This is a genomic window from Rhizobium etli 8C-3, assembly GCF_001908375.1.
Lineage (GTDB): Bacteria > Pseudomonadota > Alphaproteobacteria > Rhizobiales > Rhizobiaceae > Rhizobium > Rhizobium etli_B.
Genome location: NZ_CP017244.1, coordinates 1,599,762 through 1,657,259, shown reverse-complemented (window position 1 = coordinate 1,657,259; position 57,498 = coordinate 1,599,762). Strand labels below are relative to the sequence as shown.

50 protein-coding genes, 4 pseudogenes and 1 riboswitch are annotated in these 57,498 nt (G+C 59.1%); of the genes and pseudogenes, 25 read left to right on the top strand and 29 right to left on the bottom strand.

The window, feature by feature from the left end; translation table 11 throughout:
- Window positions 1–283 precede the first annotated feature (283 nt).
- The 7 genes from AM571_RS32760 to paoC all read left to right on the top strand — a co-directional run bounded on the left by AM571_RS32760 (window position 284) and on the right by paoC (window position 8,227).
- A complete protein-coding gene (locus AM571_RS32760; protein ID WP_074065089.1) occupies window positions 284–700 on the top strand; it encodes a GFA family protein in 417 nt (138 codons plus the stop codon).
- A 480-nt stretch (window positions 701–1,180) separates the two neighbouring features.
- Window positions 1,181–1,885 (top strand): carbonic anhydrase, encoded by a 705-nt coding sequence (locus AM571_RS32755; RefSeq protein WP_074065088.1) that lies wholly within the window; start codon window positions 1,181–1,183, stop codon window positions 1,883–1,885.
- 4 nt (window positions 1,886–1,889) lie between these two features.
- Window positions 1,890–3,419, top strand: coding sequence for a SulP family inorganic anion transporter (locus AM571_RS32750; RefSeq protein ID WP_074065087.1), 1,530 nt, complete (start codon window positions 1,890–1,892; stop codon window positions 3,417–3,419).
- A 225-nt stretch (window positions 3,420–3,644) separates the two neighbouring features.
- Window positions 3,645–4,070, top strand: coding sequence for a VOC family protein (locus AM571_RS32745; protein WP_074065086.1), 426 nt, complete (start codon window positions 3,645–3,647; stop codon window positions 4,068–4,070).
- Between the two features lie 372 nt (window positions 4,071–4,442).
- On the top strand, window positions 4,443–5,078 hold the full coding sequence (gene paoA / locus AM571_RS32740) for an aldehyde dehydrogenase iron-sulfur subunit PaoA (RefSeq protein WP_074065714.1): 636 nt from the start codon (window positions 4,443–4,445) through the stop codon (window positions 5,076–5,078).
- The gene (locus AM571_RS32735; protein ID WP_074065085.1) at window positions 5,075–6,025 is read left to right on the top strand and encodes an FAD binding domain-containing protein; all 951 of its coding nucleotides are present in this window, start codon (window positions 5,075–5,077) and stop codon (window positions 6,023–6,025) included. The genes paoA and AM571_RS32735 overlap by 4 nt, the downstream gene beginning before the upstream one ends.
- A 3-nt stretch (window positions 6,026–6,028) precedes the next feature.
- Window positions 6,029–8,227, top strand: coding sequence for an aldehyde oxidoreductase molybdenum-binding subunit PaoC (gene paoC / locus AM571_RS32730; protein ID WP_074065084.1), 2,199 nt, complete (start codon window positions 6,029–6,031; stop codon window positions 8,225–8,227).
- Window positions 8,228–8,578: 351 nt separating this feature from the next.
- Here the strand turns inward: paoC and AM571_RS37890 are convergent, their stop codons facing one another.
- On the bottom strand, window positions 8,579–8,725 hold the full coding sequence (locus AM571_RS37890; protein WP_420493409.1) for an entericidin: 147 nt from the start codon (window positions 8,723–8,725) through the stop codon (window positions 8,579–8,581).
- Between the two features lie 27 nt (window positions 8,726–8,752).
- Entirely contained in the window at window positions 8,753–9,040 is a 288-nt protein-coding gene (locus tag AM571_RS36745; RefSeq protein ID WP_132659696.1) for a hypothetical protein, read from the bottom strand.
- A gap of 356 nt (window positions 9,041–9,396) precedes the next feature.
- Between AM571_RS36745 and AM571_RS36740 the strand changes: the two are divergent.
- From AM571_RS36740 to AM571_RS32700, 5 genes and pseudogenes are all read left to right on the top strand, one after another.
- A pseudogene (locus AM571_RS36740) lies at window positions 9,397–9,677 on the top strand (PepSY domain-containing protein).
- Between the two features lie 11 nt (window positions 9,678–9,688).
- Window positions 9,689–10,282, top strand: coding sequence for a general stress protein (locus tag AM571_RS32715; protein ID WP_074065081.1), 594 nt, complete (start codon window positions 9,689–9,691; stop codon window positions 10,280–10,282).
- 269 nt (window positions 10,283–10,551) lie between these two features.
- Window positions 10,552–10,758 (top strand): KTSC domain-containing protein, encoded by a 207-nt coding sequence (locus AM571_RS32710; RefSeq protein ID WP_074065080.1) that lies wholly within the window; start codon window positions 10,552–10,554, stop codon window positions 10,756–10,758.
- Between the two features lie 269 nt (window positions 10,759–11,027).
- Window positions 11,028–11,345: a hypothetical protein gene (locus AM571_RS36735; RefSeq protein ID WP_155774566.1), complete on the top strand. Its 318-nt coding sequence runs from the start codon at window positions 11,028–11,030 to the stop codon at window positions 11,343–11,345.
- Between the two features lie 431 nt (window positions 11,346–11,776).
- Complete coding sequence (locus AM571_RS32700; protein WP_074065078.1) at window positions 11,777–12,166, top strand: RidA family protein; 390 nt, start codon at window positions 11,777–11,779, stop codon at window positions 12,164–12,166.
- On the opposite strand, the gene AM571_RS32695 is transcribed toward AM571_RS32700, so the two are convergent.
- The 6 genes from AM571_RS32695 to AM571_RS32670 all read right to left on the bottom strand — a co-directional run bounded on the left by AM571_RS32695 (window position 12,163) and on the right by AM571_RS32670 (window position 18,224).
- Window positions 12,163–12,744: an NAD(P)H-dependent oxidoreductase gene (locus AM571_RS32695; protein WP_074065077.1), complete on the bottom strand. Its 582-nt coding sequence runs from the start codon at window positions 12,742–12,744 to the stop codon at window positions 12,163–12,165. The two genes, AM571_RS32700 and AM571_RS32695, sit on opposite strands and share 4 nt — an antisense overlap.
- Entirely contained in the window at window positions 12,741–14,150 is a 1,410-nt protein-coding gene (locus AM571_RS32690; protein ID WP_074065076.1) for an FAD-binding oxidoreductase, read from the bottom strand. Before AM571_RS32690 ends, AM571_RS32695 begins: the two co-directional genes overlap by 4 nt.
- Before the next feature lies 1 nt (window position 14,151).
- Window positions 14,152–15,465 carry a cytosine deaminase gene (locus AM571_RS32685; protein ID WP_074065075.1) on the bottom strand — a complete coding sequence of 438 codons (1,314 nt, stop codon included), beginning with the start codon at window positions 15,463–15,465 and terminating at the stop codon, window positions 14,152–14,154.
- On the bottom strand, window positions 15,465–16,304 hold the full coding sequence (locus AM571_RS32680) for an ABC transporter permease (RefSeq protein ID WP_074065074.1): 840 nt from the start codon (window positions 16,302–16,304) through the stop codon (window positions 15,465–15,467). Before AM571_RS32680 ends, AM571_RS32685 begins: the two co-directional genes overlap by 1 nt.
- A 2-nt stretch (window positions 16,305–16,306) precedes the next feature.
- Window positions 16,307–17,134, bottom strand: coding sequence for an ABC transporter ATP-binding protein (locus AM571_RS32675; RefSeq protein ID WP_074065713.1), 828 nt, complete (start codon window positions 17,132–17,134; stop codon window positions 16,307–16,309).
- Window positions 17,135–17,207: 73 nt separating this feature from the next.
- Window positions 17,208–18,224 carry an ABC transporter substrate-binding protein gene (locus AM571_RS32670; RefSeq protein ID WP_074065073.1) on the bottom strand — a complete coding sequence of 339 codons (1,017 nt, stop codon included), beginning with the start codon at window positions 18,222–18,224 and terminating at the stop codon, window positions 17,208–17,210.
- A 185-nt stretch (window positions 18,225–18,409) separates the two neighbouring features.
- Between AM571_RS32670 and AM571_RS32665 the strand changes: the two genes are divergently transcribed.
- Entirely contained in the window at window positions 18,410–19,360 is a 951-nt protein-coding gene (locus tag AM571_RS32665; protein ID WP_074065072.1) for a LysR family transcriptional regulator, read from the top strand.
- Between the two features lie 2 nt (window positions 19,361–19,362).
- Here AM571_RS32665 and AM571_RS32660 read toward each other — a convergent pair whose 3' ends face one another.
- The 12 genes from AM571_RS32660 to AM571_RS32600 all read right to left on the bottom strand — a co-directional run bounded on the left by AM571_RS32660 (window position 19,363) and on the right by AM571_RS32600 (window position 30,549).
- Window positions 19,363–20,160: a creatininase family protein gene (locus AM571_RS32660; protein ID WP_074065071.1), complete on the bottom strand. Its 798-nt coding sequence runs from the start codon at window positions 20,158–20,160 to the stop codon at window positions 19,363–19,365.
- 294 nt (window positions 20,161–20,454) lie between these two features.
- A complete protein-coding gene (locus AM571_RS32655) occupies window positions 20,455–21,366 on the bottom strand; it encodes an ABC transporter permease (RefSeq protein WP_074065070.1) in 912 nt (303 codons plus the stop codon).
- Window positions 21,363–22,463, bottom strand: coding sequence for an ABC transporter permease (locus AM571_RS32650; protein WP_074065069.1), 1,101 nt, complete (start codon window positions 22,461–22,463; stop codon window positions 21,363–21,365). Before AM571_RS32650 ends, AM571_RS32655 begins: the two co-directional genes overlap by 4 nt.
- Window positions 22,460–23,983, bottom strand: a complete 1,524-nt coding sequence (locus tag AM571_RS32645; RefSeq protein WP_074065068.1) for an ABC transporter ATP-binding protein — start codon at window positions 23,981–23,983, stop codon at window positions 22,460–22,462. The genes AM571_RS32650 and AM571_RS32645 overlap by 4 nt, the downstream gene beginning before the upstream one ends.
- 3 nt (window positions 23,984–23,986) lie before the next feature.
- Window positions 23,987–25,084 (bottom strand): BMP family ABC transporter substrate-binding protein, encoded by a 1,098-nt coding sequence (locus AM571_RS32640; protein ID WP_196776399.1) that lies wholly within the window; start codon window positions 25,082–25,084, stop codon window positions 23,987–23,989.
- A gap of 27 nt (window positions 25,085–25,111) precedes the next feature.
- On the bottom strand, window positions 25,112–26,491 hold the full coding sequence (locus AM571_RS32635) for an amidohydrolase (RefSeq protein WP_074065066.1): 1,380 nt from the start codon (window positions 26,489–26,491) through the stop codon (window positions 25,112–25,114).
- Window position 26,492: 1 nt separating this feature from the next.
- Window positions 26,493–27,152, bottom strand: coding sequence for a glutathione S-transferase family protein (locus AM571_RS32630; protein WP_074065065.1), 660 nt, complete (start codon window positions 27,150–27,152; stop codon window positions 26,493–26,495).
- Window positions 27,149–27,994, bottom strand: coding sequence for an aromatic ring-hydroxylating oxygenase subunit alpha (locus AM571_RS32625; RefSeq protein WP_074065064.1), 846 nt, complete (start codon window positions 27,992–27,994; stop codon window positions 27,149–27,151). Before AM571_RS32625 ends, AM571_RS32630 begins: the two co-directional genes overlap by 4 nt.
- The gene (locus tag AM571_RS32620; protein WP_074065063.1) at window positions 27,991–28,644 is read right to left on the bottom strand and encodes a Rieske (2Fe-2S) protein; all 654 of its coding nucleotides are present in this window, start codon (window positions 28,642–28,644) and stop codon (window positions 27,991–27,993) included. Before AM571_RS32620 ends, AM571_RS32625 begins: the two co-directional genes overlap by 4 nt.
- 144 nt (window positions 28,645–28,788) lie before the next feature.
- Entirely contained in the window at window positions 28,789–29,022 is a 234-nt protein-coding gene (locus AM571_RS32615; protein WP_237358617.1) for an acylphosphatase, read from the bottom strand.
- Between the two features lie 416 nt (window positions 29,023–29,438).
- Window positions 29,439–29,660, bottom strand: coding sequence for a hypothetical protein (locus AM571_RS32610; protein ID WP_074065061.1), 222 nt, complete (start codon window positions 29,658–29,660; stop codon window positions 29,439–29,441).
- Between the two features lie 403 nt (window positions 29,661–30,063).
- Window positions 30,064–30,549 (bottom strand): Hsp20 family protein, encoded by a 486-nt coding sequence (locus AM571_RS32600; protein ID WP_074065059.1) that lies wholly within the window; start codon window positions 30,547–30,549, stop codon window positions 30,064–30,066.
- A 763-nt stretch (window positions 30,550–31,312) separates the two neighbouring features.
- Between AM571_RS32600 and AM571_RS32595 the strand changes: the two genes are divergently transcribed.
- Both AM571_RS32595 and AM571_RS32590 read left to right on the top strand, forming a co-directional pair.
- Window positions 31,313–32,407, top strand: coding sequence for a glycosyltransferase family 4 protein (locus AM571_RS32595; RefSeq protein ID WP_074065058.1), 1,095 nt, complete (start codon window positions 31,313–31,315; stop codon window positions 32,405–32,407).
- A gap of 12 nt (window positions 32,408–32,419) precedes the next feature.
- Window positions 32,420–34,624: an amylo-alpha-1,6-glucosidase gene (locus AM571_RS32590; RefSeq protein WP_074065057.1), complete on the top strand. Its 2,205-nt coding sequence runs from the start codon at window positions 32,420–32,422 to the stop codon at window positions 34,622–34,624.
- Between the two features lie 128 nt (window positions 34,625–34,752).
- Here the strand turns inward: AM571_RS32590 and AM571_RS32585 are convergent, their stop codons facing one another.
- Window positions 34,753–35,145, bottom strand: a complete 393-nt coding sequence (locus AM571_RS32585; protein ID WP_074065056.1) for a DUF6766 family protein — start codon at window positions 35,143–35,145, stop codon at window positions 34,753–34,755.
- A 658-nt stretch (window positions 35,146–35,803) separates the two neighbouring features.
- A pseudogene (locus AM571_RS35970) lies at window positions 35,804–36,207 on the bottom strand (DUF892 family protein).
- Window positions 36,208–36,643: 436 nt separating this feature from the next.
- Window positions 36,644–36,752: riboswitch (guanidine-I (ykkC/yxkD leader) on the top strand.
- 74 nt (window positions 36,753–36,826) lie between these two features.
- On the opposite strand from AM571_RS35970, the gene AM571_RS32570 reads away from it, so the two are divergent.
- The 7 genes from AM571_RS32570 (at window position 36,827) to atzF (ending at window position 46,444) form a co-directional block, all read left to right on the top strand.
- Window positions 36,827–37,897 (top strand): putative urea ABC transporter substrate-binding protein, encoded by a 1,071-nt coding sequence (locus tag AM571_RS32570; protein ID WP_074065054.1) that lies wholly within the window; start codon window positions 36,827–36,829, stop codon window positions 37,895–37,897.
- A 64-nt stretch (window positions 37,898–37,961) separates the two neighbouring features.
- On the top strand, window positions 37,962–38,780 hold the full coding sequence (locus AM571_RS32565; protein WP_074065053.1) for an ABC transporter permease: 819 nt from the start codon (window positions 37,962–37,964) through the stop codon (window positions 38,778–38,780).
- On the top strand, window positions 38,777–39,604 hold the full coding sequence (locus AM571_RS32560) for an ABC transporter ATP-binding protein (protein ID WP_074065052.1): 828 nt from the start codon (window positions 38,777–38,779) through the stop codon (window positions 39,602–39,604). The genes AM571_RS32565 and AM571_RS32560 overlap by 4 nt, the downstream gene beginning before the upstream one ends.
- Complete coding sequence (locus AM571_RS32555) at window positions 39,601–40,419, top strand: urea amidolyase associated protein UAAP1 (protein WP_074065051.1); 819 nt, start codon at window positions 39,601–39,603, stop codon at window positions 40,417–40,419. Before AM571_RS32560 ends, AM571_RS32555 begins: the two co-directional genes overlap by 4 nt.
- A 13-nt stretch (window positions 40,420–40,432) precedes the next feature.
- Entirely contained in the window at window positions 40,433–41,083 is a 651-nt protein-coding gene (locus tag AM571_RS32550; protein WP_074065712.1) for an urea amidolyase associated protein UAAP2, read from the top strand.
- 1 nt (window position 41,084) lies between these two features.
- Window positions 41,085–44,621 (top strand): urea carboxylase, encoded by a 3,537-nt coding sequence (uca, locus tag AM571_RS32545; RefSeq protein ID WP_074065050.1) that lies wholly within the window; start codon window positions 41,085–41,087, stop codon window positions 44,619–44,621.
- Window positions 44,621–46,444, top strand: coding sequence for an allophanate hydrolase (gene atzF, locus AM571_RS32540; RefSeq protein ID WP_074065049.1), 1,824 nt, complete (start codon window positions 44,621–44,623; stop codon window positions 46,442–46,444). Before uca ends, atzF begins: the two co-directional genes overlap by 1 nt.
- Window positions 46,445–46,650: 206 nt before the next feature.
- On the opposite strand, the gene AM571_RS37165 is transcribed toward atzF, so the two are convergent.
- The 3 genes from AM571_RS37165 to AM571_RS32515 all read right to left on the bottom strand — a co-directional run bounded on the left by AM571_RS37165 (window position 46,651) and on the right by AM571_RS32515 (window position 50,247).
- The gene (locus tag AM571_RS37165; RefSeq protein ID WP_074065048.1) at window positions 46,651–46,947 is read right to left on the bottom strand and encodes a hypothetical protein; all 297 of its coding nucleotides are present in this window, start codon (window positions 46,945–46,947) and stop codon (window positions 46,651–46,653) included.
- Between the two features lie 573 nt (window positions 46,948–47,520).
- On the bottom strand, window positions 47,521–48,276 hold the full coding sequence (locus tag AM571_RS32530; protein WP_074065047.1) for a Crp/Fnr family transcriptional regulator: 756 nt from the start codon (window positions 48,274–48,276) through the stop codon (window positions 47,521–47,523).
- A 993-nt stretch (window positions 48,277–49,269) separates the two neighbouring features.
- Window positions 49,270–50,247 (bottom strand): nucleoside recognition domain-containing protein, encoded by a 978-nt coding sequence (locus AM571_RS32515; RefSeq protein ID WP_074065044.1) that lies wholly within the window; start codon window positions 50,245–50,247, stop codon window positions 49,270–49,272.
- A 120-nt stretch (window positions 50,248–50,367) separates the two neighbouring features.
- On the opposite strand from AM571_RS32515, the gene AM571_RS32510 reads away from it, so the two are divergent.
- Together AM571_RS32510 and htpG are read left to right on the top strand one after the other, a co-directional pair.
- Complete coding sequence (locus AM571_RS32510; RefSeq protein ID WP_074065043.1) at window positions 50,368–50,820, top strand: Lrp/AsnC family transcriptional regulator; 453 nt, start codon at window positions 50,368–50,370, stop codon at window positions 50,818–50,820.
- An 802-nt stretch (window positions 50,821–51,622) separates the two neighbouring features.
- Window positions 51,623–53,515, top strand: a complete 1,893-nt coding sequence (gene htpG, locus AM571_RS32505) for a molecular chaperone HtpG (RefSeq protein ID WP_074065042.1) — start codon at window positions 51,623–51,625, stop codon at window positions 53,513–53,515.
- 151 nt (window positions 53,516–53,666) lie between these two features.
- Here the strand turns inward: htpG and AM571_RS32500 are convergent.
- The 4 genes and pseudogenes from AM571_RS32500 to AM571_RS32490 all read right to left on the bottom strand — a co-directional run bounded on the left by AM571_RS32500 (window position 53,667) and on the right by AM571_RS32490 (window position 55,298).
- Window positions 53,667–53,887, bottom strand: a pseudogene (locus tag AM571_RS32500) (tautomerase family protein).
- Between the two features lie 27 nt (window positions 53,888–53,914).
- A pseudogene (locus AM571_RS32495) lies at window positions 53,915–54,073 on the bottom strand (SDR family oxidoreductase); the annotation flags it as partial.
- Window positions 54,025–54,309: a hypothetical protein gene (locus tag AM571_RS36730; RefSeq protein ID WP_155774565.1), complete on the bottom strand. Its 285-nt coding sequence runs from the start codon at window positions 54,307–54,309 to the stop codon at window positions 54,025–54,027. The pseudogene AM571_RS32495 and the gene AM571_RS36730, both read right to left, overlap by 49 nt.
- Window positions 54,310–54,401: 92 nt before the next feature.
- Complete coding sequence (locus AM571_RS32490) at window positions 54,402–55,298, bottom strand: sensor domain-containing diguanylate cyclase (RefSeq protein ID WP_074065041.1); 897 nt, start codon at window positions 55,296–55,298, stop codon at window positions 54,402–54,404.
- A 691-nt stretch (window positions 55,299–55,989) separates the two neighbouring features.
- On the opposite strand from AM571_RS32490, the gene AM571_RS32480 reads away from it, so the two are divergent.
- Window positions 55,990–57,486 (top strand): sugar ABC transporter ATP-binding protein, encoded by a 1,497-nt coding sequence (locus tag AM571_RS32480; protein WP_074065039.1) that lies wholly within the window; start codon window positions 55,990–55,992, stop codon window positions 57,484–57,486.
- Window positions 57,487–57,498: the final 12 nt, after the last annotated feature.

Below are 57,498 nucleotides of genomic sequence, written 5' to 3'. Positions count from 1 at the left end.
ACCGAACGGCGAAAATCAAAGCGAAGCCTGGGGCTTGCGCCGGGGCGATTGGAAGGTCAAGCACTGACCAGGCTTGCGGACGGGAGGGATGTCATTGAATGTGGCTTCGACCGCTTCCCAGATCATCACGGATTGCCCACCATCATACGGCTAATTGCATCCGGCTCCAGTGCTGAGAACGAAATTTCAAGCGAGAAATTCGCCAGCGGTCAAGGAAAGATGGCTATTTCGTGTTATAGGACGCAATCGGTGAGGTGATGCAAAGCTCTTGGAGGGAGTACAAATGGTGGAAGCCGTCTCCAACAGCCGACTAACTGGCGGTTGCCGTTGCGGTGCCGTTCGATATGAAACGGATCGACCTGTTCATGCCGCGGTCTGCCACTGCGAGGACTGTCGCCGGTCCTCTGGTGCGCCGATGGTCGGCTGGATGGGGGTAGAGGCCGGCGGCTTCCGAATTACCAAAGGCGAACCTCGCGTCTGGTCATCCAACGGCCAAGCGCACCGACATTTCTGCGCAACATGCGGGACAGGCCTTAGCTATGTGAACGAAACCCTTATTCCCGGAATCGTTGACGTGCAAATTGCCACCCTCGACGACCCAACGATGGTTGCCCCTGACATTCAGGTGCAGGTTGCCGAGCGCTTGCCTTGGTCCACGCACATCCACGCGCTTCCAATGTTCGACCGCTATCCGGATTGACGCGGGCGAAGGAAGAACCCGCGCAACCATGCCAAATCAAAGCTGCGAAAGAGGCCAATAATGGTCTTCTGATCTCGGTTCTCCGGATGAAGGTTCCAATGACGGGAGGAGGCCATCGGATTCGTGCAAAGGCGGCGACATCACATGCGGCAGAACCGCCCTCTCGACCCATTTTGCCCATTGAAGGCTCCTGAATAGGTGCGGATGCTTGCCGCTCAAGCGGGACAGCATCACCCTGGAGGCAGCTGCGAATCGACGGCGAGTTCGGCGGCGCCACCCCGTGTGAAGTCGTGGATAGACAGAGACAAACAGCTAAATCACGTCTCGTTCAAAAAATGTTGCGATGCAATATGCTGCGAGACTCTTCTTTTGATCTCTTCCTGCCCTTTATTGTGCAACTGCGAACAGGTCGCTTCTGCAACCCGCCGGATGAGAGACATCCTCACAGTCTGACGTCCGGCCAGAAAGAGGATCCGATAGATGGGTGATTTCCTGAAAGGTATCTCCAGTTTTCGTGGCGCCGTATTTCCGAATCATTCGGCGCTTTACCGCAAGCTGGCGCGCGAAGGCCAGCAGCCACATGCCCTGATGATATCTTGTGCCGACAGCCGCGTGATGCCGGAAACGATAACCCAATCCGGGCCTGGCGATCTCTTCGTCTGCCGCAATGCCGGCAATATCGTTCCCCCCTTTTCGACCCTCAATGGCGGCGTTTCTTCCGCAATCGAATATGCCATCCTGGCGCTCGGCGTCAGCGACATTGTTGTCTGCGGTCACTCCGATTGCGGGGCGATGAAAGGGTTGTGCCACCCGCAGATGCTGGATCCGATGCCGAATGTCGCGGCCTGGCTGCGGCACAGCCATGCGGCTTATTCGATTGTTTGCCAAGCTTATCCCGACGATCTCTCCGAAACCGATCGCGTGCGCGCAGTGGCAATGGAAAACGTCGTCGTGCAGCTCGACCATTTAAAGACCCATCCGTCGGTGGCTGCGAAACTTGCGACCAACGAGATCACGCTGCACGGATGGTTCTTCGACATCGGAACAGGCGAGGTCCAAGTCTATGACGGGACTTTGGCGACCTTTACCGATGTGCGGGATGGCGAGCCGCTGCCGGTCGCCATCACAGGACGAGACCACCCGCATGTCATGCCGCGGGTTGCCGCAACCCTTGCCGGGGAGTAGTGCCATGATAAACAACGGCTCTGCATTTTCGCGCGACCTCGCTTCGTCTCTGGTGGTTTTTCTTGTCGCCATTCCGCTTTGCCTGGGAATTGCGATCGCCTCCGGGGTACCAGCGGCCATGGGGCTTATCTCCGGTATCATTGGAGGCCTCGTCGTCGGCCTGCTGGCAGGCTCGCCTCTTCAGGTCTCCGGGCCTGCCGCCGGTCTTGCTGTCATCGTCTTCGGCTTCGTCGAACAGTATGGCGTTGCCATGCTCGGTCCCGTGCTCATCGTTGTCGGTTTCCTGCAGATCATGGCGGGTTTCCTCAGGATCGGCTCCTGGTTCAGAGCGATTTCGCCGGCCGTTGTTCATGGCATGTTGGCCGGCATCGGCATTTTGATCATCCTCGGGCAGGTCCATGTGCTCATGGATGCCAAGCCTGCCGCAGGCGGCATCGAGAATGTCACCGCGATAAACGAGAGTGTCGGTAGACTGTGGGGTGCCAGCGTGACCAACGAGGCCGTAGCGCTGCTGGTCGGTCTTATCGCTCTGCTCGCCATGGTCTGCTGGGAACAGTTCCGGCCCAAATGGCTGGCGCTGGTTCCGGGGGCGCTTGTCGGGGTTGCTGCCGCCACGGTCTTGACGACAACACTTGAACTGCCGATCGCCCGTGTGGAAGTGCCTGTTTCGCTGGCAGAGAGCATATCGCTACCGAAGACCGAGGATTTTGCCCGGCTCGTGCAACCGGGCATTATCTTGACGACCCTGATGATTGCCATCATTGCCAGCGCCGAAACGCTTCTTTCGGCCGCAGCAGTCGACCGCATGCATGACGGGCAACGCACGCGTTTCAACAAGGAACTGTTCGCCCAAGGCGTCGGTAACGGGCTTTGCGGATTGCTCGGGGCATTGCCTATCACCGGTGTCATCGTCCGTTCATCGGCCAATATACAGGCTGGGGCTCGCACGCGGACCTCGGCAGTGCTGCATGGCGTATGGATCCTGGGCCTGGTTGCACTTTTGCCGGGCTTGCTGGAAATGGTACCGTTGACGGCGCTCGCCGCCGTGCTGCTCGTCACCGGCTGGCGGCTGATCAGCCTTCACCATGTACGCCACCTGTTCGAACACCATGGCCTCTTGCCGGTTGGAATCTGGGCCGTCACGGTGGCCATGGTCGTCCTGCAGGACCTGCTGGTCGGGGTGGCGCTCGGCCTTGCGCTGTCGATCCTCGAAATTCTACCCTATCTGCGGCGAAAGCTCGCAATCAGGCATTCCGAGGTCGACGATGAAATTCATGTCCGGCTGGGCGGAGCGGTTACCTGCAAGGACGTGCCGGCGCTGCTGAGCACGCTCGAAGCGCTGCCCGAAGGCCGCAAAGTCAATATCATCGGCAAACACCTGATTTACATGGATCATACCAGCGCGGAGACCATCAGCGAATGGCTCAGGCGCGAGACGAAATCGGGCAGAACCGTGGCGATTCATCCTCCTCAGGCGGCGCGTCATCCCCGCCTGAAGCCGCTGTTTGCGCGTTTCTCTGCCGAAGCGGCCTGACGTTTGCGGGAGGGCAGTTCTTCCCTTGCCCTCCCGTCTGACGCCCGTTTCACCGAAACGGCAGCCTGAAACAAACCTGCCAACATGGCGGGAACTGGAGAACGCTCCATATAAGGGCGCGACAGTTGCATTTACGGAAATGGCTTCAGCAATTGATGAATTGCCGCAGAAATGAGCCCCGTCGATTTCGGATGGGACGGAGCTCAATGACACGGAGGAATGTCCATGAAACCGCGAATTTCTGTCTTGACGCTGGGTGTCGCTGATCTTGACCGGTCGCTTGTGTTTTATCGGGACGGCCTGAAACTGCCTACTCAAGGCATCGTCGGCCGTGAGTTCGAGCATGGCGCCGTGGCGTTCTTTGAGCTTTCGAGCGGCTTAAAGCTTGCGATCTGGGATCGGGATGACCTGGCTCACGATAGCGGTCTGGCGAAAGCGCAGGCGAGCAGCGCTTCGTTTTCGATCGGCCACAACGTCTCGCATCGACACGAAGTTGACGAGGTCATGGAACAAGCCCGGCTTGCGGGAGCAGACATCGTAAAGCCCGCTGAGGAGACGTTCTACGGTGGATACGCTGGATATTTTACTGATCCGGACGGCCACCTTTGGGAAGTTGTGTGGAACCCGGCCAATCTGCCACCGCAGGATTGAGTTGATTTGATGTCCGCTACGGCGAACGGAACCGATGACACATCCTGCCCAAAGCGCGGATGCATCTAGCCCCTCACTTTGCTTGCCGCGCTGGGCGATGCTGCCTTCAAATTCGTGACGCCGATCTCAGCCCTGTGGGATACTCGGTCCTAGCAGGCCGAGGATCGCAGGAAAAGGCCGGTCGCCTCAGGTGTCCGTCTGCCTCTCGACTTTCCGTTAGCCCGGAGAAAGGGCAATTTATGAATCAGATCGATAAGGGCATGCAACTGACAAATCTAATCATCGCTCGATTCTGCCCTATCTAGGCTGCTGGCGCCTTTGCCGCATCGGCTAGACGGCGCTTCAATGAATGAGCGTGAAGTGGAGCTGGACATGCAAATCCCAATCCAACTCGAAATCTCCCGTCGGGATTTACTGATCTCGTCTGCCGCGACCGTCGCGGTCACCGGCGTGGCAGCCGGAGCAGCGGCACAATCTGCGGAGAACACAATGAACTACACGACGAAAATGTCCTTCACCGTCAATGGCGAGAGGCGTACGCTCAACCTCGACAATAGAACGACGCTCCTCGATGCGCTGCGCGAGCACCTCCATCTGACAGGGTCGAAGAAGGGATGCGACCACGGCCAGTGCGGCGCGTGCACCGTCATGGTCGACGGTCGTCGCGTCATCTCGTGTTTGACGCTTGCCGTCATGCATGACGGCGAGCAGATCACGACGATCGAAGGTCTCGGAGAGCCAGGCGACCTCCACCCGATGCAGGCTGCCTTCGTCAAGCACGACGGTTTCCAGTGCGGCTATTGCACCCCTGGACAGATCTGTTCCTCCGTGGCGGTGCTCGAGGAGATCAAGGCAAACATCCCGAGCCATGTCACCGGTGACCTAACCGCACAGGCGTCAGTCACCCCAGCCGAAATCCGCGAGCGCATGAGCGGCAATATCTGTCGTTGCGGCGCCTATTCCAACATTGTCGACGCCATCGTCGAAGTCGCGGGGACAAAAGCATGAGAGCCTTCACCTATGAACGTGCCTCCTCCGTGGAGGCCGCGGTCGGGGCGGCCGCATCCAATCCGCAGGCAAAGTTCATCGCAGGCGGCACCAACCTTCTCGACCTCATGAAGCTCGAAATCGAAACGCCGACGCATCTGATCGACGTGAACGGCCTCGGATTGGACAAGATTGAACCGACTTCGGAGGGCGGACTGCGCATCGGCGCCCTTGTCCGCAACACGGACCTTGCGGCACACGAGACCGTTCGTCGAGATTACGGGCTCCTGACCCGAGCGCTCGTCGCGGGCGCTTCCGGTCAACTCCGCAACAGGGCGACGACGGCGGGAAACCTTTTGCAGCGCACGCGCTGTCCGTACTTCTACGACCCGAACCAGCCGTGCAACAAGCGCCAGCCAGGCAGCGGCTGTTCGGCCATTGGCGGCTTCACCCGCCAGCACGCCGTCGTCGGCACGAGCGACGCCTGCATCGCCACCCATCCGAGCGACATGGCGATCGCCATGCGAGCGCTGGATGCCGTGGTCGAAACGGTAAAGGTCGACGGCAGCATGCGTTTGATCCCCATCGCCGATTTCCACCGCCTGCCTGGTAACACCCCGCATATCGAGACGGTTCTCGAACGCGGCGAGTTCATCACAGGGGTCATCCTCCCACCGCCGATCGGCGGTCGTCACGTCTACAGGAAGGTCCGCGATCGCGCCTCCTACGCCTTCGCACTCGTTTCGGTGGGCGCGGTTATCCAACCCGACGGGACCGGTCGCGTCGCCGTCGGTGGCGTCGCCCACAAGCCTTGGCGCGTCGAGGCGGCCGAAGCCCAGCTGCCGAAAGGAGCCCGCGCCGTCGCCGGTGTCCTTCTCGCCGACGCCCGTCCTACCGAACAGAACCGTTTCAAGGTCGACCTGGTCGCGCGCACGCTCGCAGCGGTCATCTCTCAAGCCAGGGGGTAAGCAATGCAGTTCGACACGCCAGCAACGATGAACCCGATCGACCAGCTCAAGGTCGTCGGCCAGCCAATCCACCGCATCGACGGCCAGCTCAAGACGACCGGCCGGGCGACCTACGCCTACGAGTGGCATGATCCAAATATGCCGTATGCCTACGGCTATCCCTTGGGTGCGGCTATCGCCAAGGGCCGCATCAAATCCATGAATGTCTCTGCCGCGAAAAAAGCCTTAGGCGTCATCGCCGTCGTGACCGCCCTTGAAGTCGGCGAACGGAAGAAGGGCAAGTTTAACACCGCCAAGCTCTTCGGAGGTGACGAAATCCAGCATTACCACCAGGCGATCGCCGTTGTCGTGGCCGAAACCTTCGAACAAGCCCGCGCCGCCGCAGCGCTGGTCGAGGTCGACTATGCCGAAGAAGAGGGCGTCTTCGACCTCACAGAAGCGAAGGAGGCGGCGGTGAGGCCGGACGAGTCCCAGCAGCCGGACTCAGCTGCCGGCGACTTCGATGCGGCTTTCAGGACGGCTCCGATCACGCTCGACGAAACCTACACGACGCCGGACCAGTCCCACGCGATGATGGAGCCGCATGCCTCCATTGCAGCCTGGGATGGCGACGAGCTGAGCGTCTGGACCTCGAGCCAGATGATAGACTGGTGGCGATCAGACCTGGCGACCACCCTCGACGTGGAAAAGGAGAAAATTCATCTGATCTCGCCATTCATCGGCGGCGGGTTCGGAGGAAAGCTGTTTCTGCGTGCCGATGCCGTCCTTGCCGCCTTTGGAGCAAAGGCTGCCAAACGACCTGTTAAAGTGGCACTGCCGCGTCCGTTCATGGTGAACAACACGACCCACCGCCCGGCGACCATCCAGCGTATCCGCATCGGCGCGGAGCGCAACGGCAAGATTATCGCGATCGGCCATGAAAGCTGGTCAGGCGATCTTGAAGGCGGTCAGCTCGAAACGGCCGTCAACCAGACCAGGTTGCTCTACGCCGGCGCCAACCGCATGACGGCGATGCGTTTGGCGAGGCTCGACCTTCCCGAGGGCAACGCCATGCGTGCTCCGGGCGAAGCGCCCGGTATGATGGCGCTGGAGATCGCCATCGACGAGATGGCCGAGAAGCTCGGTCTCGATCCCGTGCAGTTCAGGCTTATCAATGACACCCAGGTCGATCCCGAAAAGCCCGAGCGGCGGTTCTCACATCGCGATCTAGCCGGATGTCTGAAGCTCGGCTCCGAGCGCTTCGGGTGGGCTGCGCGAGGAAGGCCGGGGTCGAAGCGCGAGGGCAACTGGCTGATCGGCTTTGGCGTTGCTGCTGCATTTCGCAACAACCTGCTGCTTCCTTCCGCAGCGCGCGTGCGACTTGCCCGGGAAGGGATCGTTACCGTCGAAACTGACATGACCGATATCGGAACGGGCAGTTACACCATCATCGCGCAGACTGCGGCCGAGATGATGGGCGTCACCGTCGACAAGGTCGCGGTCCGGCTTGGCGATTCCCGCTTTCCGGTGTCCGCCGGCTCCGGCGGGCAGTTCGGCGGCAACTGTTCGACTTCGGGTGTCTACGCTGCCTGTGTGAAGCTGAGGGAAGCCATAGCCCAGAAACTTGGTTTCAATTCCGACGACGTCGTCTTCGAAGACGGCGAGGTCCGTTCCGGCAACCGCTCGGTGCCGCTGTCGGAGGCAGCGGGCGTCGAGGGATTGGTTGGCGAAGATACGATCGAGTGGGGCAAGCTTTCCGAAACGTACCAGCAATCGACTTTCGGCGCGCATTTCGTCGAGGTGGGGGTGGATGTCGCCACGGGAGAAACGCGCATCAGACGGATGCTGGCAGTGTGCGCGGCAGGACGCATTCTCAATCCGATTACCGCGCGTAGCCAGGTGATCGGTGCGATGACCATGGGAGCGGGCGGGGCTCTTTCCGAAGAACTGGCCGTCGACACGCGTCGTGGCTTCTTCGTCAATCACGACCTTGCCGGCTACGAGGTGCCGGTGCATGCCGACATACCCCATCAGGATGTGATTTTCCTGGACGAGACTGATGTGATGTCGTCACCGATGAAGGCCAAGGGCATCGCCGAGCTCGGGCTTTGCGGTGTCTCTGCCGCAATCGCCAATGCGGTCTATAACGCGACCGGCGTCAGGGTGAGGCACTATCCGATCACGCTCGACAAATTGATCGGCGGCCTTCCAGACGCTGCTTAGCGCAGGCGCTGGTCACGATTGCAACCTCCGCCGGGCAACAGCCATCGGCGGCGTTTCGACGCCTTGGCCGCGACCATCGCGGTGAGCATTGCACGACCCTATTCGGCCGCTGCCTCCTGAGAACATCAAGTCTGTAATGGCATCGCCCGAACGATTGAGCCCGAACGATTGAGGTGGACGTGAAGCGTGGCGCCCCGAACCGTCATGCGACACGGGCAGCGTTGACGAGTTGGCCCTCAAGCGTCATTGCGTCGTCAGGACGGAAACAAAATCGCTCCGGTCGGCCGGCTGAATGTCCGACCGCGAATTTGGCCCAGGGGTGGCCGCGAACGGGGCGCCAATCGGGCCCCCTCAGTTCGCCGCCGCTTTGCCGACCCGATTTCCGGCACTCTGGGTGGCATCCACGGTATTGGCAGCATCACGCCCGACGCCGCGGATAGTGTTCCCGCAAGAGGAAAGGGCGAGAACAACGCAGCAGGCGGCGGCAATTCTTGTCATCAGAAACATTGCATCGATCCTCGGAGTTTAAGGCTGTTTGCGATTTCGCGACGCCTTTTGTTGGTCGACATCCTTGGTACTGTCGGAGAGAAATATATCGGTGTGCCGGCGGGCAGCTTCGCGAAGCGCGTTCATCCTCGCAAGCTCGTCTGCCTTGGCACCGGCTACGCCCTGGCCGATTTTCGGAGCCTGGCTCCGGTACTCAATGCCTTTGCCCTCTTGCCGGCGTTCCTTCTGCCCGGCACGCAGGCATAAAGGCCGTCCTCCGTTTTCATTGACACCCTCCCATCGGGCACCTTTTGTTCCGCTGATCATGATGATCTCCTTCCATGAGAGGAGAACTGCCGGGGAGGGCGTGTGTTCCCTGGCGGCGAGAAGAAGTACGGTGCCTGGAGGTCGTTACTGTGGTCATATCAATTCCCGTTCTTGCACGACCAGTTCCTTGACCGAGACGATCAGCGAGCCTTGGTTCACGATTTCGAAAATGTTCGATGGCCTCGGTCGCAGGGATCAGTTTTGCCTCGAGTGCGGCTGAGCTTCGATTTTTGATGATCTCTCCGCTTTCGGCGATGATACCCCGGATCGCCATGCAGGTCTTGCCACAAGCGGCTGGAACTTAAAGCGCACCGTGGTGTTCGGCGGTCATGGATAGGACATGAGATCCGAAACCGATGAAAAACATCATCCTCGTGATGGTGGCCCTTTCGGGACCCCGCGCTCTCGGCATTTGCCCAGACAGCCCCGCTCCCTCGTCGAAGGCAAACACGCCTGCTGTCGTGACCGGGGACAAAAAACCCGGCCGCCCCACTCGAAGGGGCCAACAGCTTTACCGAGGCCCAGGCCAAGGAGCGCATGGAGAATGCAGGTTACACCGATGACGGCGTCGGCCGCCAAGGACGGCAAATCGGTATCGATCGCACTCGACTACCAAGGAAACGTGATCGCCAAATAAGGGAGAGAACAATGAGAACCGTAACTGGACTATTCGATGACTATTTTGACGCGCGCTCGGCCGTGGATGAATTGGAATCGGCTGGCATTCCCTCGGATGATATCAGCCTCATCTCGAACAATGGCGAAAAGGACAAAACCTCTGGCGCAGCCGTAGGTGCGGCGACTGGCGCCGGTATCGGCGCGGCGTTGGGTGGCACCGGCGGACTGCTTGCAGGGTTGGGCCTGATGGCCATTCCAGGCGTCGGGCCTGTCGTCGCAGCGGGTTGGCTGGTCGCGACGGCGGCTGGCGCCGCTGCCGGTGCATTGGCTGGCGGAGCTGCGGGCGGCTTGATCGGAGCCCTCACCAGCTCGGGCGTATCCGAAGAGGATGCTCACCTTTATGCAGAGGGCGTACGTCGGGGTGGGACGCTCGTAAGTGCAAGAGTGGACGAGGGTAGGGTCGGCGAAGTCGAAGCCATCCTGCGCCGCTCCAGTTGGGTGGATCCTGCCGAACGCCGCCGCGCCTATATGGAGGAGGGCTGGACGCGATTCGACGACAGCCTCGATCCCTATAGCCCCGAGCAGATCGAACAGGAACGGAACCGATATCGTGCCTCACTCTAGTGAGCGGGATTGAGGGTACGAATTTTTGAGAAGATTCTGCTCATGATGTCGTGCGACCTGGGACCCTTTTCCGCAAGCTGCGACAAGACGACTGGCGATCGAGCTCGGCTCAAGACCAGGCCTTGTGATGCGTCAGTCGTTGCAACGAGCACATGTGGCACGTGGATCGATGTTACCCGGTCACATGCGGGCTCCCATGGGTGCGCCGCCTTCAGGTGGCAACCTGTGCCAGAAGCGATTGAGTAAGACGGCTGACCGATGGAGGGGCAATGCCTTCGCATTTGATCCGCGAGACCAATTATGACGCGGCGACGCGCACTCTCTCGGTCTGGTTGGTCACCAGCGAGAACCGCTACGACTACGAGGATGTTCCTCCCGAGACATATGAGGCGTTTAGACGGGCCTTTTCGAAGGGACGGTTCTTCAACGCCCATATCCGAAATCGTTTCACATATCGAATTTTCAAGGAGGAGTGAGGTTTTAGCTCCGAGGGTGACGCTGCAGGGTGTGACGACAAGGGTCCGAGCCAATGGTAACTGGACGCCCGTATATGGCAGGTGTTGTCAGCGAGCGTCGGATTGTTGGGCCTAGCGGCCATTTGCACGGCCGACCGTGCCGATCGCAAAATGCAAATTCGTGCCAAACGTGCTGCTCGTTCTCGAAAAACACCTAATGACCAGCAAAGCTCGGATCGGCAGGGGACATTTCCTCATCGGTACATTGCGCACAGGAGTGAGAGCTGCGATTGAGCCCAATTGCGGGCGATCTCTTGAGTTTCTGTCAGTCCGGACAAGAGGGCGCCAATTTCGCCGCTGATTTCAAGATTCGTATCTCTTATCCGGCATTCAACAGTATCAAGCGTTATCGTGGCCACAACTTGACTGTCGAGGGGTGGCGTCTGGAAAAGCGCCTCTGGCTCAGCCTCGCAGGTCAGCAATGCCCGTGCGGTGACCGAGGAGACACCGTTCGAAACGGAACAGAAATCGACCGATTCCACCTGAAACCGGGCTGTTTGATTTGGGCCGACTGGAATCTGTTCGCACAGCTGCAAGGAGGCAATTGACCTGGCAATCCGTGGCCACTCCGGGCTGTCGAGGGCTGATCGGCAGTCTGCTGAGACTGGAGCATAAGACGAAAACGAGATTGCTATTGCAAGGCAGCAAGCTTTGGATCGTCTGGAGTATCGTCCCCTCATTGACCATCCTCATTGGGCCGGAAGGTCGATTTTACGCTACTTGGGTGCAGTCGACAAAGGGTTCCGTTCGATGACCGGACAACAAAAATTGAGGACTGGGCTTCGAAGGCCTGCGGCTTAAGGAGAACGGGGCCAGGCCGCCTCTCCGCCAGCCCATCTGGAATGGCTTGGGACGACGCGGCAGCGATTGGCCCCATGGTCTGTGGTCAACGGTGGATTTTGCCCTTTCGGTCAGAAAGATAAGGTCTTGGAACACGACGGTTTTCGCTTTAACGATAGGTTTCGAACGAGGCACTTCCATGACGAAAGTTTTCAATCCACCGTCGGTCCGCCGACCCTTCGGAAACTATAATCACGGCCTCCTGGTGCCCCCGGGAGCTTCGTTGCTGGTGACATCCGGCCAACTCGGGATCTGCCTTGATGAGACGGTGCCCGGGACTGTGACAGGGCAGGCCGAGATGTGCTTTGAAGCGATTAGGGCTATACTCGAAGAGGCAGAAATGAGCTTTGCCGATGTCATCCGTATTTCGGGATTCGTGACGCGGCGCGAGGATTTCCCAGCTTATATGGCCGTCCGCGACCGCTTTACCGCGGACGTGAAGCCCACGTCGACGCTGATCATCGTCAGTGGCTTCACCCGGCCGGAATTTCTGGTCGAGGTCGAAGTGACGGCTGCTAAAGTTTTCTAGAATCGCTCCATTGCCGTCTTCACCTTGCCAAGGAATGCAGCGCGCGTTTCCGCCGTGCAGTTGTTCATGTCGTAGTGGGCGAGGAAAGTCACAGGCTTCAGCGGGTTTATCTGGGCGCGTAGCACCCGCTTGACGATCTTCTTCGGCGGATTGCCGGCGACGAAGGCGCGAAAAGGCGTGGCGCCGTAAGTCAGGACGGCTGCCAGTTTTTGGATGTGCCGCAGCCGCGATTGCACCTGTCCGTCAACCAGCTCGAAAGATACACCCGGCAGCCACACGCGGTCGAAATATCCCTTGAGGATCGCCGGGAAACCGAAATTCCAAACGGGTGTGACGATGACGAGCCCTTCCGCCTGCTTGAGGCGATCGACATAGGTTTTCACCAGCGCGATATTCTCCGGATATTCGTGATAGACGAGGCGATCGCCACAGGAGAGCACCGGATCGAAGCTTTCCGCATAAAGATCGCAGCCATCGACGCTGTGTCCGGCCGTTGCGAGACTTTCGAGCGTCTGTCGGTAAAGCGCTGCACCGTAACTTGATTTAACCGGATGGGAATGAAGGACGAGAACCCTCATGAAGGCTCCATGATGCTGGCAAGACCCGGGAACAGATAGTTCTTGCCTGCCGAGAAGTCGAAATTGGGGTTCTCCCAGGCAATCATCTTGCCGGGATTGAGCAGGCCCTTTGGGTCCGTTTCATGCTTGAAAGCAAGCTGGATCTTGTCAGTCCGCTTCATGCCGCCCTCCTCCAGCGTATAGCGGTGCGGATTGAAGATCGGGCATCCATGATCCTGATGGATCTGAATGATTTCCTCGAGCCGCTCTTCGCTCGTGTAGCGCACCAGCGGCAGGCCGGAGCACTGGATCTGGCCGTCGAACCTGATGAATTCGAGATGCCCCGGCACTTCATCGCCGAAGATTTCGACCATCTTGCGGACCTTCTCGACATGGTCCGGTCCCGGATACTGGACCTGAAGATAGGTGAAGTTCGGGTCGATCCTCAGCGCACGGAGCGTCGTGTGATTCCAGGCAAGCTCGTAGGCATGCGGAAGACCCCGCATGCTCTCCACCTTGTCGGAACGGAAAATGATCTCGCCGTTCTGCGATGCCGCAAAGGCAAGGAACGCATCCATGGAATGCGGGGCAATCATCAAGACGACGAGTGACTGATCCTTGCGGATGTAGGGCCTGTGGCGGGTGAAATAGTCATGCGGGATCGGGGCGGCAATGGGCGCGATTTCCTTGACCAGGATGCCGTTGCACCGCGCGAGCTTATCGGAGAAGCGGACGGCCGTCATGAAATCGTCGTAACCGACCAGCACGTCCACCCAGTCGTAGGCCGGCGCGAGGGGCATTTCGATCTCGGTGATGATGCCGTTCGTACCATAGGCGTGGCTCACCTTCTGCAGGTCCCAGCCCGTCAGGTCGAGTACCCGCGGTTCTGCTTCCATGGTAACGACGCGCAGCCGCAGGATATTACCGAGGTCGCGCAGTCCACCCCAGGTGATCGAGCCGACGCCGCCGGAGCCGCCAGCAATGAAGCCGCCGATCGTTGCGGTCTGGGCCGTCGACGGGTGGAAGCGCAGTTCCTGGCCGGAATGGGCCTTCGTCTGCTTGTCCAGTTGCGCGATGACGATGCCCGGCTCGCAGATGACGCGCCCAGGATGGATTTCCTTGATCTTGTCCATGGCCGCAAGATTGAGCACGATGCCGCCGGAAAGCGGCATTGCCTGGCCGTAATTGCCGGTGCCGGCGCCGCGCGGCGTTACGGGTACGCCGTGTGCAAAGGCGACCTTCAGCACCTGGATTACTTCGGCTTCGTTTTTCGGCGTAACGACGAGATCAGCGGTCACGTTGTCGAGCTGGGCCTTCAGGATCGGCGAGTACCAGTAGAAATCGCGGCTCTTTTGACGCACGAGCGCAGGATTGTCCTCGATGGCTATGCCTGCAAGCTGCTCTTTGATCTTTTCGTAATCCGGCATGTCAGGCTCCAACGACACTATCGAGTTCACGGTAATCCGGCAGGCTGCGGTCGATCACCTTGCCGCGCCGAAGCACGACGCGGTCAGACTGCGGACGGGAGAGAAATTCGCTCCAGCGCCGGGCGCTGAAGAGGACGAGGTCGGCCGGGCTTCCGGGGGCGATCCGGCCGATATCCGGGCGGCCGACGATCGACGCTGGTGACGTGGTGATGATTCGAGCGGCCGTATCCAGAGGATGATCGAGATGCAGGATGCGTACCGCCTCGCGGAAAACCTCGACCGGATCAAGATCGCCATAGGCGTAGAACGGGTCGCGGGTATTGTCGGACGCGACGGCGGTCTCGATTCCGGCTTTGGCAAGCTCCTTGAAGAGCGTCACCCCACGCCATCGTGGCGTGCGGTTCGGATGGCGGTCCTGGAGATACATGTTGCACATCGGAAGCGAGATGATCGACAGGCCGGCCCTTGCGACCAGTTCGACAGTTCGCTGGGCAAGACCGTCGTCCTGTCGGGCGAGCGAGCAGCAGTGGCCTGCCGTGACCTTGCCCTGAAAGCCGTTGCGGATCACCGAGGCGGCGATTGCTTTTAGCGTTTCAGCGCCCGGATCGTCCGTTTCGTCTACATGCAGGTCGACGTCGAGCCCATTGTCTGCTGCGGCACGAAAAAGCCTGTCCAACTGCCAGGCGAGGTCTGGTCCCATCTTCGTGACCCCGCCGAGCAGGCCGCCTTGATTGCGAACGACCGTCACGAGATCGGCGAAATAGGCCGCATCTGTCATCAGTTCCATGGGAAAAAGCGCGACAGCTTGCAGTGCAATCCTGTCCTTCCAGGCCTCCCGCACCTCGTCGAAGACGTCGAAGGAAATCCTGTGCTGCGGATCGATAGAATCGAGATGCGTGCGGATGAGGCTGGTGCCGTGGGCGTAGGCGGAGCGTAGCGAGAATTCCATTCGCATTCTGACGTCTGTGGCGGACCAATGCGCCTCCCGATCGGCGCGCACCGCCTCCAACGCTCCCATGAAGGTGCCGTCGAGGTTGGCGTTGCGGGACCAGATATGTCCCTTGTCGAGATGCGTATGAGCGTCCACGAAGCATGGCCAGGCCATGCCGCCCCTAAGATCGGACCTTGCATAGTCGGCCGATGCTTCGCCTGGTGGCAGAAGGGCGGAAACCAGACCGTCCGTGACGACGATGTCGGCTCGGACGAGACCCTCTTCGGTCGGTGCGGCGTAGCCGCTGACGGCTGCCGCCGGAAGCGTGGCATTGCTCAGCACGAATCGGCCGGCATTCGGAGGTGAGATGAAGGAATAGGTCATCAGTTTTCCCGTTTCAGGCTGCTTTCATGCCAGCGATGCAGGCTGAGCCACGAGATGAAGGACGTGACGGCAAAGATTGCGACGCCGAGCAGCGACAGCATCAGCAACGCCGCGAAGAGTCGGGGTATGTTCAGCCGATACTGGGCCTCGAGCAGGCGAAAGGCGAGGCCGGAACCGGCGCCGGCTGAGCCGGCGGCGAATTCCGCCACAACAGCGGCAATCAGCGCAAGCCCGCCACCGATCCTCAGCCCTGTCATGAAATAGGGCTGGGCTGCAGGCAGCTTGAGATAGAGCAGCGTCTGCCAACGCGTGGCACCGTAAAGTTCGAAGAGATTGATCAGATTGTGATCGACGCTTTTCAGGCCCTGGACCATGTTGGAAAGGATTGGAAAGAAGGCAACGAGGAAAGCGCAGATGAGGAGCGCCACCTGCGTCGATGGTGCGTAAATGAGGATGAGAGGCGATATAGCTACAATCGGTGTTACCTGCAGGATCACTGCAAGCGGGTAGAAGGCGATCTCGATCCACCGGGATTGAACGAGGAAGATCGCAAAACCAACGCCGCCGAACAGTGCCAGCATCAGCGACATGAAGGTGATCTTGGTCGTGACCCAAAGAGCGGGGGCGAGCGTGCCCCAATCCGTGGCAAAGGCATTGGCCACGGCGATTGGTCCGGGCAGAATATAGGGCGGAACACCGGAGAGCTTAACATAGAGCCCCCAAATCAGGACAACGACGGCTATGACGGCGAAGGGTACGGAGATGCGAAGCGCCAAATCACGCCGCTTGGGGTTAGGCCGATTGGGGATCGACGGCGCGAAGGCGTCGGCTGTGTCCATCTTCAACGATCTTCCTTTGCAGCGTTGATTGCCCCGATCAGCGAATGGGAGACCGTTTCGCAGGCGCGCCGGTATTCTTCCGAGGTGCGATAATGCGCGTCGCGCTCGCGGCTCGTCACAAGCGAAAGATCTGCGTGAACCCGGCCGGGGCGCGCCTTCATGACAACGATGCGGCTAGACAGATAGGCCGATTCGAAGACGGAGTGGGTGACGAAGATCACGGTGATGCCCGTCTCCTTCCAGAGCCGCAATACATCGTCGTTCAGCTTCTGTCGGGTGATTTCGTCGAGTGCCGCGAAGGGTTCGTCCATCAAAAGTAGTTTCGGCTTGGTTACGAGCGCACGGGCGATCGAGACGCGCATCTTCATGCCGCCAGAAAGCTCGCGCGGATAGGCGCCGGCGAAATCCTGCAAGCCGACGGTCGCGAGCGCGCTCATGATCTGATCGCTGGCCGCGGCCTTTGAAATGCCGCGCAGCTTCAGCGGCAGATGGACATTGCCGAAGACGTTCTTCCACGGCATCAGCGTCGGCTCCTGGAAGACGAAACCGATATCGCCTTCGGGAAGTCCCTTTGCGTTGATGCGCGAACTTGGCCAGTCGATGCTGCCGGACGTGATATCACCAAGGCCGGCGATGATGCGAAGCGCAGTCGACTTGCCGCAACCCGACGGGCCGAGCAGGCTGATGAACTCGCCAGTCTCGACCGTGAGCGACATGCCGGAAAGCGCGACCGTCCCGCTGGAGAAAACCTTCGAAACGGATTGCATGGCGACCAGCGGCCGTTTGCGTTTTTCAGCCAGCGGCGCCGTCTGGACTTCGGCTAGGGGCATTGCGGGTCTCTTTGTTTGAAGAGGATGCAGCTTGACGCTGGGGCGCGGCAAGCTCTTCACACAGCCCTGTGGCTTACTTTTTCAGCGACATGCCGGTGCCCTTGCAGACGAACTTGGTCGTAAAGGCCTTGGTATAATCCGTGTCTGCCTTGAAGATCTTGATCGCCACCATTTCGTCGAAGAACTTCTTGTAGTGCGCGCCAGTGATGCAGCCGATGCCCTTGTCCATGGCGTCGCCGGATTCAACGATGCCGAATTCCTTCATCTTGGCAATCGAATAGGCGATTTGACCATCCGTCATTTCCGGATTGTCCTTCTTGATCAGTTCATTCGCCTTGCTGTTGTCACTGTAGAGGTAATTGTACCAACCTTCGATCGAGGCATCGACGAAGCGCTGGACGACGTCCGGTTTCGTGTCGATCATCATCTGGGTCGTCGTGATCATCGTGGAGTATGGGGTATAGCCGTTGTCGGCGAGCAGGAACACCTTCGGCTCCCAGCCGGTCTGCTTCTGGATTTCGTAGGGTTCGGACGTCAGGTAGCCCTGCTGGGCAGACTCCTTGTCGGCGATGAACGGTCCAGGATTGAAGTTGTAGGGTTTGTACTGTTCGTCCTTGAAGCCTTTGTAATTGGATTTCATCCACTCGAAGTAGGTCAGGTAACCGTCCTTGCCGAGGAAGAACGTCTTCAGCTTGGCCAGATCCTCGAAGGTGTCGATGCCGGCATCAGGATGCGCAATCAGCACCTGCGGGTCTTTCTGGAAGATGGCTGCCACATCCACCAAAGGAATGCCTTGCTCGACGGCGGTGATTTCGCCCTGTGAACCGCCCATGTAGAAGTCGATCTTGCCGGATATCAGCAGCGCGCTGTTTGCTGCATTCGGCCCGCCCTGAACGATGGTGACGTCGAGACCATACTTCTCGTAGGTGCCGTCGGCGAGCGCCTGGTAGAAGCCGCCATGCTCGGCCTGCGCCAGCCAGTTGGTGCCATAGCTTACCTTGTCGAGTGCGTGGCCCGGCACGGCCGTGGCAATCGCGGTCCCGAGACCAAGCAATGCGGTGAGTGCAATCTTTTTCAGTGCATTGGACATGTTCGGCTTTCCCCTATTGTGCCAGGGATTGCCCCTACCGGCATCCCATTTTCTTTATTTGAGCGATTGCGTTGCTCTTTGAAAAGCATCAAAATTCGTGCGCAACGATGCCTTTTTGGCATCTCAAACGGTGCGCGTTCCGAATTTGGGCTGCGTGCTTAAATTTGATGCACCGAGGGCGCGCGATGCTGCATTCCAGGAAGCTTCTCTACATTAACGAAATTGCGCGGTCGGGCTCTATCCGCAAGGCAGCGGCGCGATTGAACGTCGCTTCCTCTGCCATCAATCGGCAGATCCTGGCGCTGGAAGCGGAAATGGGCGCTCCGCTCTTCGAGCGCCTGCCGCGCGGCCTCAGGCTGACTGCGGCGGGCGAACTGTGCATAGAACACATTCGTGAGGTTCTGAAGAATTACGATCGTTTGGAGGGCCGCATCCGCAGTCTGAGGATGCAGCAGGCGGGCAAGGTGCGTCTGGTAACGACGGTCGGGCTTGCCGCCGGGCCCCTGGCGGAAATCATCAGCCGATTTCAGTTGGAGCATCCGCGTGTATTCTTCCAGATCAGGAATGATGCCGGCACGATGACGGTCAATCCCGTGCTGTCGGGTGAGGTGGATATCGGCCTCGGCTTCAATATTCCGGCGACACCTGGAATACGCACTCTCGGAACTTTCGATATCCCGATCGGTGTCGTCCTGCCACCTGGCCATCGGCTTATCGGTCCCGGCCCGATCAACCTGACAGACGTGGTGCAGGAACGACTGGTGCTGGCCCAACAGGGCACCAGCCTGCGCGAAGTGATCAATCTTGCCCTCGCGCGGCTCGATGTTCATGTCGAGCCGGTGCTCGAGACCAATGCTTCGGAGATGCTGAAGAAGCTGGTGAAATGCGGGGCAGGGTTATCGATGCTCAATCCGCTCGACGTGATCACCGAGTGCCGAAAGGGGGAACTGGTTTTCCGTCCGGTCGCCGAGCCGCATGCGCGCCAGCAGCCGATGAAGTTGTTTGCCCGTGTGCGTGCGCCGCTGGACGCTGCAACCAGCCTGTTCGTGGAATACCTGCTGGCAGAGCTTGCCGGTCTTGTAAAGGAACTTCAGGTCAAGGGTCACATCACGCCCGACAAGCCGGCAGCCGGTTGACCTTACTTCGTGAAGAGATTTGAAAGAGGATAGTGCTTCAGATCATAGAGCATCTCGATGAAGCCCTTTACTTGATGGCGGCAGATGGCTGCGCCCTTTTCCGCCGTGCCGCGCGAGGCGTCGCCGACGACGCCGTTGGGATTGAGATCATGCGCAATCCACGCCAAAGAATGTGGGGGTAGAGGCTGAATATATTTCGACAGTTCTCGCATCCATTCGGCTTTCGAGGCAAAATTCTGCGCCTTGTCCATGCGCACTAGGTCCGGCCGGAAATGCAGCATCAGGGAGGTCTCCACCTCGCCGCCGTGAATACCATATTTTGCTTCGTGTTCGCTGATCATGCCTTCCGGATTTCCGAACCGTCCCCACTGCGTCGACAGCACGGCCATCTGGTGACGGACGCGCAGTTCGCGCGCGACGATGCTCATAATGTCGACATTGCCGCCATGCGAATTGACGATCACCATTTTGCGGATGCCAGCTTCCGCGACCTTTGCACCAATCGCTGTCCAGACCGGGATCAAGAGTTCGGCACCAAGCGAAAGCGTGCCAGGGCCATAGATATGTTCATTCGCCTTGCCGATCTCCTGTGTCGGCAGGACCAGTATGTCGAGGTCTTCGGGCCGCTCCTTGCGCAACGCCGCAAGCATTCCGTTTGCGATTGCGACATCGGTGGCGATTGGCAGATGCGGCCCATGCTGTTCTGTCGACGCTATCGGCAGGATGGCTATCGTCGTGTCGCAAGATAGCGCCGCGAAATCAGAGGTATTGAGCTCGTTCCAGTAAAATGGCATCGCCATTGCCGCATCCCTTCCTTGGCCTTCCCCTATTGAGTAGGGAACCTGCGTGCATGCGAAAAGCATCAATTTGCGCCAATGCCGATGCCTTTTTGCGAGAGGTGCCAGGAGTAGGGTCTAAGCTTGTCCAGGTGGAACTCGGAATAATTTTTTGGACACCGGTTCTCGACCACAATCCGGAGCGAGAATGCGGTCCCGAAACGCGCGCCTTCGGCCAACGGCCGGTTGTGCCGCAACGCAGGTTCATCGGTGGAACTCTCGTTACACCCGAATGTTCAAAAGCCGCTTCGCGTTATGCTAGCGTTCGAAAGGCTCGCCGAGCGATGCGACGCCATTCAGCTTAAGCAGGCGGCGGTCTGCCGAAATGATGCCCAGCACGATAATCGTGACGAGATAGGGTAGGCTCGCCAGCAGTTGTGATGGGACGTCCAGTCCGGCCGCCTGGGCTGCGAGCCCCGTCAGTGACACGGCTCCGAAGAGGCACGCGCCTAGAAAGATCCGACCCGTGAGCCACGTCCCGAAGACCACGAGGGCGATTGCGATCCAGCCACGACCGGCGATCATCCCATCGGCCCAAAGCGGTGTGTAGACGACTGAGGCGTAGGCGCCGGCAAACCCTGCCATCGTTCCGCCGAAGGCGATAGCGGCGAAGCGGACGGCGATGACTGAATATCCGACAGCATGGGCGGCTTTGGGATTTTCGCCGATCGCCCGGACGACAAGACCGGCCTTCGTATAGGCAAACATCGCCCAGATGGCGAATGTTGCGGCAAGGGAAAGCCAGACGACGGCATCTTGGATGAAAAGGTGGCCGATCACTGGAATATCGGAAAGCCAGGGAAAGGCGAACTTTGGAAGCCCCCTGACCGTAAGGCTTTCATAAGTCTTGCCGAAGAGCGCCGAGAGGCCTTGGCCGAGAATGCCGATCGCAAGGCCTGTCGCTACCTGGTTTGCACGAAGTCCGACCGCGACGACGGCAAATACGATTGAAAGTGCGGCGCTGCCGAGACCGGCGGCGACGAAACCCAAAAGATGGCTCCCACCATGATAGACGATGATGAAGGCCAGCACCGCACCGAACGCCATCAAACCCTCGGCGCCGAGGTTGAGAACCCCGGCTCGCTCGACCACCAGCTCGCCGAGAGCTGCAAGCAGGAACGGTGTCGCAGCCGCGAGCATCCCGGCAAGGATGAATTCGATGGCGTTCATGGCTGGCTCCGGTAGACGGAAAGGCGCCATTCGAGACGGTACCGCACGAAGGCGACGGCGATGAGATAGGCGACGAGGAGACTGCCTTGAAATACGCGGACCGCGGCAATCGGCAAGTTTGCCGACACCATGGCATTGTCCCCCCCGATGTAGAGCGCCGCCATGAACAGTGCAGAGACCATGATCCCGATTGGATGCAGTCCGCCGAGATAGGCGACGATAATAGCCGCATAGCCATAACCCGTCGAAATCGAGCGCTGCAACTGGCCGAGGGGACCGGCAACCTCGGCTGCGCCAGCAAGCCCTGCGGCGCAGCCGCCAATGAGAAGGGAAAGCCAGATCGCCCGGCCTTCATTGAAACCGGCGTAGCCGGCGGCACGCGGCGCGAGGCCGACGACCTGGAGCCTATAGCCGGAGAAGCTCTTCTGCATGAAGATCCACGCCGCCATCGATAAGACGATCGTCAGGAGCAGGGAAACGTTGATGCGGGTGCCGGAGATCAAGATCGGCACCATCGCGTCATACTGGAACATCACAGACTGAGGAAAGTTAAACCCGTTGGGATCCTTCCAGGGACCAAGCAGCAGGTAGTTGAGCAATTGCGCGGCAACGAGGCTCAGCATCAGGGAAACGAGGATCTCGTTCGCATTGAGCCTGACGCGCCACAAGGCCGTTAGCGATGCCCATGAAGCACCACCGAGTGCGCCAAGGACCAGCATCAGTGGCCAAATCCATTGACCCGTCGCCTGCGGCAACCATACGGGGATGGCCGAGGCGAAGATCGCACCCAGAATGAACTGGCCCTCGGCACCGATGTTGAAGACCTTGGCGCGAAAGCCGATCGCCAGGCCCTGCGCGATGAGGAGAAGGGGGCCCGTCTTCAGCATGACTTCCGAGAACGACGCCCAGGAGAGGAAGGGTTCTAGGAGCATCGCGTAGAAGACGGCGATCGGATCACGGCCCATCAACACGTAGAGTCCGAGATTGAAAATGGTAGCCACCCCCAGCGCAACGGCAGGCGCAAGCAAGGTGGCGGTCAGCGAGGCGCGCTCCCGACGGACAAGGGTGGGAAGGATAGCTGCAAATAAAGCCCTCATGCTGGAGCCTTCTCCTGCGAAGAATACGCACCGATCATATATCGGCCGATGTCCTCCGGCCGCGTGTCCCGCGTAACGAGAGCCGGGCTCAGCACGCCGTGGTGCAACACCTGAATGAAATCGCAGAGTTCGAAAAGCTCTTCGAGTTCCTCTGAAATGATGAGGATCGCCATGCCTTCGTTACGCAGCCCGACAAGCCGCCTGCGGATGGCCGATGCTGCGCCGATATCGACGCCCCATGTCGGCTGTGCGATGAAAAGCAGTTTGGGAGACAGCATGATCTCTCGGCCGACGATGAATTTCTGCAGATTGCCGCCAGAAAGAGAGCCGGCTTCGACCCCTGGGCCGGGCGTGCGGACATCGTACTGGCGAATGCACTCATTGGTGAATGTCATCGCCTTCGGCTCGTCGACGAGACCGTAACGGAGAAGGTTGAGCGGATGAGCGGTCAGCAGGCTGTTTTGGGTGAGCGACATTTCGGGTACGGCGCCACGCCCAAGCCGGTCTTCGGGAACGAAGGCAAATCCAAGCTGCCGGCGAGCAGCCGCATTGAGCGTGCTCACGTCCTTTCCCATCATGTAGATCCGCTCACGCTGTTCTCCTGGCAGGACCACTTCGCCGGAAATGAGCGAAGCAAGCTCGCTCTGCCCGTTGCCGGAAATTCCGGCTATGCCGAGGATTTCGCCCGAACGAACCGTGAGGCTTAAAGTGGAGAGCGGCATGGCAAAGGGGTCATCCGGCCGATAGTCGAGGCCAATGATCTCAAGCCGCTTTTCCCCGCCAGAAATGGGCAACGCCGGCAGGGGCTCCGGCATGTCGCGGCCGATCATCATGCGGGCCAGGTCATGAGCATCGTGTTTTCGCGGATCCACATGCCCGGTAACGCACCCGCCGCGCAGAATGGTTGCCCTGTCGCAGATCGCGCGGATTTCCTCCAGTTTATGCGAGATGAAGAGAATGGAGACGCCATCGTCGCGCAGGCGACGCAATGTCTCGAAGAGTCTCTCCACCGATTGCGGCGGCAGGACAGAGGTCGGCTCGTCGAGGATCAGCAGTTTCGGGTTTGTCAGCAGACAGCGGATGATCTCCACCCGCTGCCGCTCGCCGACGGAAAGCGTGTGCACATGGGCAAGCGGATCGACTTCGAGCCCGAAGTCGCGTCCGAGCTTGCCGATGGCATCAGTAAGTTCGGCTTTCCGGCCCGGAACGACCAGTTGCGTGTTCTCCACCACCGTCAGGGTCTCGAACAGCGAGAAGTGCTGAAAGACCATTCCGATGCCCTTGCGCCTTGCCTGCGCAGGGGATGCGAGGCTCAAAGGTTCTCCTTCCCAGATAACGGCTCCGCTGTCCGGTTGTTCGACGCCATAGATCACCTTCATCAGTGTCGATTTACCCGCCCCGTTTTCTCCGAGGACTGCATGGATCGACTTGGGGGCCACGTCCAGGTCTATGGCTTGATTGGCCCGGTTCTGGCCGTAGCTCTTGGAAATGCCGCGCAGCGACAGGAGCGGAACGGTCATGGCTCACTTCGGCAGAGGCGTCGTGACACCCTTGACGTGCCAATTCATGGCGACGACCTCGCCATCAGTGAGCGTTGCACCAGACGGTGCCGCATCGCTGCCATCGGCCTTGGTGATCGGCCCTGTGAAGGGAGTGAAGCTGCCGCTGGCGATCTTCGCCTCGATCTCCTTGATTTTCGTCATGACGTCGGCCGGGATATCCGGATTCCAGTCTGCAACCTCGACGACCTTTTCAGCGACGCCGAGGAAGGCATTGCCGCCTTTGAACGTGCCGGCGATATGAGCGTCCACCGAGGCCTTGAAGAACGGCGACCAGTCGGTGGCGACACAGCCGAGATAGGTCTTGGCCGCGTACTTCTTCATCGACGAGTTGAGGTTGAACGCGTAAACGCCAGCTTCCTCGCAAGCCGAGATGACCGACGGCGTGTCCTGCGCATTGGAAAAGATCACATCGCACTTCTGTGCCATCAGCGCCTTTGCGGCTTCCTGCTCCTTGGCCGGATCGAACCACGAGTTCACCCACACGACCGACACTTCGATATCCGGTTTCACCGACTGAGCACCGAGCGTAAAGGCGTTGATGGACGTGATCAGTTCGGGAATGGCAAAGGCGGACACCGAGCCTAGCTTGCCGGTCTTGGAGAGCGCAGCGGCTGCCATGCCAAGCAGATAGGTTCCCTGAAAATACTTGGCTGCGAAGGGCGAAAAGTTCGGTGCTACCTGGAAACCGGAGGCATGCAGCACGGTGACCGCCGGATTCCGGCGGGCAATCTGCAGGGCACCGTTCTGATAGCCGAAGGAGCCGGCGATCAGGAATTTGTTTCCGTCGGCAACCGTCTTGTTCATGATGCGGTCGGCATCCGGACCCTCCGGAATGTTCTCGATGACCGTGACCTTTACTTTGTCGCCGTACGCGGCCTTGACGGGTTCGAGACCGGCGGCAAGGGCATGTCCCCAGCCAACGTCGCCCACCGGCGAGGGGATCACGAGGGAAATGCCGAGCGGCTCGTCGGCTGCCATGGAAGTGCGGCCGCCAAGCGCGCCTGCGAGGCCGGAGGCGGCAACAGCCTTCATCAATGTTCTGCGGGTGAGGTTTTTCAGCATGTTCAGTTCCCTTATTGTCCTTTTTTAGAATTCCACAGTTGCGAGTGCAGCCTCGGCTTCGGAAAACAGCGCCAGTTCATCGAGCCCGATGAACTCGCCCTTGGCCCAGACGATGCGTCCGTTGATCATTGTCATGTCGGTCGGCATTCCGACGCCTACTTTGGCAATCAGGCTCAGCGGGTCATGCCGCGTGCCGATGTAATCCATGCGCCGGGTGTCAATTGCAAACAGGTCGGCGGCCATGCCCGGAGCAAGCCGGCCGATATCCCGGCGGCCGAGGAGGGCTGCCCCGCCGGTTGTCGCATAGCCGAGAAAATCGACCGGAGGCGGGACGGGATGCGCGCGTGTCGAGGCTGTCAAACACTGCAGCATGTAGGCGGAGTGCAAGCAATGCATCAGGTTTGAATTGTCGTTCGAGGCGGCTCCATCGCAGCCGAGTCCGACACGGAGACCGAAGGCCGACATGGCGGGAATATCGGTGACCTCGGCGCCGACCAGATAGACCGGCTCGGGGCAGTGGGAGACACCGGTGCCGCTTGCCGCCATCATGCGCAGTTCGTCATGGGTGAGTTCCCAGCAATGGGCATAAAAGGTATCGGGACCGGCAAATCCGAGTTCTTCGCAGTAATCGACCGTCCTCATGCCGTGTCGAGCCTCGATGACGGGGCTTTCGCCTTCGCCGACATGGGTATGGAGCTGCACGCTGCGGTCGCGGGCCAGCGCTGCTGCCTCGACGAATGTCTCTCTATAGCAGTTGACCGGCTGGCAAGGCGCGACCACGACCTGCCGCATGCTGAAGGGGTTTGCATCGTGGTAAGTGTCGATCAGGCGCGCGCAGTCGGCGATGAATTCGTCCGTCGTCTCCAGCATGGCGTCCGGGATGGTCGAACCTTCGGACTTCGGCAGCGTGTTGCCACCGCGGCCCGCATGAAAGCGCATGCCCAGCAGCTCGGCTGCCTCGAACTGACGGTCGATCAGTTGCTTGCCAGCTCGGCGCGGGAAGCAGTACTGGTGGTCGAAGGCCGTCGTGCAGCCGTGCTTGATCATCTCCGCCATGGCGGTGACGGAGGCATGATAAAAGCAGTCCTCGGTCAGGTGCGAGAAGATTGGATAGATGCGATCAAGCCATTCGATGACCGAAAGCTTCGTCCAGTCGAGCTCCGCCCGGTTGCGCACAAAGCATTGGAAGAAGTGGTGGTGGGTATTGACGAGCCCCGGATAGACGAACCAGCCGGTCGCGTCCTGAGTGATGGTCCCGGCCGGCAGCCCTCCTTTGCGGAGATTTTCGCCGATTGCAACGATCGAAGGACCGTTCGTCAGCAGGTCCACGTTCCGGCACACACGCAGCCCCTCGCCATCGTTGGCGATGACGGCAGCACAATTCGTCAGGAGATGACCGCCCAAGTCACACCTCGTCCGGTTGAACGCAGGGGTCGGGCTTTAATTCGTGCAGCCTGTGGATGCCAGGCATCTCGATAAAATTGTCGAGGCTGCGGATTGCACGCGACCAGAGCCTGATGGTGGGATAGGGGTCGAGCGAGATGCCGCCATCCGGGGCGAGCGCCACGTAGGGAAAGCACGCGATATCGGCAATTGTCGGGTGGTTCGACGCCAGGAACCGAAATCCTCGCAAGCCCCGCTCGACAAGCTTCGCTTCCAGTTCGCGAAGCGCGGCGATCCCGTGTGCTTGAAGCGAGGCGATGTCTCCCGGCCGCAGAAGCATTTCATGAAGGCGCGCACCTCCGAGGTTGGCGGTCAGCCGGTGTGAGAAGGAAAGCCACTGCTGGACGCACGCCGTTTCTTCCGGCGTGCCGCTGCCTAGCCACCTTGGCGCCGCCTTGGCGGCGAGGTAGGTCAGTATGGCGGCGGATTCAGTCAGGATCAGATCGCCATCTTCGAAGATCGGGATCGAGCCCGCCGGATTGATCGCCATGAGCTCGATGCTGCGGTGCTCGGCGCCGGGATGAAAGTCGACCGGCCGGATTTCCAGCTTCACGCCGGCCAATGCCGCCATCAGGCGAACTTTGTAGCAACTGGGCGAGAGAACGTAATCATAGAGCTTCATTGCGCCACCAATTGTGCCCCATAGGTGTAGTGGTGGCGCTTCAGCCAGCGCCTGTAAGCGATCGATGTCAGGTCGGCTCTGGTGGGGATTTCCATTCCGGGATCGAGGGGCAGGAGCCTGGGGATCTGGTTTTCGAGAATGGACCGGTCCTGAAGGAAGATCGTCTGCTGAAAGTGAATCAGATCGGTCATCGGCGTGGCATCGTCGAAGAGCGCCATCCATGGCCAGACGTCACACAGGTCTTCAGCAAGGGGCTGGACGAAAAGAGCGATGACATCCCATTCACCGGGGCGAGGCGGACAGGTCTTGTAAAGGACGGAGCAAGTCGGCGCCGGCACGCGGTACATGTATTCGGTCGTGATGCCGCCGCTTGCCGACTTGGCAGCCTGCGGTTGGTAGAATTTGACCTGCGTGGCCCAGACCTCGTCTTCTTCTTCGCGGATTTCGACCTTGTAGTCGTGAACTTCGGTGTGGGGCTCGGCGCCCAAAATGTCGGTATGAACAAAGGGAAAATGCGCTATGTCGAGAAAGTTCTCCACCGCGCGAAGCGGCGAGCAGCGCACGCGAGCGACACCGACATCGACAAAGCGGCGGCCGGCCTGATCGGCCTCAGGAATTGAAAAAAGATCCTTTCGAGGTTTGCCGACAGAGGACCATATATGGCCGTATCGGAGACAAACCGGGAGAAATCGCCCGTCGCTGGATTTCACGTTGATGTTTCCGTGGCCATCAAGTGCCACTTCGATAGGCTCTCCCATCAGGGCGGTCTTGCGCCCCTCCATGTCAAGCTGGCTGAAGAGGCCGACGGGATACCACTCGTTGATCATCGCGTCTTGCCTCATGACGCTTTCCCTTTTGCCTGAAGCGCCTCGGCCATCCGCCGCAAAGTTTCAGATGCCCGTGAGGCGGCGATGCGCGCGGCCAGGCTGCTATCTTTGTCAAGCAGGACATGAATCAATGTCTGGCCGGCGTCTTGGGGAACGAGCAACAGCCGGATTGTCTGGCCGTTGTGCGCATGCCAGACAAGGCCATTGGGGCCAGCCTTTCCGTTCGCTGCAGCCTCGACCAACTGCGTGCGGGCATCTGCCACCAAGGACCGCAATGGAACCAGACCTTCAAGCCGCGGGGGCCCGGCCACAGGTTGCCCGGCGCCAACCCAGATGACGCCGTCAGACTCTTCGACCCGTTGCGTCTCCAAGCGGATCGTTTCGGGCGGAGTGAGGCCCGGATGGGCCGGGATGCGCAGACAGGTTCCAGTCCGGGTGTAACTCCAGCCGTGATAAATGCACGAAAGTGCCTCGCCACGCACGAAACCGTGAGACAAGCGCATGCCGCGATGCGGACACCGGTCGGCCGATGCTGCCACGCGCCCCGACCGACTTCGCCAAAGGGCAATCTGCCCGGCTGGCGTCCGTGCTGGAACAACGGTTCCCTTGGGCAAATCCGCGGAAAGGGCGACTGGCGTCCAGGAACCCGTCGTGTCAGACAGCATCACTCGGCTTTCTATGTAATATCAATCACTTGGTTGGTAAAGTCGGGGGCAAGGCGTCCAATTTTGCCAATCAAGCGCGGCCACGTTTGCATAATCTTTTCGCATTGGCAATATTGATTAAATATAAGGCACAAGATGCGCAGGTCAGCCCGTTCCCCTGTCGATTGGTGTGCGGTGGATTGTCTCGACCCAAACATCGATGGGACCGAGCAAACATGCGATCTCCATCATGTCGATCAACTCCACGGGCCCGGCAATGTCGACCTCGAGCCGCTCGGAACTGGTATGGGCGATCGCCTGGGCAAGCCCGAGCTTAGCGGCATGGCGTCGGACCCAAGGAATGAAGGAGACGGCGTCAAGTTCGCCGAGGATCGTCATTCTTTCCCGAAAGTGATTTCGACATTGGTCGGTCATGAAGGACCCTAAGGTTGGTCTTGGAGAGAGCATAGCGCCCAAGTGGACTTATGAAAGGCTCCACCGCCGCCGATCGTACTCGATCTCGGCGACAATGATCGCCTCTTCTGCTCAGGATTGCGCGTGGAGCGCTATCCATCCGCATAGCGTCAAGAGCCGGTTCCATCGACCGGCCGAGCAGTGGGAAAGCCGGCAGCACGAACACAGAGCAACACGGGATATACAGCCAAGGGGCGCGCGCACCGTCCTTGCCTGGAAACTGCGGGCTCCTGACGACGCTGTCACCGCGTTCTGCTCTTGCGTCACGCAAGGCCGCGCAGCCTATTTGTCACACGATCCGTTCCACTAATCAGTCGCACAAAGAAACGGCAAGCGGCGCTTCACAGTTCGTTCTCCTGGCCGGGATCCAGCAGATCAACGAGCCGCGCAATTCTTCCCGTCGGCATCGGACGGCCTTCATCGGCCAGAGCTTCCTCTGCATTCACCCAGGCCCAGGCCTCTGCCAGTTCCTTTGCCGAAGCTCCAGTCGCCAAAATATCTGCAAGCAAGACCTCGTCCACCGGACCGATTATGGCCCTTACCTCTCCTGACGATAAAGTCATTTCAATCACCTCCCTCGTTTGGCACTCCATCTGCGGCTATGCGAGTGACTGCCGCTGCCGGTCGTCGTTAGGATACCCACCGAAATCCAACAGCGGCAAAGTGGTCATTGGCTGTTGATCGTGATGCGCTTGGCAGACCATCGCAACTTCATCTTCGTCCAGGCGATTTCGGAGCGAAAGCGGACCTGACGATCGGGCAATCGCCCTCGACACCGCAAGACATCATCATCGAACAACCTGTTCATCTTGCGATGAAGCGCAAGGACTGGATGCTGGTCTATGGCTTGCGTAGCCTGTCGAAGCTTGACTGTTGCTGTGGCCACAGGGAGTGAGATCACGTCCCTCACCTAAGCCTCCATGTCGGCCGAGCCGAAAAGACCGGCGCGGCCTTTGCCAAGTTCGATCACGCCACCTGTTTTTCGCCTTCGATCTGCAGCGGCTCAGTCGCCTCTTCGGCCCGCTTTGGCTCATTCGTTCCGATAGCAATGCGTCGCGGCTTCATCTCTTCGGGGATCTCGCGTTTCAGCTCGACCGATAGAAGGCCGTTCTTCAGGCTCGCCCCAAGCACCTTAACATGGTCGGCAAGCTCGAAACGTCGTTCGAACGACCGGCCGGCGATACCGTGATGCAGATATTGCATATCCTCCTTGTCGGGCTTGGCACCGGCAACGACGAGCACATTTCGCTCGTGTGTGAGCGACAGGTCTTCCTCGGCGAAGCCTGCAACTGCCATGGTTATGCGGTACTCGTCCTCGCCTAGCTTGACGATGTCATAGGGCGGCCAGGTATCGACGGCTTGAAACCGCTGCGCATTGTTGAGGAGATTGAAGACGCGGTCGAAGCCGATGCTGGACCGGTAAAGGGGGGCGAAGTCGAATTCGTTTCTCATAGCCATATCCTCCGTAAAGCAACATGGAATGAAGACGCATGGAAACTTGCGCCTCCAGCAGTCAGCTCCGTACGGGCAGCTGACGGAACTGATTTGGTTGAGGAATTTTCAGGTTCAAGAGCGGTCAGACAAAAATTAGCACTCACGGCTCACGAGTGCTAAAAATTGCAGCTACAGTTCTTGAAATGCAGTCTCCCGCATGGCATTTTTTTAAAGTGGTCGCTGTAAAAGCACCGGCGTCGTTCCAACGCTAGTGTTGGAGTTGATGATGAGGAAGGACCGCGCACGAACAACGTCTTCTTCAATATTCGGGCAAGCAGCCGAGAGAGGTCTGCTCCATTTGCTGCGCCATCATGTCGAATTTTCCGATCCCAGTGATGTACGGAGGCCAGTGCGGCTCTGTCGTCACGATAAGCGCGCAAACCGTGCTTTCTGGGCCTCAGGCCGCTTCACCGATCGACGAAAGGCGGAGCTGCGTAGGCTTCCGGACGGTCGGCAGCCTTCAAGCCATGATGATCTGATGTCTGCGGTCAAATTACTCGACAAAGACACGGAACCGAAGAGCGCGTGCACACGATCCTTCCACACGTTTCCTGTCAGATTGAATGGGGGATCAATTTGCGGGGCGAAGTCGCTGCAACAACAACTCAGACGAGAAAGGAGATAGATTCCGGTCACGCTTGCTGCTGCCACTGACAAACGCCGCGCGATTGCGGGCGTGTTTTTGCCGTCGAATCTTTGCTCATATGAGGAGGTTTTGTCGATGAAGATCGCTCAGATAGCACCACTTGCAGAACGCGTTCCGCCGAAGCTCTACGGAGGAACCGAACGGATCGTCTCATACCTGACAGAGGAGCTCGTCCGGCAAGGCCATGACGTCACCTTGTTTGCCAGCGGCGATTCCCTCACGTCTGCCAAACTTGTTTCCTGTTCGGACGTGGCCCTACGTCTCCATCCAAGTATGAAGGACCCATTGCCGTACCAGGTCGTGATGCTGGAGGAGATACGCCGGCGAGCTCTGGACTTCGATGTGTTGCATTTCCACATTGATTTCTTGCATTTTCCGGTCATCCGGGAATTTGCCGATCGGACTGTGACAACGCTCCATGGAAGACTGGACCTGCCGGACCTGAAGCCCCTCTACAGAATGTTTTCTGACATTCCGCTTGTATCGATCTCAAACGATCAACGCCTGCCGATGCCTGCCGTTGATTGGGCAGGGACTGTCTATCATGGATTGCCGATCGATATCCTTCCATTCACCGAACGTCCACGCGGTGGATATCTCGCTTTCCTGGGGCGGATTTCACCTGAAAAGCGTCCTGACATCGCAATTGAGATTGCATCCCGCGTGGGCATGCCGCTCAAGATCGCCGCAAAGGTGGATGCCGCCGACTACGTCTACTGGGATAGCATCATCAAGCCGATGGTCGAGATGCATGCGAATGTGGAGTTCGTTGGCGAAATCAACGAGCATCAGAAGGCCAGCTTCCTGGGTAATGCCAGTGCTCTTCTTTTCCCAATTGACTGGCCGGAGCCCTTCGGACTGGTTATGATCGAAGCCATGGCCTGCGGGACGCCGGTGCTGGCCTTCCGTCGCGGGTCGGTACCTGAGATTATCGAAGATGGTATTTCGGGGATTGCCGTCGATAGCGTTGCGGAAGCCATTGAAAATATCGACTGGCTCTTGAGGCTTGATCGTCGGCAGGTCCGCACAGCATTCGAGCGCAGCTTCACTGCAGAACGCATGGCCCGAGATTACCTGGCAATCTATCGGCGGTTGCCAGGTGTGCGCTTGAAAGCGCCGCGACTACGCCGTCCTGTCAAGGGGACACCCGAACTGCAGGTTATCGCATAAGGAGGATCCTTAATGCCGGTGCATGGCCAGGAGTTGGGTTCGCCCGCTGTCAGAAGCGGGGGGCCGCCCGTCCAGTTTTTCATTCCCGCGGCTGCGTCTTTGCACGAAAGGCGGCCGCGCACGCTCAAGCATGGTGATACGTTTTGCGTTTTCGATCATAATGGCGACGCCCTGTCAGGCCCCGGAAGTCCTGAGGGACTGTTCCATCGTGACACGCGTCATCTTTCCCACTTCTACCTGACGATCGGCGGGCAGCGGCCGCTACTTCTGTCGTCGTCGCTCAGGGAGGACAACGCGACGTTGACGTGCGACCTGACAAACCCGGATCTCTACGACCAGGACCGCCTGACCATTGCCCATGACCTCATCCATATACGACGATCGCAGTTCCTCTGGCAGGGAAGCCTGCATGAACGAATAACTGTCCATAATTTCGATGACAGACTGCATAGGGTCTCGCTGCAGATTGCTTTTGCCGCGGACTTTGCGGATCTGTTCGAGGTGCGGGGAACAAGCCGTGCCCGCAGGGGGCGGATCGACAGCCCGATCATGGACCGAGATACTATTTTGCTGAGCTACGAGGGGCTCGACCGCAAGCGGAGGGTCTCACGCATTGGCTTCTTCCCGCCGCCAAGCGAATTGCACGAAGGAACAGCTCGCTTCGAGCTCGACCTGCAGCCGCAAGGGACCCAGACTTACTTTCTGCGCGTCGATTGCAACCCGCAAGACGAAACCCGCACAGGCTTGAAACCATTCTTTATTGCTATGCGTGATGCCCGTCGGGCTTTGCAATCGACGTCGTCCCGTGCGGCTTCGATCAGCTCGTCCAACGACATCTTCAATGAGATCGTCCGGCGAAGCATGTCCGACCTGAACATGCTCATCACCGATACGGAGCAGGGACCATTTCCATATGCCGGCATTCCTTGGTTCAGCACAGTGTTCGGCCGCGACGCGCTGATCACCGCCCTGCAGACACTGTGGTTGGATCCGGCGATTGCCAAAGGTGTTCTCAAGCATCTCGCTGCCAATCAAGCCACCGAATTCGACCCGATGGCCGATGCCGAACCAGGCAAAATACTTCATGAGGTACGCTGTGGCGAAATGGCGGAGCTCAAAGAAGTGCCATTCCGACGGTACTATGGCAGTGTTGACGCGACACCGCTGTTCGTGATCCTGGCCGGCGAATATTTCAAGAGAACGGGTGACCTGGAGACTATAAGAGGTATCTGGCCAAACATTCACGCTGCCCTTGATTGGATTATTGAACATGGCGACGGTGATGGTGACGGTTTTGTCGAATACGGCCGGCAGGTGCACGAGGGGCTGATCAACCAAGGCTGGAAGGACAGCCATGACAGTGTCTTTCATGCAGATGGATCCCTGGCAGCCGGGCCCATCGCGCTCGTCGAAGTGCAGGCATATGCCTACGGTGCATTTATGGAAGCAGCAGAGCTTTGCCAGAGACTTGGCGAACGGGCGCGGGCAGTTTCCTTGACCGCGCGCGCTGTTGCATTGCAGAAGAATTTCGACATTGCTTTTTATGACGAGGAACTGGAAACATATGTTCTGGCTCTCGACGGGTCTAGGCGGCCCTGCCGCGTCCGCTCATCGAATGCCGGCCATGTCCTGCTGACGGGACTTGCATTTCCGCACCGCGCCGAAGTCGTCGTGCGCACACTTTTGGGCGGTCCTTCATTTCCCGGTTGGGGCATACGCACGGTGGCGTCGACCGAAGCGCGCTACAATCCCATGAGCTATCACAACGGATCCATCTGGCCGCACGACAATGCGCTGATCGGGATTGGAATGGCGCGTTATGGATTCAAGCAAGAGGCGGCAAAGATACTTGAGGGACTCTTTGCTGCGGCGAGTTACATCGACCTCAGGCGATTGCCCGAGCTGATCTGCGGTTTTCCACGACGGCGCGCTCAAGGACCGACATTCTATCCGGTGGCCTGCGCACCACAAGCGTGGGCGGCTGTTGCGCCGCTGTCGCTGCTCCAGTCCTGCCTGGGCATCCTCTTCGATCCGATCGAAAGCCAGGTGACCTTTAACGAGCCGATGCTGCCGGCTTTCCTCGATGAGGTGGTTCTCAGGAACCTTTCCGTGCCCAAAGGAAAAATCGACGTTGCAATACGACGGTCCAAAAAAAACGTCGTGGTCGATGTGCTGGAAAGAAAAGGAGACATCAAGGTTCTGACCGCCGCCCGATAGAGGCCGAAGCCAGACTTGTGCGAGCCAGATCAAAGGGGCGTCACCGGGGGCTGCGCTGATGCTATAACGGTCCGCACTAACCCCGGCAATGCGATGATCCGATCAGAGCGGCAGAAACTGTGCGAGCGTCACTGCGAATGGCCGTGAGGCTTGGCATGACCGTGAACCCGCAGAAAGCGCTCGTCGAGCTCAGCAATGATTTCAGCGCCTCTCTCACCGGCATTGATCTTGAGCAACTCATCTATTTTTGCCTCAAGTCTGTCGTCGTTCTCCTTAGAGGTAGGCGAGCCGACATAGAGAAAATAAGCAAGTCCCGCCACTTGCCACATCAACTGGAGGAATTCCGATTGCCAATTTTCAAAAGTATCTCGGGAGAGCTGGATAGCGTATTCAGAAAACTGAGGAGTTTGGGCATGTTGCCTCGCCTCATCGACGTATGCGAACCAACCGAAAACCCAGTGTCCCAGGATTGAAACGAGAAAGAAAATGGCTGTAATCCACCCGTAAGCGTAGCGTTTCATGGTGATTTCTCCGCGTTTGCTCAGCCCTTGTGCGACAGCTGCGCTCGTCAACTACCTAGAACGCAACTAGCTGTTTTGAGTTCATCAACGAAAAACCGGCGGCCTCCTCCAGAACTGGTGGAATCCGACCCACCGGAATTCTCGCCGGCATCTTCGGCGCCGGAGGAGATGGCAGAGCAACGATGCGCCGGCAGCTTGGGTTGGAGAGTGACCCCAGTCACGGTGAGCGTCCCGAGCTGCCATTGCGGCTCGCGTCCTCGAGGTGGCCGCGCACGAATGGCATTCAACCTAAAGCGACTGGACCGTAGCCGCAGTCAAATGAAACGCGGTATCGGCATGGGCAACCAAGACAGCTTGCGCCCGATGTTTCCGCTGGCGTCATCGCAGCCGATGGATCCGAGGAGGAAGTGACAGGTAATTTGATCCGCACACACGCCCTGGACCGGCTTCGCGCCTGCGGACATCACCACGTCGCGCTCGCAATGGAGTGACAAGCACTCACGCTGGCCCTGGATGACAGACGGCTTTTGCGCCTCATCGGTCTTTCAAGCTGTGAGAACGGCATGGTCGACAGGGGCTGATCGTGTTGTCCGGCCAGAGCATCGGAAAATGCCTGCCACCCATAAGCAGACGCTGCCTGTTGCCGCTATCGAGCCGATTACCGTTTTGCAGTGACCTCGGCCTCGGCACGCTGAAGGTAAGCCTCGGTTACGACGGGAAGGTTGTCCTCCAGCCACTTTGCCATGGCAATTTCTTCTTTGAGAATGCCTTCGCAGACCGCCTTGGTTTGCTGGTCGCCAGCAAACTCTGCGGCCGCAATAAGGATCCTGTAGCTCGCAATCTCAAAATGCTCGAATGTGTAGCTTGCCAGCGCGCCTTTGACGATTTCGTCGCTCACAAACAGCCACCGAGGCTCTGACCGAACGCAGTTACTTTTCCGGCCATGTCCTTGATAGTCAAGGACCCTCCACCTATGTGGTTCAGGCAGCTTTCCAGCGATTTCGCCTGCTGCCGCGTTTCTTCGAGATGAGCCTTCAGCATCGTTTCGGCCTGTTCTTCCATGGGCTCGTTACCGTCAAGACGCCTCAACGGATCGGACCGAATGCAAACACTCAGTCACCCCAAAGTGCTTCCGGGAGATCGACCAATGCTTGTGTTTTAGCGAACACGCGGCAGCCATCCTGTCCTTTGGTGGGAGTGGGGCCGAAACCGCTGGAATTCGCCGCCACCGAACTAAAGATCGGTTTGCGCAACTTGCATCTTGCTTGCGAACCATCGTGGCCGCAACGCGACATCGCCGCCAGCGCCTGGCCACAAAATCCTCTCGGAGCCAGGCCTTCCAACCTTGATCGACACGTGCCGAATTCAACTTTGTCGAGGAATTCGCCTAAATTATGAGCAATTGCCGCTCGGTGCCGCTATGAGCAAGCGGAACCAACAGGAAAACCTTATAGAATCAATTTACCAGAATTTGGCACGCGTCTTGCTTCGATAAAGGTGAGTTGGTGGCTAGGGTTCCGGCGCTTGAAAAGCGTGCTGGTCCGAGAGCTGCCGTCGGTGGGCGAGAAATCCTGCCGGATGCACGGCGGGACAAAAGCCCGGGAGACCTCGTAAGCCAAGGGATTGGCGGCGCGATGGTCTTTGCCAATCCCTTTTTGAAGAAAGCAAAAGGGGAATTTCTATGCAGACTTTTTCGAAGCTTCTTTCCATCACTGCCTTGGCCGCTTACTTCATCGGGGGTCTCGGCAACCTCGAGGCTGCCCAAAAGACCGAGTTCAAGGTTGCATGGTCGATTTATGTGGGCTGGATGCCATGGGGCTATGCTGCCGACCACGGTATCGTCAAGAAATGGGCCGATAAATACGGCATCAAGATCGACGTGACGCAGTTCAACGATTACGTCGAGTCGATGAACCAATACACGGCCGGCGCCTTCGACGCCGTGACGCTCACCAACATGGATGGCCTTTCCATTCCGGCCGCCGGCGGCGTCGATACGACCGCCGTGATCGTCGGCGACTTTTCGAATGGCAATGACGCCGTAATCCTCAAGGACAAGACGAGTCTTGCCGATATCAAGGGCCAGAATGTCAATCTCGTCGAATATTCCGTCTCGCATTACCTGCTCGCGCGCGCGCTCGAAAGCATCAAGCTGACAGAGCGCGATGTGAAGGTCGTCAACACGTCCGACGCCGACATGGTTGGCGCCTACAAGACGCCCGACGTCACCGCCGTCGTCACCTGGAATCCCCTGGTCTCCAGTGTCCTTGAGGATCCTTCGGCCAAGAAGGTATTCGACAGTTCGCAGGTGCCGGGTGAAATCATCGACTTGATGGTCGCCAATACTGATGTGCTCAAGGACAATCCCAATTTCGGCAAGGCGCTAGCTGGCATCTGGTATGAGACCGCCGCGCTGATGGAGGCCGATACGCCGGACGGCAAGGCGGCCCGCGAGACCATGGGGTCGGCTTCCGGCACCGACCTTGAAGGTTTCGAAGCGCAGGTCGCTGCGACCAAGCTCTTTGACAATCCCACCGACGCCGTCGCCTTCACCGTATCCGAGAGTCTTCCCAAGACGATGGATCTGGTGCGCAACTTCCTCTTCGAGAAGGGCCTGCTCGGCAATGGTGCGCCATCGGCAGATGTCATCGGGATCGAAATGCCGGACGGCAAGATCCTCGGCGACAGTGGCAACGTCAAGCTGCGCTTCACCGAGACCTACATGAAGGCGGCTGCTGACGGGGCGCTCTGAGCGAGTTCGACCGGCGGCGCGGGAAACTGCGCCGTGTCATTCCTTCATCAGCGGAGCTTTCCTCATGCGCTGGATCAACATCAAGCCAAGTCGGGGCGCGCAATTTGCCCTGATGCTGGTGCCCTTCGTGTTGCTGATCGTAGCCTATGCCTTCGGTTCGGCGGCGCGCTTGTCCGAGAATGCCAACGACAAGCTGCTGCCCACTCTCTCCGGTTTCGTTCAGGCGATCGAACGCATGGCCTTCATCGCAGATCAGCGCACCGGCGAATATCCGCTCTGGTCGGATACCTGGGCGAGCTTGATCCGGCTTTTCGCGGGCCTCGGCATCTCCACAGCGACAGCGCTGCTGACCGGAATGCTAATCGGCATGCTGCCATATCTGCGGGCGCTCCTTGCTCCCTTCATCGCTGTCGTCTCTATGGTGCCGCCGCTGGCGCTGCTTCCGATCCTCTTCATCGTGATGGGTCTCGGCGAGACATCCAAGATTGCGCTTATCGTGATCGGCGTCGCGCCGACGATGATCCGCGACCTAGCGCTGAAGGCGTTGGAATTACCGCGTGAGCAGGTCGTCAAGGCCGAGACGCTTGGCGGGTCCTCCTGGCAGATCGCCTTGCGCGTCGTGCTTCCTCAGATCGTGCCGCGGCTTATCATCTGCCTCAAGCTGCAGCTGGGACCTGCCTGGCTTTTCCTGATTGCCGCAGAAGCGATTTCCTCGGAATCCGGCCTCGGCTACCGCATCTTCCTCGTCCGCCGCTATCTGGCGATGGACGTGATCTTCCCCTATGTCGTCTGGATCACGCTGCTCGCCGTCATGACGAACTACGTCCTTGATCGCATCCGCGTCGCCGCCTTCCCTTGGTCCGAACTGGAGAAGCAGGGATGAGCGAACTCAGGATCGAAAATGTCTGGAAGGAATACGGCGACCAGATCGTGCTTGAGAACGTATCGCTGACCGTCGCTTCGCGTGCGTTCGTCGCACTTGTCGGGCCTTCGGGCTGCGGCAAGTCGACGTTCCTGCGTATGCTGCTCGGTCAGGAACAGCCAACCAGAGGCCGGATTCTGCTCGATGGCGAGCTTCTTCCGGCGCAGCCCGGCCCCGATCGGGGTGTCGTCTTCCAACGCTACTCGGTCTTTCCGCACCTCACCGTGCTCGGCAATGTGCTGCTCGGCAAGGAATTTTCCGGCGCGCGCTTCAAGGCGAAGCTCTTTGGAGCTGCGCGGCGGGACGCAATCGCCACGGCGCGACAGTTGATCGCAGAAGTCGGCCTGGCGGGGGCGGAAGACAAGTATCCGGCACAGCTTTCAGGGGGGATGCAGCAACGGCTGGCGCTTGCCCAGGCGCTGATCATGAAGCCGAAAGTGATGTTGCTTGACGAGCCATTCGGCGCGCTCGACCCAGGTATCCGCGCCGAGATCCACATGCTGATGAAACGGCTCTGGCACGAAACGCAGATGACCGTCGTTATGGTCACCCATGACATGCGCGAGGCGTTCACGCTTGCAACCCGCGTGGTCGCCTTCGAGCGGCGGCGCGATCGAGCCGAGGAGAAACTGCGCTACGGCGCGACCATCACCAAAGACATTTCAATCTGGCCGCCACGGCAAGCCGGATCGCCTTCGATCTTCAGCCCTGATCGGGACGGCCCGGTCGCCTACCAGGGGCATTGCCGGGACGACCTGGCTTCGTCAGGAGAAATCCAGTCATGACACGTGTCAGACGTTCGCCGCAAGACATCGCTGCCAACCGCGCGCGTTACGAGGAGCATCAGAAAAAGGGGCTCGAATATGCGCCAAAGGCACTGCCCGGTACGAGCCCATTGCCGGCGCCCGAAATCGCGCCCGACAAGATCATCCACCGCGAGGTGATCCCTGGTGGGTGGTATTGGTCGACACATATCAACAAGCACGAGGTATTTCGCGTCAGCCTCGACAGCGGATTCTCGACCCTTTCCCTCATCGCCTGGAGTGCCGCCGAGACCAGCGAGCGGCTGAACCTGCCCGATACAATGAAGGTGCAGTGGACAACTGTCCTGGGAAAAGGTCGTGTGATTTTCTCTGACATGGGGCGAGTGATGTTTTCGGTGACGGAAGACTCCTCGGGCGCCCATGACGGGGTGGTGGGCGGGTCCACATCCGGGTCGAACGCGGCAAGATACGGTGAGGGCACGCGCAACACCCGTGACAACCTGATCCTCCTTGCCACCAAAGCCGGGCTCGACAAACGCGACATTCCGCCGGCCCTTGCACTCTTTGCCCCGGTCCGCGTCGACCGGAACGGAGCGTTCGCGTGGAAGCCGGAACTTCTGCATGAAGGCGATTATGTCGAGCTGCGCGCCGAGATGGATATGATCGTCGGCTTTTCCAACTGCCCCCATGCGCTCAACCCGGACACGGTCTATCGGCCCAATCCGGTGACCGTCACGCGTATCGCGGCGACCGAGCCCCGGAGCGGCGACCTTTGCCGGACGGCGACCGCCGAGGCTGTTCGCGGCTTCGAAAACAACGCGCGGGCGGCAGTGTGAGGGAAACATGACGATGACCGATTTCATTCAAACAGCGCCGGGCCGCACGCTCGAGAACGTCGCGCAGGACCATTACATCCCGGCTGAGGCACCATTTTCGGCGGTGATCCGGAAGAGTCAGACCATCCGTATCGAGGACACATACGGCCAACAGGCGGTCGACACGCTGTTCTACAATGCCGAGGACTTTTCCGAACGCTACTCCAACCAGGATACGATGCGCGAACAGGGCGCGGCCTATATTTCGACCGGCACGAGGATCATCTCCAATGAGGGTCGGGTGATGCTGACAATGACCGCCGACAGTTGCGGGCGCCATGATACGTCTGCCGGTGCCTGCTCTTGCGAGAGCAATACGGTGCGCTTCGGCCACCAAACCAGATATCTCCATGCCTGCCGCGACAATTTCGTTCTTGAAGTCTCCAAGCACGGAATGAGCAAGCGCGATATCGTCCCCAACATCAATTTCTTCATGAACGTCCCGATCGAGCCAAGCGGCGAGATGACGATCGTCGACGGGATCTCCGGGCCAGGTGACTATGTTGAGCTGAAAGCCGAGATGGACATTTTGCTCGTCATTTCCAATTGCCCGCAGATCAACAATCCCTGCAACGGTTTCGATCCGACCCCGATCCGGGTGCTGGTCTGGGACAGCGAGATCTGACATGTTCAAGAAGATTCTTATCGCAAACCGGGGCGAGATCGCTGTCCGGATCATCAAGACGTTGCAGCGCATGGGTATTTCATCCGTCGCCGTCTATTCGGATGTCGACCGCTTTTCCAAGGCGGTGTTGATGGCGGATCAGGCGGTAAGGCTCGGCCCGGCACCGGCGGCCGCAAGCTACCTCGACGTCGAGGCCGTCATCGCTGCCTGCATTGCAACACGTGCCGAGGCAGTCCATCCCGGCTACGGCTTCCTTTCGGAGAATATCGACTTTGCCGAGCGCCTGGCAAAGGCAGGGATCGCCTTCATTGGCCCGACGCCTGCCAATATCGCGGCTTTCGGACTCAAGCACACCGCCCGCGAACTGGCGCAATCGTGCGGGGTGCCGCTGCTTCCAGGCAGCAGTCTTCTGGAGACGAGCGAAGCTGCGCTCACGGCCGCGGCCGACGTCGGATATCCGCTGATGCTGAAATCGACCGCCGGCGGCGGCGGCATCGGAATGCAACTCTGCAATGATCCCGGCCAACTGAAGGCGGCCTTCGACAGCGTGCAGCGCACGGCGCGCGCAAGTTTCGGTGATGCGCGCGTCTATCTCGAGCGCTTTGTCGCCAGGGCCCGCCATGTTGAAGTGCAGATCTTCGGCGATGGCAATGGCCGAGTGATCGCGCTTGGCGATCGCGACTGCTCATTGCAGCGCAGGAACCAGAAGGTGATCGAAGAGACACCAGCGCCGGGATTGCCGGATGCGGTTCGCACGCGGCTGCATGCCGCGGCCGTTACGCTCGGTGCCTCCGCCGGCTACCGTTCGGCGGGAACGGTCGAATTCATCTACGATCCTGCGGGCGAGGAATTCTACTTCCTCGAGGTCAATACCCGACTGCAGGTCGAACATCCGGTGACCGAGGCCGTCTTCGGCATTGATTTGGTCGAATGGATGATCCGTCAGGCGGCTGGGGAGGATATGCTGACCGCTAACGCGGCCCTTGTACCCAGCGGCGCGGCCATCGAAGCGCGCATCTATGCAGAAATGCCGCATGCGGAGTTCAGGCCAAGCGCTGGACTGCTGACCGAGGTCGTCTTTCCAAAAAACGTCCGTGTCGATGGTTGGGTCGAGACCGGCACCGAGGTTAGTCCCTATTACGATCCCATGCTTGCCAAGGTGATCGTGAGGGCCAAAGATCGCCCGGCCGCAATCGCGGCCCTCGGCAAGGCTCTAAAGGAAAGCGCGATTTCGGGTATCGAAACGAATCTCGATTATCTGAGGGCGATTGCGAAATCGGAGCTCCTTTCGAGTGGTGATGTAGCGACGACGGCGCTCAAGGATTTCACCTTCGTGCCCGAAGTCGTAGAGGTGATTGCGCCGGGCGCCCAGTCGAGCTTGCAGGAATTGCCCGGGCGGCTGGGTCTCTGGCACGTCGGGGTACCGCCGTGCGGACCAATGGACGAGCGATCGTTCCGCCATGCCAACAGGCTGGTCGGAAATGGTGACGAGGCGACGGCTCTCGAGCTCACCGTATCCGGCCCGGTGCTCAAATTCTTCTCGGATGTCGAGATCGCCCTTGCCGGCGCGCACATGCCGATGACCCTCGACGGTACGTCGATTGAGCAGGGAACGGCGATCCTCGTCAAGGCGGGCCAGACGCTTGCGATCGGGACGATTGTCGGCGCCGGCCAGCGCTCGTATCTGGCCGTGGCCGGCGGATTTGCAGCACCGGTAGTACTCGGTTCACGAGCAACCTTCGGCCTGGGGCAGTTCGGCGGGAATGCCACCGGCACCCTTCACGCCGGGCATGTGCTGCGGCTTGCCCGCACGCCGCAGCCGAGATCAAAGCCGGCCAACGATCCAGCCGAGCTCACGCGCGCCTGGGAGGTCGGTGTCCTCTACGGTCCGCATGGGGCTCCCGATTTCTTTCTGGAGGAAGACATCGAAACGCTGTTTTCGACGGAGTACGAAGTCCATTTCAACAGTGCCCGCACCGGAGTGCGTCTGATCGGTCCGGCGCCGAAGTGGGCCCGCGCCGACGGCGGCGAAGCGGGCCTCCACCCCTCGAACCTGCACGACAATGCCTATGCCGTCGGCGCAATCGACTTTACCGGCGACATGCCAATCATCCTCGGTCCCGACGGCCCAAGTCTCGGCGGTTTCGTGTGTCCGGCGGTGATTGCGCGCGACGAGCAATGGAAGATGGGCCAATTCAAACCAGGCGACAAAATCCGCTTCCACGCGGTGAAACGCGCCGGAGACCCGATCGCCGGGCCAATGGTCAAGCGCATCGCCGACGCCGCCGGCTCGCCGATCGTCGGGCGAAGCGATGCAGGGCCGGTCCCCGTGATCTATCGCCGGCAGGGAGACGACAACCTGCTGGTCGAATATGGGCCAATGCAGCTCGACATTGCGCTCCGCTTGCGTGTCCATCTTTTGATGCAGGCAATCCAGGAGGCGAAGCTCGGCGGGCTTATCGATCTTACTCCGGGCATACGATCGCTGCAGATCCACTATGGCGGAGGCGGCCTTACCCGTAGGCGCCTTCTCGGCCTGCTCGCCGAGATCGAAGCTTCCCTGCCGCCGGCGCAGGCGGTGAAGGTCCCAAGCCGGATCGTGCATCTGCCGCTCTCCTGGAACGATCCAGATGCCGAACTTGCGATGCGCAAGTATCAGGAACTCGTCCGGCCGAATGCGCCATGGTGTCCGTCGAATATCGAGTTCATCCGCCGCATCAACGGCCTGGCCGACGAACAGGCTGTGCGCAAGGTCGTCTTCGACGCCAGCTATCTCGTACTCGGGCTCGGTGACGTCTATCTCGGCGCTCCGGTTGCCACACCGGTAGATCCCCGGCATCGGCTGGTGACGACAAAATACAATCCCGCCAGGACCTGGACGCCGGAAAACGCCGTCGGCATCGGGGGCGCCTATATGTGCATCTATGGCATGGAAGGTCCCGGCGGCTATCAGTTGTTCGGCCGCACGATTCAGGTCTGGAATACGTGGCGTCAGACGCCGTTCTTCTCCAAGGACAAGCCCTGGCTGCTCGATTTCTTTGACCAGATCCGGTTCTTTCCGGTGAGCCACGAGGAGCTGACCGAGGCGCGCGCCGCATTCCCCTATGGCGGTTATCCAGTCCGCATCGAGGAAACCGAATTCAGCTATGCCGCCTATGAGGCGGAGCTTTCTGCCAATGCACCAGCGATTGATGACTTCAAGGCCAATCAGCAAGCCGCGTTCGAGGCCGAACGCAAGCGCTGGAAGGATCTCGGCCTCGACAGCTTCGTCGTCGACGAGGGCACCGGCAGTGGGCTTGGAGGCGAAATCCCCGAAGGTTGCTTTGGCGTCGAAAGCGCCGTGCCCGGAAACGTCTGGAAGATCCTCGTCGAGGAAGGTCAACCGATCATCGCCGGTCAGACGCTCGCCATTATCGAATCGATGAAGATGGAAATCAATGTGACCGCCCATGCCCCAGGTCGGGTCCGCGATCTGCGCGCAGGCCCCGGCCGCAACGTAAAAGCCGGCGATGTCCTCGTCGTGCTGGAGGAAATCTGATGCTCCCTACCATTCTCGATCTCGCTTCGCTCCAATCCGCCTATGCAGCCGGACTTTCGCCCCTCGACCTTGTCGAGCAGGTGATCGCCCGACGCAGAGCTTCCGATGATCCGGCAATCTTCATCACTCCGACCCCCGACGATGATTTACGCGATGCCGCCAGGGAGCTGATGGCCCGCGCTCCCGGACCAAACAGTCTGCCGCTCTGGGGAATTCCCTTCGCGGTCAAGGACAATATCGATGTTGCCGGCTTGCCGACGACGGCGGCCTGCCCGGCCTTTGCTTATCGCCCCGAGCAGGACGCGGCGGTGGTGGCGCGGCTGACAGCTGCCGGCGCTTTGATGATCGGCAAGACCAATCTCGACCAGTTCGCCACCGGCCTCAACGGCACGCGGTCGCCCCACGGTGCGCCGCGCTCGGTCTTTGACAGGGATTATGTGTCGGGGGGCTCGAGTTCTGGGTCGGCCGTAGCCGTTGCTTCGGGCCTGGCGAGCTTCGCGCTCGGCACCGATACGGCCGGTTCCGGACGCGTGCCGGCGGCCTTCAACAATCTTGTCGGCATCAAGCCGACGCCGGGGCTCGTGCCGAATGTCGGCGTGGTTCCCGCCTGCCGTAGCGTCGATGTCGTCACCGTTTTTGCCGCGACGGTCGGCGACGGCGTTGCGATCCGCAAAGTGATGGAGGGTTATGACGCCGCCGACCCCTTCTCACGCAAGGCAGCTCCCGCCAGCCTGCCTGCCTCCGGCCTGAGGGTTGGCGTGCTCGATCGTGACGAACGGGAATTCTTCGGCAACAAGGACGTCGAGGGCCTCTATGATGCGGCCATCGAAAGGGCGCGGGCTCTCGGTGCCGCCATCGTTCCTTTCGATTATGCCCCGTTCCGGCAGGCGGCCGAATTGCTGTATAACGGTCCCTGGGTCGCCGAACGGCTGGCTGCGGTCAAGGATTTTCTGGCGACGAATGCCGATGATTTCGATCCGACGGTGCGCGCTATTATCGAGGGCGCGAAAGCCTATGATGCCGTTGCCGCCTTCGAGGGCAGATACAAGCTCGAAGGGCTCAGGCAGAAGACCAAGGAGGAATGGCAAAAGGCCGATATTCTAATGCTGCCGACCTCGCCGACCACTTATACCGTCGAGCAGATGGTGGAGGATCCGATTGTCAAAAACGGTCATTTCGGCCGCTATACCAACTTCGTAAACCTGCTCGATTGCGCAGCGATCGCCGTCCCGGCCGGATTTGATGCGGACGGGCACCTGCCGGCCGGTGTTACGCTGATCGGCCCGGCCTTTACCGACGACGCTCTCGCCCCTTTCGCCGACGCCATGCACCGAGCCTTGAATGAAGGGATGGGCAAGGACCGCGCGGCCGTCATTCCCAAGAAAAGCCTCGTGCCGCAGGCCGATGATCGCTCTATCCCGATTGCCGTCGTCGGGGCCCATCTGACTGGCATGCCGCTCAACCACGAGCTCACGGGAGGCGGTGGGCGCCTTATTAGAATTTGCCGGACTGCCGGCGACTACAGGCTTTTTGTCCTTCCGAACACAGCCCCGCCAAAACCCGGCCTGGTGCGCCAACCTGGGTATCAGGGAAAAGGCCTCGAAGTCGAGGTCTGGGCGCTGCCTCCGGAAGGCTTTGGTCGTTTCGTGCAAAATATCCCCGGCCCGCTCGGCATCGGCAAGCTTGTTCTCGACGATGGCTCCAGCGTCTCGGGGTTCGTCTGTGAAGCTTATGCCGTGGCTGGTGCACAGGAGATTACCGAACTCGGCGGCTGGCGACATTACATGCGCATGAAGACCGAAAGAGAGGCAAAGGGAGAATAAGGACATCGCCGGAAAGGCCGGGCAGGGAACTGGCCTGTGCTGCGATCGAGCGCCTGTGTTTTTCCCAACTGGAGGTTCCAACGCCAGGCACATCCTCTAAGCAAGGACCTTGCAGGCGGCGGCCGCTCTAAGGAAGCCATTAGCGGCCGCTAGATCTTTGCCGGCATATCAGGTGCTTCGTCGCAATCATCGGCAAGATTGGCATATCAGGCGCGGGTTGACGAACGTTTCGAACCGGAACAGGAGTCAGCCGATTGGGTTTTCCCGCCAGCCAGAGACGAAGGATTGCCATCGGGTGGAGGGCCGCAATCACGGTTGAGCCTCTCGACCAGTTTTTCCGATGACTTGATCCCGCAAGCAACAAGCTCGATGGCACGCTTGACTGCGTTCTGGCCACGCTCGCTGTGGATTTCAACGTGGTTCTTTTGCGACCATCGGCGCAGGGCGCAGGTGATGAGATCGACCTCTTCGTCCGTGAATGAGAGGAGTTCAAAGAGAACCATGACGCCCTCCCATAAAGCAAAAGTCGGCCCAAAACAGCCTCGTCGGGGTCAGGAAAAACTATGGCACAAAGGGCGAACGGCAAAAAGTGATTGTGCGTTTTCGGACAAACCATCAAGCGCTCAAGCCATGGCGCCGGCTGGGCCGATGTGAGGGGTCAGGCCGCAGCGAGCAACCGAGCCCGCACTTCCCACCGGCTTCCACGGTCCTTGGTCAGCAGCGTTGAAAGCCAGCCGGAGGGGCAGTTCGACTGATCCAGAGCTACCGCCCATAAACTCGGCACAACGGCTCTAGCGCGAACCGGACTTAATGTCTTAAGCACAAAGGACCGAGCGCGCCGTCACGAACCTTGGACGCCACCGAAAACGATCAAACGCGATTTAAGGAGCTGCAGTGCTGACAGTCTGTTTCAATGTGATCGGCAGGATCAATGTCATCACATCCTGACGACACCGATCGCCCACGTTGAAGGATGCCACCCACGAGGCCCCAATGACGCGCGCTGCGGCACGGCCGAAACTTTTGCGACCGGAATATTGAAATCTGCGATGACGCCGGGCCGTTGTTTATGTTTTTCAGTTTGAAGATGCGATGCGAAGACCCCGATGCATGTGGCTCATCGGAATGCCTATCAGTCGCTCGTACTCCGCTTCGGGCAGGCCGTAGCAGCCACCGGCAATGTCCTGGAGCTTTTGCCTGTCCAAGATTTTCACGTTACCCCGCGTCGATTTGATGGCATGAACGCCTTCGAGGATATGCAACTCGTTTGTCACGCCAGCACGTCGAACCCCAAGCATCATTCCCAGGAATTCATGGGTGAGCGCGAGATTGTCGCCCTCGAGACGGTCATGGCACATAAGCAGCCATCGCGCGAGGCGCTCCTGCATGCTGTAGCGCGCATTTGCCAGAGCTGAATGGGCAAGCTGCAAGCTCGCCGAATGCACGTAGCGCAGTAGCAAATCCCTTGTCGGCTTATGATCGTCGACAATTCTCAGGAAGTGCTCGATCGGCACGGCTATTCCGGTTCCAGCGACTTGCATGAATGTTCTGTTGGGGGTGGTTTCGGTCATTAACAGCACATGGTGGCCACCAAGACCCTCGCGTCCCACGTGCCCCACCTCCACCGCCTCATCGTCGGAGCTGACGGCAACCATTGACGCAAGACCGCTCTCTATGAAGCAAACCTGTAAGGTGGGCTCGTTGGCTTCGACAACAACTTGCTTGAGGCCAAGATCGATTGCGGTCATTTCGGGGCGGAGCCGTTCGAAGGCTTCCGGCGCCAACGCCTTAAGCAATCTGTTTGAAACGGTCGCCTGTGAGAAGGCTGGCATGGACGGTTCTCCTTTGGCTAGAGCCCGGTCCCACACCAAGCATCACGAGGATCAGCTATTTGCTGATTTATGAGCCCAAGCACACAACGATGCTAGGACTTGAGCGCACTCTGTACGGTTCTGACAATTCTTCGGCTGCTGCCTAGGATGCCTCCGGAGGCGCCATATTCAATGACGACTGGGGCACTCGACTGTTGCTGCGACTGATAGAACGAGAATGGTTGTGCCATCCGAGCAGAACTCATCTGCCGTCTCGATAGCCTCGCTACCAGGCATCACGCCTGATCTTGACGAGCATTGCATCATGCGCTCTTTCCTGGTCAAAGGAAAGCTATATTGGCAAAGCTATCGCAGGCTCAAACCGACTTGGTCCCATGACCGGCTGGAGAGGGAGAAGCATCCCAAATTCCGCTTTGAGATTATCAATCCGGAAGATGCCGGTTGGCGCTCCGCCATGACAACAACAATGGAGATCAGTGCGCGGCACTGGTGCGCCAGAGCAGCGGCTCCAATGACATCGAAGACCGAAAAGTGCTCGCTGGGCAAATGGCAGCCGGCGGCATGAACCTACGCTGCTGAACGATGCTCCGCAGAACTGAAGTCGTGAACTCGCACTGTTGTGGCGAGTTCAGATCGTCACAGGCTTGGGAGAACGAAAACGCCTGCGAGAACAGCGCGCCGCCAAACGACAAAATCAAGCAGAATGAAAGACCGGTTTGTAGGGGAACAGATAAACAAGTCCATAGGCGAGGCTACCCGGGGCCGCTTGGCCAATGACAAGCCTCCGCCTGTCGCCGATCCGAGGCATCCAAGCAGCAAGGAGGCGAGCGCCGTTGCGATGGAGCTGAAGGTAACGACAATTGCATATGTCGAATTCTCGATCCCACTGCCGTAATGGCACTTCAGGGGCAATTGCCGCGGAGGATAGACCAGCAGAAAAGATGCTGGGCACGAGAAGCCCGGTTACGACCGACGTGGCCTTTCGTCCAAAGTTCATCCGGCTTCCACCTGTGGGCTTTGTTGCCGAAACATCTGCGAAAAGAATGTCTTGTCAGACAACCGGTGAAGCAAAGTGGCAATCATTGCTGTTGCTATTATGGCAAAAGCGATCCGCCCCGTCAGGACACCATGCACATCAGCGCCAAGCGCAATCACGATGAGTGTGTCTTCGATCACGCTGTGTGCGAAACCCATGAACACGCACGACAGAAAAATCTGACGCGGTGATATCGCCCCCGATTGGGCCTCTCGGATCAGAAGACCGGCACCGTAGGAAATGCCTAAAAACAGCCCGACAGCGGTAAGGTGTTCAGCCTCGCCCCGGATGCCGGCAAGACGCAGCACGGGCGAAAGCGCCTTCATCATCAGATCCAGCAGTCCGCTCGCCTTGAGGATTTGAAGACTCCAGGATAGGACCACAAGGATGACAAGCATCCACATCATGGTCTCGGCAAGACCAAGAAAGTATTCGGCCCAATCCGGTGTGACGCCCATTGGAATCCAGGCCGGTTTTGCTGGAGCCGACAACCAGTTCGTAGCCGTCAGGACATGATGCAGCAGGAAGGCATAAAGCAAACCGCCCAAGATGCGCAGCAGCGTCGTGGCGATCATGCCCGGTCCTGCCTTCTGGATGATCTTCTGCTCGATAGGCAGACCGTGTGCGAATAGGATGAGCGCCGAGAAGACTGTGATGTCCGCCACGCTCAGCGATGACGCGGGAACGAGCGTAAAAATGAGTGGAACAGCACCCCATATCCCGACGAGCATGCCCGTCAGCCAGGCTAGCCCCAGCTCCGCAGGTAACCCGACCAAATTCATGACGGGCGCAAAAGTGGGGGCGACCGCCTTGATCGCCCCCACCCGTGATAGCAGCTCCGTCACGATCGCGATCGGAATCGTTATGCGGACAAGCATCCAGTAAATTCTGAGTGTTTCCTGCGTGTTGCGCCGGATTTGCAACAATAGCGGCATTTGAGCTCTCCCATTTTGGTGCCTCAATCTGCTAGCCTGAGCCGGTTCGAATTTGTGATCAAAGATTGCAAAACCGTGCAATTTTATTGCAGACCGGCGACTGATGGATATGCTGCGGAAATGGATCGTATTGACCGAAAACTTTTGAATCTAATGCAGCGCGACGCAGCGCGCACGAATGTCGATATGGCCGACGAGGTGGGCCTGTCTCCCTCCAGTTGTCTGCGCCGTGTGCAGCGGCTTCGAAAATCAGGGGTGATTGACCGAATTGTCGCGATCCTCAATCCCGCCAAGGCTGGGCGTGGTATCAAGGCGCTGGTTACCGTGGAGCTGAAGTTGCACGGCGAGGCGCATATGCGTCGCTTTCTGGCCACCGCAAGTACTGAGGAAGCCGTTTCGCAGGCCTATGCCGTCACTGGCGAAACCGATGTCGTTCTAATGCTGCGCCTGCGCGATATGGAAGAATTCGACTCCCTGTGCGACAGGTTATTCCGCGATGAGACTAACGTTGCTCGCTTCTTCACAATGATGATAATCCGCACCGCAAAAGAAGAAACGGCAATTTTGCTTTGATCATCGCGTTCACAGCATCCCTTGCGCAACGCTGAGATTGATCGCCGTCTTTGCTTGTTTGAAACACAAGGAATCAGGACGACCATCGCCCGTTACCGCTGTTTTATGCCTGTGCCTTCTCGATGTTCCAGGATCATCTCGTCGCCATTATCGATGAGATGGCTGAACTCGATCGCGGGAAGCACGGTCAATATCTACCTGAGCTGCATAAATTGATGTCGCCAAGGCCATGCGTGCTTGGGTCATCGCGCGTGTCATCAAAAGGGGCCGCGCGGCAAGACCGTGCCGTTGCACCTGCGAAACTTCTTCCGCTACCTGTTCAAGGCTGGAAAGACGACCACAAATCTGGCGAAGGCCGTGCCCCGCCTAGCGCAGCGGTTCGGCAGGCGGCTCCCACGTCATCTCTTTCTCGAGCCGGTTAGCATAACACTGGATGCAGTGCGCAACACGACACCATCCAGTTTTTGCACAACTCCACAATGGTGCTGTTGATGGCGCGCCTCGCTCTGCATCCGCCAGAGGTTGTCGCCATTCAGATCGACGACATCAACTGGCGCTCGGGAGAACCCTCATTCGTGGAAAGGGCGACAGGCATGACAGGCTGCCGCATCTGCCCGAGGTCGGCAAGGCGCTGGCGGATTACGTCAAGCTGGAGCGGGTGACACCGAGAATTCCAAAAACCGGCGGCGAAAGCGGACGAGCATTGCGCTTCATTCGGCGTCAAAGAAACATCTTGAATTTGATCGCAGTCTTTGCCACCTGATCGATCGTTCTTTTTTCATCATGACGGAGATGATGACGTATGACGACGACCGCCACGCACAAGCCTGCCGAGAACCACATCTTCGAAGCCGATGTGGCCCGCCTCCTGCATATGATGGTGCATTCGGTCTATTCGGACAAGGATGTCTTTCTGCGTGAACTGATCTCGAACGCCGCCGATGCTTGCGAAAAGCTACGGTTCGAGGCGATTGCCACACCCACGCTCCTTGCAAACGATCCAGACAGCCGAATCACGCTGTCGCTCGACGAGGAAAAGCGCCAATTGGTCGTCGAGGACAATGGTATCGGTATGAGCCATGACGACTTGATTGAGGCGCTTGGTACCATTGCCCGCTCGGGAACCCGTGCCTTCATGGAGCGCATTGAGGCCAGCAAGGCCGGCGAGAGCGCCCAACTGATCGGCCAGTTCGGCGTCGGCTTCTATTCCTGCTTCATGGTAGCCGACCGCGTTGACGTGGTTTGCCGGCGAGCGGGCACCGATGAGGCCTGGTTGTGGTCGTCCGATGGTAAGGGCAGCTACAGCGTCAGTGCCGTGGACCTGGCTGCGGCTCCGCAGCGCGGCACGCGCATCACATTGCATTTGATGGAGGACGCCAAGACTTACACAACCCGCTGGTCGGTCGAGCGGATCGTCAAGGAACAATCCGGCCACGTTCCCGTGCCGATCACGATCGTTGAAAAGCCGAACGCCGAACCGATCCAGCTCACCGACGGTACGGCTCTTTGGACTCGCTCGAAAAGTGACATTTCGCCCGAAGAATATACGGATTTCTACCGCGGTATTTCCGGACAATATGACGAGCCTGCCGTGACTGTTCATTTCCGGGCCGAAGGGCGGCATGAATATACTGCACTAGCCTTTGTTCCGGGATCGCAGCCCTTCGACATGTTCGATCCCGACCGCAAGGGCCGAATGAAGCTTTATGTAAAGCGTGTCTTCATCACCGACGACACCGAACTCGTGCCGCGTTATCTTCGCTTTGTGAGGGGCCTGCTCGATACCGCAGATCTTCCCCTCAACGTATCGCGCGAGATGATCCAGGCGAGCCCGGTTCTGGCGGCGATCAGAAAGGGCATCACCAGCAGGGTGGTGGCAGCAATCGAAAAACTGGCCGAGACCGATGCGGACGCCTTCATCAAGTTTTGGGAGAATTTTGGTCCAATCGTTAAAGAAGGCATTTACGAGGATTTCGAACGGCGCTCGCAGCTGATGGCCCTGTCGCGCTTTAGAACCACGGCCTCGAGTGACGGGTATCGCTCATTGGAAGAATATCTGAAGGATGCCAGACAGGATCAGAGCGCAATTTACTATTTGACCGGCACCAGTCTGGATCAGTTGAAGGCTTCGCCGCAGCTGGAAGGATTTCGCGCTCGCGGCATCGAGGTCCTGCTGTTGACCGATCCCATCGACAGCTTCTGGGTGATGAATGCCCCCGAGTTCAAGGGAAAGACCTTCAAATCGATAACGCAAGGGGCAGCCGACCTGGCGCAGTTCGCCAAACCCAATGAAGAGCAAGCCATGAGCAGCGAAACTCCGGTTGATCTCCAGAGCTTCATTGCCTTTGCCCGCGAGACGCTTGCACACCAAGTGTCGGATGTTCGTGCCTCCGATCGACTGACGGAAAGCGCGGTTTGCCTCGTCGCATCTGAGCAAGGCTATGACCGCCAGATGGAAAAGATACTGCAGGATGCCGGGCGACTCCAGTCGCTCGCAAAGCCCATCCTGGAGATCAATCTCGAGCATCCTCTGGTGAAGGGAATTGCTGCCAAAGACGACGGCTCCTCGCTAAGAGAGGATGCAGCATTGCTCTTGCTTGACCAGGCACGGATCCTTGATGGCGACAGACCCGTCGATCCCCGTGCCTTTGCCGAAAGACTAGCGCGGTTATTCCAAAGAGCTTTGCAATCTTGATGGAGGGTTGGCGGCAGGCCTACTCTGCCAAAATGCGACCCCACGAACCGAGCATCAAAGAAGTCGAGGTCCGGCGAACGCTTACGCAAGCGCTGGGCAGGCGGCGGTGCAATCGACATTGCAGGCGGACGGCATGTCCACCGGCAATGGGTCAGTAGCTGTTTTCTTTGCAGCAATAGACGTCCGGCAGAATAAATATCTTGTCGGCGCGGCCATAACCGCCGTCCTTCACCTCGTCGATCAGCACCACTGTGTGCGGCCTTGCGGCCTACGAAAAATACTCGCGATCATATTCGTAAAACAGTGCACGATCTCCTGTTTCTGGGCGCGGTTCAGCGCGCCTTCCGGCGTCTTGATGTTCATGAATGGCATGCTTTCCTTCTCGGCTCGGGTTTTGCTTCAGATCATGCCGCCATTGACGCGGAGCACCTGGCCGTTCACCCAGGCATCTTCCGAACTCACCAGGAAGGCAACGACCGAAGCGACATTCTCCGGTTGGCCAAGACGGCTCAGGGATATCGTCTTGGCGATGGAGTGGACCAGTTCATCCGACTTGCCGGGTTCTCGGCAGCATCAAACAGCTCGGCGGCAGCGCCCGGAGCACCAACATCTGCCTGTACGGCGATCGCACGGCTTCCGTTCGCCTGGATCTTGGAAGCGGCAGCGTCATGTCTTCCAGACCAGCCGTCGAAGCTTTTCCGGCCGAAGGTCTCTGCAATGGGGCGGGAAAAAGACGCCCGGCCCCACCCGCCGGAGGTGGCCGACCCGCCACCCGTCACTCCTCCAACCTTCAAAGGCCGCCTCTTCAATCATCCATGAGATGATAAAGCCTGCCCTTACCTGACTACGGGGCGGCCTGCCGATACTGGCCCTGATATCTGATTCTTCAGGCCGCGCACGCCCTGTCGCGGCCATTGAGTTTTGCGGCGTAAAGAGCCTCGTCGGCTCTGCGATAGAGATCCGAAACGGTATCCATTGCCTGAGAAGCAGCAATGCCTGCCGAGAAGGTATAGCTGAAATCGGGAAGTTCTATGAGTGGCCGGCAAGTTCGGATAATCGAGAGCATGCGTTCGATGATAACGATGGCGTCCGCAAGGATGGTACGCGGCATCACCAGGAGGAACTCTTCCCCGCCAACGCGTCCGAAACAATCGGTGCGTCGGACGATCTGGTGAATGCGGTGGGCGAAGTCCCGCAGAACAACGTCGCCGATATGATGGCCCAGGCGGTCGTTGATATACTTGAAATTATCGATGTCGAAGACGGCCAGGCACCCGGCATCGCCATCTTGCGCGCATGCTAGCATATCCTCAATCCGCGCCATGACGAAGCGTCGATTGGCAACGCCTGTCAGTTCGTCGGTTTGCGATGCCTTAATGGCAAGATCGCGATCCTGCCGGACGCTTCGCTCGTCTGCCCGTAAGCTCGTAATGTCGCTGGCGATGCACAGCATCCAGCCATTCTTTTGAACCGCCTCAGTCATCCACAGCCACCGGCCGTCGACCAAATCCGTCTCGAAGGCGCGAAATCCAATTTTTCCGCGACGCGATTGTGTCGATCGCAGCCATTCATCGAAATCGGCGACGCGGATGACCGTGCCACGTCCGAGTTCGAAATTGCGACGCATCAGATCGGGCCACAGCGGCGTCTCGTCGGCATCGATGAAGTAAACTGAGCGGAAGGCATCATTGGCATATCGCAGGCGATCATCAGCGTCATAGACGGCAATCAGGGCGGAAGTGGCGTGCGTCAGGCGCAAAAACTGCTCGAAAGTCTCTATCATATCAAAACATCGCTTCGGTTGGACTGGGCAGTACATGTCGCTCAATCGCCCCGAGAAAAGGTATCAGGTCCCATCTGTCGCGGATGACCCGGAGGCGGGCGGTTCGGGCCAATGATGTCGTGTGACAAGCCGAGGCGGAAGCCTGAGCATTGCCTGGGGCACTCAAATGCCTTTTGCGGGCAGGCGCGTTCGCGCGTGTCAAATCAAATGTCGGAATACTTGCCCCATTTGCGACGTGAGAGCCTTACTACTCCTTTGCTTAAGCCTTTGAGACAGGCTTCGATGTGCCAGAAATATGTTATTCTCGATCTCGCGCACGCTCTCGAAGACCATCGACGCCCACGAGACGTGCGTACCGCCAGTTCTGTACTGGCATCTGGCCCTGCCCCGTCTGCCCCCAGCCCGCAGGGCCTTTTTTGTGAGGGATGCTCCCTTCGAGCCACCGTTCCACATTCCGTCCGGCAATTCGAGCAAACCCAGTCATCCTGCATCGTGTTTTCCATCTGTAGGCGCGAGCAGCGATGCCAGACGCAGAGGGCGGATCGAACGATCTACGTCTGGAAGTGGTTCTATGAGTAAAGCCAGCTTGAGGCCACATGCAGGTCTGCCTCCACGCAATTCCCTGTTGACAGAATTGTTATCGATAACATACGGTGTCTTGCAAGTTCACAGAGCTTTGGGAGGAGCGCCGATGTCGAGCGAAAAACTGCTGGAGTTTCGCTCCATCACTAAGGAGTTCGGCGGCACCTGCGCCTTGTCGCAAGTATCGCTGGATTTGTATCCCGGGGAAATCCTGGCGCTTCTTGGAGAAAATGGCGCCGGCAAATCGACGCTCATCAAGACCCTGGCCGGCATCTACAAACCTGATGGCGGCGATATCCAGTTCCGTGGCGAGCCCTATGTCCACCGGCCGCCAAGGCCCAACGAACGTCAGCCTCTCGCCTTTATCCACCAGGACCTTGGCCTGATCGAATGGATGACCGTCGGTGAAAATGTCGGATTGGCGCAGGGTTTTTCCATGCGTTCGCGCCTGATCGACTGGCGGCGTACGGAGGAGCGGGCCAGGGAGGCGCTGAATCTTGTCGGCTGCGATTTTGATCCGTCAAAGCGTGTCCAGGATCTCACCCGCACGGAAAAGTCGCTTGTGGCGATTGCCCGCGCGCTCGCCGTGGAAGCGGACGTGCTTGTTCTCGACGAGCCGACCGCCAGCCTTCCGGCCGACGAGGTCGAGCGCCTTTTCCATGCTATCCGTCCGCTGAAAGCGCGCGGAGTGGCAATGATCTACGTGTCGCATCGGCTCGATGAGATTTTCCGCATTGCCGACCGGGTCGCAGTCTTGCGCGACGGGCGCCTGGTTGGCCAGAAGCCGGTGGCACAGACGACGCCGGACGAGTTGATCGAAATGATCGTCGGCCGAAAGGCGGACCAGCTCTTCACCAAATCGGCAAGTCATGCGGGCGAGACGATCGTCAGTATTCGCGATCTTGCCTGCCGCAGTGCCGGACCTGTCTCCTTTGATATCCGCAAGGGAGAGCTGCTTGGGTTGGTTGGCTTGCGCGGGGCCGGTCAGGAACTGATCGGTCGGGCCCTTTTTGGCTGCGAGGCTTTTTCCGGCGCTGTCAATGTTGGTGGGGCGGCACCGGACCTTTCGAGCCCGGTCGCGGCAATGAAGTCCGGCATGGGCCTGATTGCGCGCGACCGCACGGAAGAATCCATTGCCATGTCGCTGTCAATCCGGGAAAACACTTTCCTCAATCCGGCAGCGTCCGGACGAAGGCTGCTTTCTTTCCTGTCGCCGCTGAAAGAAGCGCACCTGGCGAGCACCATCGGCGAGAGTGTCGGGTTGCGGCCGAACGACCAGAGCTTGCCGATCGAGGCGCTATCGGGAGGCAACCAGCAGAAGGTGGTTGTCGGCCGCTGGCTAGCAACTGGCCGCAAGCTTCTGATCGCAGAGGATCCGACCGCAGGCGTCGATGTCGGCGCCAAGGCCGACATCTATCGGCTTATCGCCCGTGCACTCGAGGCGGGTCTGGCGGTCGTCGTGGTGTCGACGGATTTCGAGGAAATCGCACATATTTGCCATCGTGCCTTGGTGTTTTCACGCGGACGGATCGTACGTGAACTGCAAGGTGCGGATTTAACCACAGCGGCGGTGATCGCTGCCGCGTCGGCTTCAGAGGCCGCTTGAGTTCCGGGAGAA

Excerpts from the sequence above, each read along its gene's own strand:
- AM571_RS32600 (WP_074065059.1), bottom strand. The coding sequence starts at position 30,549 with ATGAGAAACGAATTCGACTTCGCCCCCCTTTACCGGTCCAGCATCGGC.
- AM571_RS32530 (WP_074065047.1), bottom strand. The coding sequence starts at position 48,276 with ATGCCAGCCTTCTCACAGGCGACCGTTTCAAACAGATTGCTTAAGGCG.
- AM571_RS32690 (WP_074065076.1), bottom strand. The coding sequence starts at position 14,150 with ATGCCGGATTACGAAAAGATCAAAGAGCAGCTTGCAGGCATAGCCATC.
- AM571_RS32695 (WP_074065077.1), bottom strand. The coding sequence starts at position 12,744 with ATGAGGGTTCTCGTCCTTCATTCCCATCCGGTTAAATCAAGTTACGGT.
- AM571_RS32645 (WP_074065068.1), bottom strand. The coding sequence starts at position 23,983 with ATGACCGTTCCGCTCCTGTCGCTGCGCGGCATTTCCAAGAGCTACGGC.
- htpG (WP_074065042.1), top strand. The coding sequence starts at position 51,623 with ATGACGACGACCGCCACGCACAAGCCTGCCGAGAACCACATCTTCGAA.
- AM571_RS36745 (WP_132659696.1), bottom strand. The coding sequence starts at position 9,040 with ATGATCAGCGGAACAAAAGGTGCCCGATGGGAGGGTGTCAATGAAAAC.
- AM571_RS32610 (WP_074065061.1), bottom strand. The coding sequence starts at position 29,660 with ATGACTTTATCGTCAGGAGAGGTAAGGGCCATAATCGGTCCGGTGGAC.
- AM571_RS32510 (WP_074065043.1), top strand. The coding sequence starts at position 50,368 with ATGGATCGTATTGACCGAAAACTTTTGAATCTAATGCAGCGCGACGCA.
- AM571_RS32595 (WP_074065058.1), top strand. The coding sequence starts at position 31,313 with ATGAAGATCGCTCAGATAGCACCACTTGCAGAACGCGTTCCGCCGAAG.
- AM571_RS37165 (WP_074065048.1), bottom strand. The coding sequence starts at position 46,947 with ATGGTTCTCTTTGAACTCCTCTCATTCACGGACGAAGAGGTCGATCTC.
- AM571_RS32515 (WP_074065044.1), bottom strand. The coding sequence starts at position 50,247 with ATGCCGCTATTGTTGCAAATCCGGCGCAACACGCAGGAAACACTCAGA.
- AM571_RS37890 (WP_420493409.1), bottom strand. The coding sequence starts at position 8,725 with ATGACAAGAATTGCCGCCGCCTGCTGCGTTGTTCTCGCCCTTTCCTCT.
- AM571_RS32735 (WP_074065085.1), top strand. The coding sequence starts at position 5,075 with ATGAGAGCCTTCACCTATGAACGTGCCTCCTCCGTGGAGGCCGCGGTC.
- AM571_RS32710 (WP_074065080.1), top strand. The coding sequence starts at position 10,552 with ATGCCTTCGCATTTGATCCGCGAGACCAATTATGACGCGGCGACGCGC.
- atzF (WP_074065049.1), top strand. The coding sequence starts at position 44,621 with ATGCTCCCTACCATTCTCGATCTCGCTTCGCTCCAATCCGCCTATGCA.
- AM571_RS32700 (WP_074065078.1), top strand. The coding sequence starts at position 11,777 with ATGACGAAAGTTTTCAATCCACCGTCGGTCCGCCGACCCTTCGGAAAC.
- AM571_RS32685 (WP_074065075.1), bottom strand. The coding sequence starts at position 15,465 with ATGACCTATTCCTTCATCTCACCTCCGAATGCCGGCCGATTCGTGCTG.
- AM571_RS32570 (WP_074065054.1), top strand. The coding sequence starts at position 36,827 with ATGCAGACTTTTTCGAAGCTTCTTTCCATCACTGCCTTGGCCGCTTAC.
- paoC (WP_074065084.1), top strand. The coding sequence starts at position 6,029 with ATGCAGTTCGACACGCCAGCAACGATGAACCCGATCGACCAGCTCAAG.
- AM571_RS32630 (WP_074065065.1), bottom strand. The coding sequence starts at position 27,152 with ATGAAGCTCTATGATTACGTTCTCTCGCCCAGTTGCTACAAAGTTCGC.
- AM571_RS32585 (WP_074065056.1), bottom strand. The coding sequence starts at position 35,145 with ATGAAACGCTACGCTTACGGGTGGATTACAGCCATTTTCTTTCTCGTT.
- AM571_RS32490 (WP_074065041.1), bottom strand. The coding sequence starts at position 55,298 with ATGATAGAGACTTTCGAGCAGTTTTTGCGCCTGACGCACGCCACTTCC.
- uca (WP_074065050.1), top strand. The coding sequence starts at position 41,085 with ATGTTCAAGAAGATTCTTATCGCAAACCGGGGCGAGATCGCTGTCCGG.
- AM571_RS32590 (WP_074065057.1), top strand. The coding sequence starts at position 32,420 with ATGCCGGTGCATGGCCAGGAGTTGGGTTCGCCCGCTGTCAGAAGCGGG.
- AM571_RS32655 (WP_074065070.1), bottom strand. The coding sequence starts at position 21,366 with ATGAACGCCATCGAATTCATCCTTGCCGGGATGCTCGCGGCTGCGACA.
- AM571_RS32565 (WP_074065053.1), top strand. The coding sequence starts at position 37,962 with ATGCGCTGGATCAACATCAAGCCAAGTCGGGGCGCGCAATTTGCCCTG.
- AM571_RS32550 (WP_074065712.1), top strand. The coding sequence starts at position 40,433 with ATGACCGATTTCATTCAAACAGCGCCGGGCCGCACGCTCGAGAACGTC.
- AM571_RS32555 (WP_074065051.1), top strand. The coding sequence starts at position 39,601 with ATGACACGTGTCAGACGTTCGCCGCAAGACATCGCTGCCAACCGCGCG.
- AM571_RS32680 (WP_074065074.1), bottom strand. The coding sequence starts at position 16,304 with ATGGACACAGCCGACGCCTTCGCGCCGTCGATCCCCAATCGGCCTAAC.
- AM571_RS32750 (WP_074065087.1), top strand. The coding sequence starts at position 1,890 with ATGATAAACAACGGCTCTGCATTTTCGCGCGACCTCGCTTCGTCTCTG.
- AM571_RS32715 (WP_074065081.1), top strand. The coding sequence starts at position 9,689 with ATGAGAACCGTAACTGGACTATTCGATGACTATTTTGACGCGCGCTCG.
- AM571_RS32615 (WP_237358617.1), bottom strand. The coding sequence starts at position 29,022 with ATGACGATCCTCGGCGAACTTGACGCCGTCTCCTTCATTCCTTGGGTC.
- AM571_RS32660 (WP_074065071.1), bottom strand. The coding sequence starts at position 20,160 with ATGGCGATGCCATTTTACTGGAACGAGCTCAATACCTCTGATTTCGCG.
- AM571_RS32650 (WP_074065069.1), bottom strand. The coding sequence starts at position 22,463 with ATGAGGGCTTTATTTGCAGCTATCCTTCCCACCCTTGTCCGTCGGGAG.
- AM571_RS32665 (WP_074065072.1), top strand. The coding sequence starts at position 18,410 with ATGCTGCATTCCAGGAAGCTTCTCTACATTAACGAAATTGCGCGGTCG.
- AM571_RS32745 (WP_074065086.1), top strand. The coding sequence starts at position 3,645 with ATGAAACCGCGAATTTCTGTCTTGACGCTGGGTGTCGCTGATCTTGAC.
- AM571_RS32480 (WP_074065039.1), top strand. The coding sequence starts at position 55,990 with ATGTCGAGCGAAAAACTGCTGGAGTTTCGCTCCATCACTAAGGAGTTC.
- paoA (WP_074065714.1), top strand. The coding sequence starts at position 4,443 with ATGCAAATCCCAATCCAACTCGAAATCTCCCGTCGGGATTTACTGATC.
- AM571_RS32560 (WP_074065052.1), top strand. The coding sequence starts at position 38,777 with ATGAGCGAACTCAGGATCGAAAATGTCTGGAAGGAATACGGCGACCAG.
- AM571_RS32675 (WP_074065713.1), bottom strand. The coding sequence starts at position 17,134 with ATGCCCCTAGCCGAAGTCCAGACGGCGCCGCTGGCTGAAAAACGCAAA.
- AM571_RS32625 (WP_074065064.1), bottom strand. The coding sequence starts at position 27,994 with ATGAGGCAAGACGCGATGATCAACGAGTGGTATCCCGTCGGCCTCTTC.
- AM571_RS32620 (WP_074065063.1), bottom strand. The coding sequence starts at position 28,644 with ATGCTGTCTGACACGACGGGTTCCTGGACGCCAGTCGCCCTTTCCGCG.
- AM571_RS32755 (WP_074065088.1), top strand. The coding sequence starts at position 1,181 with ATGGGTGATTTCCTGAAAGGTATCTCCAGTTTTCGTGGCGCCGTATTT.
- AM571_RS32670 (WP_074065073.1), bottom strand. The coding sequence starts at position 18,224 with ATGTCCAATGCACTGAAAAAGATTGCACTCACCGCATTGCTTGGTCTC.
- AM571_RS32760 (WP_074065089.1), top strand. The coding sequence starts at position 284 with ATGGTGGAAGCCGTCTCCAACAGCCGACTAACTGGCGGTTGCCGTTGC.